The organism is Limnohabitans sp. 2KL-1 (genome assembly GCF_003063435.1).
GTDB lineage: Bacteria > Pseudomonadota > Gammaproteobacteria > Burkholderiales > Burkholderiaceae_C > Limnohabitans_A.
In genome coordinates this window covers 395,829-453,499 of record NZ_NESL01000002.1, presented here as the reverse complement: position 1 = coordinate 453,499, position 57,671 = coordinate 395,829, and the positions used below count along the sequence as shown (strand labels likewise).

The following is a 57,671-nucleotide window of genomic DNA, read 5'->3' as shown; positions in this document are numbered from 1 at the left end:
AGCGGCGGTTGAAGCTGTGCATGCCAGCGGCATGCGACCCACCGGTTTTCAGGTGCTGCGCGATTTTGAAGGCCTGTCAGGCCACCTGCACAGCTACAAGCTCGACATCGCCAAGGCCATGCTGGAGATGTGCGCGGCCACCGGCAGCAAGGTCTTGCTCGCTTGTTCGTCCACCTCGCGCCATGCCACGCAAGACCTGGACCAGATTGCTGCTGATTTGAAAAAGCTGGCCATGCTGGCGGTGCCGCTGGGCATCAAGGTGGCCTACGAGGCGCTGTCGTGGGGCCGCACGGTCAACGAATTTCCCACCAGCTGGGATGTGGTCTGCCGGGCCGATTGCCCCAACCTCGGCATTGGCCTGGATTCGTTCCACATCTTTGCCGCCAAGACACCTCTGGATGCCATCGAAGAGCTGGACCCGTCCAAAATCTTCCTGGTGCAACTGTCGGACTTCATGTGGCAGGAAACCCCGACCTTTGAAGAGCGCATGACGACAGCCCGCACTTTCCGGGTGTTCCCGGGCGAGGGCGTGCACAGCGAGCAACTGGCCGATCTGGTGTTGCGCCTGGACCGCATCGGTTACCGGGGCGACTACAGCTTTGAAGTCTTCAACGACGACTACCAGCAACTGCCGCTGGAAACCGTGGCCGAGCGCGCCCGCAAAAGTGCGACCTGGCTGCACCAGGATGTGCTGCACAAATCGGCACCGTTGCCCGAGTGGGCACGCCAGCGCGCTTGAATCCGGCACAAGCTGGCCTGCAAGCCCCGCCTGACCCAGGTCAGCCGGGGCTTTTTTTCGAGCTATCGGCAAGAATCGCCAGTCATTGCGGCCATTGAAGACGCCGCTCAAGACACCTCTTGATGCATTTAATAAGCATGCATATAATATGTGTGCTTATTCATCCAGCCCTCTGGGCTCGCCAATGGTGGCCTGACTTCGCCCGGCGCGTGCCCTTGGCGCTTTCCACTTTGGATTCACAGACCCCTGAAACACCATGATCAAATCCTTTGCCAGTGCCCTTGTTTTGGTTTCTGCCGCGTGTGCCTCTTACGCACAAGGGGCATTCCCCAGCAAACCCGTGACCTTCGTGACCGCTTTTGCCGCAGGCAGTGGGCCAGACGCCGTGTTGCGTCAGGTGGGTGAGAAACTCTCCAAACTTTGGGGGCAACCCGTCCTGATCAACAACAAACCCGGGGGGGGAGGCTTCATCGCCATTGAAGCCACGCGCCGTTTGCCCGCTGACGGCTACACCTTGCTGCAACTCGACAGTGAACACCTGGCCGCTTTGCCGCATCTGTACAAGTCCAAAAACTTCGTCACCTTGCAGCATTTCGATCCGGTGGCACCGTTGTTCCGCACGCCATTTCTGGTGGCCGTGGCCACCGACTCCAAATGGCAAAACATGAAGGACTTGATCGGCGCGGCCAAGGCGGCACCGGGCAAAGTCAGTTTCGGTTCCTGGGGCATTGGCAGCCCCGGTCATCTGGGGGGAGAGCAAATCGAATGGCTGAACCAGGTGGAGATGACCCATGTCGCCTTCCGCGAGGTGTCACAGTTGTTCACTTCGGTGGGGGCGGGCGACATCCAGTGGAGTTTTGCCAGCATCCCGTCCAGCGCAGGCGTCTACAAAGCGGGCAAGCTGCGTTACATCGCCGTGGCGGCCAGCAAACGCATCCCCCAGATGCCCGAGGTGCCGACCGTGGCCGAAGCCGGTGGCCCGGCCCATTTTGAAGTCAATTCGTTTGTGACCTTGCTCGCACCCAAAGGCATAGCCAAAGATGTGCAGGAAAAGATCCACGCCGATGTGCTGAAGGTCCTGGCCGATCCTGAAGTGAAGGCCCGATACAACACGTTCGCGTTTGAAACGCTCAATTGGTCGGCCAGCGACATCCGCAAAAACGCCGAAGCCAAGAGCAAGATTTACGAGCAGTTGGTGACGCGCAAGAACATTTCTCTGGAATAAGCCAGCGGCCTGCAAGGGCCGGATGCCTCTTGGGCTGTGGCGTGCAAACCACGCCAGGGCTTGGTTCAGTCACACGCCCTTCATGGGCCGATTGGCGTGCGACTTGCCGCTTTGACTTGTCGCCATTTTGCCCCCGCCAGGAACAAGCCATGGTTGGCCCAAGCGGCCGCGGCGCAGACCACCGCCGTCCACGCGGTGTGGCTGGGGTAGTGGGCACCTCGGAGGGTTTGCACCACGCCCAGCACGACACCTGTGGTCAAAATCACCCCCGTCAACACCAGCCCCAGGCGTTGTTCGCCCGGTTGTGCCGATCTCAGCCAAGGCACGGTCATGGCCAGAAAAGCAAAAGCGCTCGACGCATGGCCGCCCGGAAAACAAAAGCCGCTGCCGCCATCGGCCATGCCCCAGGACCAGTGCGACACATAGGCGGCGGCACCGCCAAAGGCTTGCAGATCCCAGGGGCAACTGGTCAGGCTCACGCGTTTGATGGCCGTCACCAGCATCAGGCTGAGCGTGATGCCCAGCGCCATTTCCAGGCGCTGGACGCGGTGCAATGACCTGAAAACGCCCATGGGTCGCAACGCCATGACCCACACGAAGACGTAGACGAGCACGGCCAGTTGCTTGAAGGCGTCGTGCATCACGTTTTTAAGCCACCAGTGGTCGCGCAAAGGGAAGCCGCTAGTGTCGCCCAGCGTGGCCATCACGGCCAGGTCGGCACCACTGGCATCCCAGGCCAGAGTGGCCAGCAGCAGCGCGGCCCAAAGCCACAGGCTCAGGTTCAATGCGCGGCTGCGCTCAGGTACCCGGGCGTGGGCATGCTGCGGCTGAAGGGGCCGGGGGTCTGATTTGTGCATTTGCGAATTAAAAACCATTTGGGTTAAGCCAGGCTTAAAGTGGATGTGTCAATGTGCGTTCATGCCTTTCACGCCTGACACAATCGCATGGGTTCAAGTCGCCACGAACGTGGAGGGGATGTCGACGATGCGGGTGTTGATTGTGGAAGACGATGCAGGCATAGCCTCGGGCCTGGCCGCCAACCTCAAAGGGGGCGGTTACGCCGTGGACGTGACCCCCACGCTGGCCTTGGCCTCGGCGGCTTTGCGTGTGGAGAGCTTCGATCTCGTTTTGCTGGATCTGAACTTGCCAGATGGTGACGGTCTGGACTGGTTGGGCCAGATTCGGCTTGCGGGGGCCACCATGCCGGTGCTCATCATGACCGCCCGGGATGCCTTGCCCGACCGGATTGCGGGTCTGGACCAGGGCGCGGACGATTATTTGGTCAAGCCGTTTGAGCCTCAGGAGCTGCTGGCGCGCATGCGCGTGGCCTTGCGCCGCAGCGAAGGGCGAGCTTCGCCTTTGTTGCGTCATGGTGACTTGGTGGTGGACCCTGCCGCCCACAGCGTCACACGGCAAGGGCAGCCCGTGGTGCTGCGTGCCAAGGAATATGCCTTGCTTTTGACCTTGCTGCGCGCCAGCGGTCAGGTGCTGTCGCGTCAAAGGCTGGAGCAGGCGCTTTACGGATTCGATGAAGTGCTCGACAGCAACGCGCTGGAGGTGCACATGCACCACTTGCGTCGCAAACTGGGCGATGGCTTGGTCAAAACCGTGCGGGGGGTGGGCTATTACGTGCCGGTGGCGCCCGCAGATGCCCCTGCCAGCGTGCAGGAGACGGCGGCAGCCTTGCTGCCACAGGGCTTGCCGGCGCAGGGCGGTGCCACGCCCAAACCAGGGCATGCCTGCTGATGCGGACCCTCGTGCCCGGGGCCTCTTCCCGTTTGTTGTGGCGCAACCTTTGGGGGTGGGCGCTGGCCGCCATGCTGGCGGTCTGGCTGTCGCTGACCGGCGTGGCGTATTACACCGGTTTTCACGAAGCCGGAGAAATCAGCGATGGCTTGTTGACCTCGGCGGCCGACTTGTTGCTGCACCAACCGGTGGGTGCAGACAACACCACCCCTCCTATGGAGGCCAGGCCCATGCCAACGGCCCAGGGCAGTGCCTATGCACCCCAGTTGCATGTGCTGGTGTGGCAAAACGGGCGTTTGGCGTGGGATTCGCATGGGGTGGTCGGCCAATTGCCGGGGCCATTGGCTTTGGGTCACCAGACGCTGAGCCTGTCACAGGATGGGCGGGCGCAGGATTGGCGCGTGTATGTGGCCGAGACGGGCCAGCCCGGGGCCGTGCGGCGTGTGGCCGTGCTGATGGACCTGCAGCGGCGACAAGCCCTGGCCGCGGACATTGCGCAACACCTCGTGGCACCCGCCCTGGTGTTTTTGCCGCTGGTGGCCCTGGTGCTGGCCTGGGCCATCCGGCGGGGGCTGCGGCCTTTGGAACACTTGTCCGCCAAAATTCAGGCGCTGAATGTCGACGCGGGCCAAAGCCTGACCTTGAAGCAGCCTTACCAGGAGTTGGGCGTCATGGTCAACGCCATCAACCAGCTGGTGCAGCGTTTGGCCAGCCAAGTCCAGCGCGAACGCCGCTTTGCCGCCGATGTGGCCCATGAGTTGCGCACACCGCTGACATCGTTGGTGTTGCAGGCGCGGCTGGCCCGCGACAACCCCGGTGCATCCGAACAAACCCAAGCCTTGCAGGCGGTGGAGCAAGGCGCCATGCGGGCGGGGCGCATCTTGTCGCAGTTGCTGGATCTGGCCCGGGCCCAGAGTTTGGCCGATGATGGGTCGGAGTCGGTGGACTTGTGCGCACTGGCCCACCTGGTGGTGTCGGAACATGCCGCACTGGCGCATGCATTGGGTCAGGAGATCGCCCTGGAAGCGCCCGAGCAGCCGCTTCGGGTGCCCGGGCGGACCACCCTGCTGGAGCTGGCCCTGCGCAACTTGGTGGACAACGCCTTGCGACACAACCCGGCCGGCACCTATGTGGAAGTCCGGGTCGCCATCGATGGCACCGGCCGGACCGTGCTGTCGGTCAGCGACGACGGCGCTGACGCCGACGCATTGCATGGTGGGGGGGACGCGTCATCAGAAACCCTGGCGGTGCGCGGCATGGGCATTGGCTTGACGCTGGTCGAGCGCATTGCGCAAAGCCAGGGCGTGCTGCTGGTGCGAGACGGGGCGGCTGCGCCTTTTAGCAAGCGCTATGCCTTGATCTGGGAAAACGCTGCGCGATCCGGATACCCCGGTTAATGTTGTGATAAGTCGCAGTTCCTACAATCTGGACCGTTTAACTGCCGGTTCTTTGCTGATGACCCCTACACCTGTTGCCCGCCGCCCTTGGCACCCTTTGCATTTGTTGCTGATTCTGGCCCTCTGGTTGAGCACCTTGGGCAATTTGCCCCTGTGGGGGGCTTTGTGGGGCTTGACCGAAACCCACGGTCTGCGCACCTGGCTGGGTTTGATCGGGTTTGGCGTGATGGTGCTGGCGGCCACCACCGTGCTGCTGTGCCTGGTGGTTTGGCCCCGTTGGCGCAAAGTGGGCGGACTCGTGCTGCTGACCATCGCGGCGGCCAACAGCTATTTCATGTCCACGTACGGCGTGGTCATCGACCCGACCATGATGGCCAACACGGTGCAGACCGATGTGCGCGAGGTGCGCGATCTGCTGTCTTGGTCCATGCTGGTGGTGCTGGGTTTGGGGGTGGTGTTGCCCGGCTGGTGGTGGTGGCGTCAACCGGTGCAACAGCTGCCCGCCTTGCGCCTGGTGGGCAAACAATTGGGCTTGGCGGCGGTGGCGGTGCTGGTCACACTGCTGGTGGTGTGGGCCTCGTTCCAGGACCTGGCCTCCACCATGCGCAACCACAAATCCTTGCGTTACATGCTCAACCCCTTCAACACCGTGTACGCCAGCACCCGCTTGGTGGTGGGGCAGACCGCGCAGGCCCGCATGCCCCTTCAGTCCATAGGGCAAGACGCTGTCATGGCCCGCACCGCCGGTGCGGCCAGCCCATCTCCGCTGATTGTGCTGGTGGTGGGTGAAACTGTGCGCGCTGCCAATTTTGGGCTGGGTGGTTATGCGCGCGACACCACGCCCCAACTTCGGCAGCTGCAAGCCAGCGGCGAGCTGGGCTATTTTTCGGATGTCACCTCGTGCGGCACCAACACGCAGGTGTCGGTGCCCTGCATGTTTTCGCACTTGGGGCGTGAGGCTTATGCCCAAAACGATGTTCCTTACGAAAACCTGCTCGACGTGCTGCAGCGGGCGGGCATGCATGTGTTGTGGCTGGACAACCAGTCCGGCTGCAAAGGCGTGTGCGACCGTGTGGCCCATGCCGAAACCCGTGAACTGAAAGACCCGGCGCTGTGTGCGGACGATGAATGCCTGGACGAGATCATGCTGCGCGTGTTGCCCGCCAAATTGGCTGAACTGCAAGCGCAAGCCGCTGGTGGTCGGCCTGCCGCTGGCACCGTGGTCGTGATGCACCAGATGGGCAACCACGGCCCGGCCTATTACAAGCGCACACCCAAAGACATGAAGGTATTTCAACCTGAATGCCGCAGCAATGTGCTGCAGGATTGTCCGGCTCAAGACATCGTCAATGCCTATGACAACGCGGTGCGCTACACCGACCACTTTCTGGCTCAGACCGTGACCTGGCTGAAAGCGCAAAAGCGCCCGACGGCCATGCTGTACCTGTCGGATCACGGCGAGTCGCTCGGTGAAAAAGGCCTGTACCTGCACGGCATGCCCTTTGTCATGGCCCCCAAAGAGCAGACCCATGTGCCCATGGCCCTGTGGTTGTCGCAACCCATGCAGTCGCACTTGGGTTGGGACAAGACCTGCTGGCAAAGCCAGACCCGGCAAGCGGTCACGCACGACCACCTGTTTCATTCGGTGCTGACGCTGGCGCAGGTCAAGACCAGCTTGCACCAGCCCCAACTGGATGTGTTTGCGGCCTGCACCAACGCCGCACGCCGATAAACGCATGAGCCGCTTGCTTGGGTGCGTTGAGCTGGCTGGGTGCAGGTGGCATGGTGCTCAAGCGGTCATCGGCCTGTCGATCAGGCCGGTGCTACACCCGCTTTGGGGCCAATCGGTTGGCCCAATCAGGCGGCCCACCAGCGCCAAAGGGCGCTGAGCCACACCCCGCCACACAGCAGCAAGCTCAGCAGCACGGCGGCGCTGCCCATGTCTTTGGCCCGTTTGGACAGATCGTGCCATTCGGGTCCCACCCGGTCGATGGCCGACTCGACGGCGGTGTTGAGCAATTCCACCACCAAAACCGCCACCACCACGCCGATCAGGAGCACCGTTTCGGTCCAGCTTTGCCCCAGCCACCACGCAGCAGGCAACACCAGCACCGCCAGGATGGCCTCTTGGCGAAACGCCGGTTCATGCCAGCCGGCTCGCAAACCCTCGACGGAATAAAAAAATGCGTGCCAGACGCGTGACAGGCCCTGGCGTTTGGGCTCGACAGCAGGTTGATCGTTCATGGTGGATTCAGTAAGTGGACGCGATCAGCGTAACCCGTCGATGTTAACGCGCTCTTAAGTTCCTCCCACCTTGATGAACTGCCGCGCCAGCGTGACGGCCACCGGCCCCAGCAGCACGGTGAGCAGGGAGGGGAAGACGCAAAAGATGAGCGGGATGAGCAGCTTGACGGGCAGTTTGGCGGCGGCTTCTTCGGCGCGCAGGCGGCGCTGGGTGCGCAGGGCGTCGGCGTGCACTTGCAGGGATTCGGAGACGCTGGTGCCAAAGCGGTCGGCCTGGATCAGCATGGACACCAGGGCGTCGATGTCTTTGAGACCGATGCGCACCGACAAATGGCGCAGCGCCTCGGCGCGTGATGCGCCTGCCCGCAGGGCCATGCCGGTCAGCGCGAATTCATCGGACAGTTCGGGCCTAGCCAGGCGCATTTCGCGGCCCACGCGTTCGATGGCCGCGTCCAGCCCGAGTCCGGCCTGCACGCACACGCGCAGCAAATCCAGCGCGTCCGGGAAGGCGTGCATCAAGGCCAGCTGGCGGCGGCGCACGCGCAGGCTCAATACCCAGTCGGGCAGGTAATAACCCATGGCTGCGCCCGCCAGCACCGGGGCAAAGCGCTGCAGGCCCGGCCATCGCCAGCCGCTCATTTCGACCAAGCCCCAAGCCACAGCGGGCAGCAACAGGGTCAGCAGCGTTTTGCTGGTGAAGTAAATCTGCAGTGCCACGGGCGAGCGCCAACCCGCGTTCCAAAAGCGCACGCGCAAGGCCGAGGGGGTTTCGCCATCGCCGCCAGACATGCCCGCCGTCCAGGGGCTGAGCCAGAGCAGCGCGGCCACCAGCCGCTGCTGCAGACTTTGCCAAAAGGAGGGCGTGGGTTGGTCGCTGGCGGGGGCGGGCGTGCTCAGCCGTGACAGGCGCTGCTGGCCGGCATCGGGCAGCCAGCGCACCAGCAGGGCGTAGCTGAGGGTGACGACCAGCGCAAAGACGAGCCCTGCGAATACAAGGGGTGGGAGTGTCATGGTGTGCTTGCCTTGAAGGAGGGTTGCAGGAGGGGGCTTGCAGAGGGCATGGTTTCAGACGCGGATCTGGATTAGCTTCCACATCCACAAGATGCCCAGGGCCATCAGGGTCAAGGACACATAAACAAGCTGCAGGCCCATGGGGTCTGTCCAGAGCTTGGAGACAAAGCCCGGGTTGAGCAGGCTCATGAAGGCGGCCAATGCAAAGGGCAGCACCGACAGCACCAGTGCCGAGATGCGCCCTTCGGCGGACAAAACGCGCACCACGCCCGCGATCTTTTGCCGCTCGCGAATCAGGTGGGCGGTGCTTTTCAGGATGTCGGCCAGGTTGCCGCCGGTTTCGCTTTGGATGACCACGGCCACCACAAAGTAGCGCACATCGTCGCTGGCGACCCGCACCGACAGCGCTTGCAGCGCCTGTGCCGTGCCCACGCCGAAATTGATTTCCTCGAACACGGTGCGCAGCTCGTGTGACAGCGGTGGCGGGCTGTCCTTGGCGGCCAACTGCAAGGCGCTGGTGAAGGCGTGGCCCGCCTGCATGGAGCGTGCAATCAGGTCCAGCGCATCGGGCAAAGCCGCAGCGATCTGCTTCATGCGTTGACTGCGGCGGTGCTGCAGCCAGGCTGCCATGGCCAAGCCGATGAGCATGGCTGCGGCCAGCATCAAGACGGGGGGCCATTGGAGGTGGCTGCCTGCCAGCAGGGCCAGCAGCACCAGGCCCAGGTACAGCGTTGCGGTTTGCGCCACGCTCAGGCGCAGGCCGGTTTGCAGCAAAAAATGGTCCAGCGCCTGCGTGCCCGGCATTTGGCGCAGCCAGCGGTCCAGTTGCGGCAGGGTGCTCAAAATCCGCTTGGCGCGCAGCTGCAAGCTCGGCTCAGCCGTCGCAACGCGTTGCAGTGGTTTCAGTCGCTGGCCCAAAGCGCGCTGCCTCGGGTCCAGGTATTGCCGCCACAAGCCGTGCAAGGCCCAGGCCAGCAAACCGATGCTGACGCTGGCCAGGCCCAGAAAGACCCAGTAACGCGTGTCCAGGTAGGTGTCCATGTGGTCAGTTCCAGCGGTGGGTGGGTTCAAACAGTTCGTCGCTCAAGGCGATGCCCCGGGTGGTCAGGCGCTGGGCAAATTTGGGCCGGATGCCGGTGGCCACAAACTGGCCTTGCACCGCCCCGTTGGCCGACAGGCCGGTTTGCTCGAATTTGAAAATTTCCTGCATGCTGATGACCTCGCCCTCCAGGCCCGTGATCTCCTGCAGGCTGGTGACTTTGCGCTGCCCGTCTGACAGCCGCGAGACCTGGATCACGACCGACAGGGCAGCACCGATTTGCTGGCGCATGGCACGCGACTCGGCTTTCAGCCCCGCCATGCCCAGCATGTGCTCCAGCCGGGTCAGCGCATCGCGCGGCGAGTTGGCGTGGATGGTGGTCATCGAGCCGTCGTGCCCGGTGTTCATGGCCTGCAGCATGTCCAGCACCTCGGCACCGCGCACCTCGCCCATGATGATGCGGTCGGGCCGCATGCGCAGGCTGTTGCGCAGCAGGTCGCGTTGCGAGATTTCGCCTTTGCCCTCGATGTTGGGCGGGCGCGATTCCATGCGCACCACATGCGGCTGCTGCAGTTGCAACTCGGCCGCGTCTTCGATGGTGATGATGCGTTCGTCGGTAGGGATGCTGCCCGACATCACGTTCAGCAAGGTGGTCTTGCCGCTGCCGGTGCCGCCGGAGACCAGCACGTTCAGCCGCGCCTTGACCAGGCCCTGGATCAGCTCGGCCATGCCAGCCGTGAGGGCGCCAAAGCCGATCAGGTCTTGCACCGTGAAGGGCACCACAGAAAAGCGCCGAATGGACAGCAGTGGCCCATCGATCGACAAGGGCGGGATGACCGCATTCACGCGGGAACCATCGGGCAGGCGGGCATCCACCATGGGGCTCATCTCGTCCACCCGCCGACCGATGCGGGAGACGATGCGGTCGATCACCCGCAGCAAATGGGCCTCGTTGTCGAACTGGATGTCGGTGGCCTCGATCTTGCCGCGCCGCTCGGCAAACACCTGATACGGGCCGTTGACCAGAATGTCTGACACCGAGGGGTCGGACAGCAAAGGCTCAATCGGCCCCAGGCCCAGCATCTCGTCCTGAATGGCCTGGATGATCAGCCGCCGCTCGGTTTCGTTCAAGGCCAGGTTGTGGGTGGTGATCAGGTTTTCGGTCAGCACTTTCAGCTCAGCACGCAGGCGCTCGGGGGGCATGCTTTCCATGCGCTGCCAATCCATCAGGGCCAGGATTTCCTGGTGGATCTGTGTCTTGATGTCGTCAAAGCGAAGGCCCGGTGTGCGTGCGCCATGGGCTGGTGTGAAGTGGCCATTGAGCAAGACAGCGGCGGGGGCCGATTTTTCAAACTGGGATCGCAAATTGAGGTTCACAAAACACTCCTGGGGTGGTGGACGGGTGGGGCAGGCCAAGGCGAGCCGAGCGCGTGGCTCAGGCGGCTTTGCCGATCCAGCGCTGCATCCAGCTGCGGGATTTTTGGGGCCGGGTGTCCAGCAGCGCACTGGTGGCCTCGCGCAGCGCCTGCAGCACCGCGTTGTGGTCATGCACCAAAGACAGGGCCTGGCCGGTGTGCATGGCTTCGCCCACCCATTGCGGTTGGTCGGGGATGGTTTGGCAGGCTTTGAGGCCCACGGCCTTTTCCAGCTCACTCAGGCTGACCCATCCGTCGGGGTCATAGCGGTTGACCAGCAAGCGCAGCTTGTCGTCGCTGTAACCCAGCGAGCGCAGCATGCCGATGAGCCGCTGCGCGTCGCGCACATCGGGGGTGTGGTTGTGCATCACGACATAGACCACATCGGCCATGTCCAGCACTTTGAGCGACAAGGCGTTCAGGTTGCGCGGCAGGTCGACCAGCACCTGTTCATGCTGCGTGCGGACCAGCGTCAGGACTTTGTCGATGTCCGCTGCGCTGATGGCCATGGCACTTTCCAGGTCATGGGGGGCGGCCAGCAGGTTGAGCCGGGCCGTGACTGTGTGCATGCAGCTGCTGAGCAATTGCGCATCGAGCCGGTCAATTTGCCGGGTCAGGTCGCTCAGGGTGTTTTTGTGGGCCCCACTGCTCAGGTAAAAGGACGCATCGCCGCATTGCAAATCCAGGTCGATGAAGGCGCATGGCCGTGCGTGTTCACTGGCGATGAGGTGGGCCATGTTGGCGGCCACAAAGCTGGTGCCGTTGCCGCCCTTGCAGCCCAAAAAGGCCACCAGGCGACCCGACGCGCTGGCCTTGTCCGGTGCCGCAGGCAGGGCCGCTGCGCTGCCCGACCAGCGGCGCAGGCTCTGCGTCAGCTCTTGTGGCTGGAGCGGCAGTGGCAAGACTTCGCGCACCCCCGCACGCATGGCGCGCATGAGCATGGCCTGGCTGCTGTCTTCGCTGAGCAACAGCACATTCAGCTGGGGCCGAGAAGGCAGCCATTTTTCCAGGGTCAGCAAGTCTTCGTTCAGGGTTTCGGCGGGGCTGTCGAGCAACAAGGTGCCGTGCTCCATGGCCCCCAGCAAAGGCCACAGGGCTTGTCCGCTTGCGCGCAGCACGGCGCTGTGCAAAGTCTGCTGGCAGCCCTGGGTGTGGCTGCGCAGGGTGTTCAAAAGCGTCTCGCTGGACGCGATGACCGAGATGGACATGGGGTGGACCTTTCAGCGGCTGCGTGTGGTGCCCAGACCGATGTTGAAAATCGGCGCGGGGGTGGGGGGGGTCTGAAAGCTTTCCTGATAGCGCTCGATGGCCGCCTGTGCGGATTGGCCATCGGTGTCCACGCTGGCAGGGTGGTGGCGCTCGTGCATGCCGGGCTGCATCGGCATTGGCATCGGCATCGGCATCGGCATCGGCATCGCGCCACGGCTGCGGTGAGGCATCTGGGCGGAGGTGTCGGGGTGCATCCTTTGATGCATGCCTGCGCGTTGGGTTTGCTGCGCCTGGGCTTGCCGCACGGCCATGCCAAAGTGCTGGTCGACCTGGGTGGGGGCGGTGTCACAGGCCGACAAAGCCAAACCCAGCAGGGCCAGGCTCAGGCCATTCAAAACAGAAATGCGGTGGGGTCTCATCGTGTTCTCCGGGCTCAATGGTGCTGGCTGGGGGCTGCAGGCGGCACGGCCTGTTGCGCGGGGGCGGTGGCTTCGGGGGTGGCGTCAGGGGCGTCGGTTTTGGCCGGTTCAGGGCTGGTGGGGCTGGTGGGGCTGGCGGGGCGGGCTCGGCCTTCGAGTTGACCATTCAGGAAAAACTCGCTGCGTGTGGGCTGGATGTACGCGTCGGTCGGCAAGGCATAGTCAGGCGGCAGCACTTTGGCCAGCCTGGGGGTCACCACAAACAACAACTCGGATTTGTCGGTCTGAAACGCGGTGCTGCGAAACAAGGCCCCCAGCACCGGCAATTCGCCCAACAGCGGAAAGGCCTTGATGGTTTCGGTCACATTGCTTTTGACCAAGCCGCCGATGGCAAAGCTTTCGCCATCGCGCAGCTGCACCGTGGTCGAAGCCCGGCGGGTGGTGATGGAGGGCAGCAAGCTGCTTTGGCCACCCAGGCCTTTGACGGTGGTGCCCAGTTGCGACAGTTCCGAAACCTCCGGCGTCACGCGCAGGTTGATCAGACCGTCTTCCAGCACGGTGGGCAAAAAGCGCAGGCCCACGCCAAATTCCTTTTCTTCCAGCGTGATGGTGGTGCCGCCCGAGGCGCTGGTTTGCGGCACGGGAATGAAGATCTTGCCCCCCGCCAGGAACGACCCCTCCTGGCCACTGATGGCGGTGATGGTCGGCTCGGCCAGCACCTTGACCAGGCCCTTTTTCATTTCGGCCGTGAGGGTGATGGTGCTCAGGCCGTTGGCGCGTGCGGCTGTCACGGCGGTCGATCCGGCGCTGAGCAGTTGCGACAGCAAGTTGACCGAGGTGTTGCCGATGGTGCGGGTGAGGTTCATGTCCACGCCCAATTCGTCCAGCAAAGTCTTGGAGACTTCGGCCACCTTGACTTCCAGCATGACTTGTTGCGTGCCGTGCACGCGCAGCAGGTTGATGACTTTCTTGTCGCCGTTGAAGGCCTGGGTCAGCGCCATCAGGCGTTGCACCTTCATGCCGTCGCTCACGCGCCCGCTCAGCACCAGGCTGTCGGCCACGGTGTCCACCCGCAGGTTTTCGGCACCGGGCACGTACTCGCGCAATTTGGCATGCAGCGCATCGGTGTCGGCACCCACGGTGATGTCGCGCAAGGTGGTGGTGCCTTGTGCGGTCCAGATGAGCAGGTTGGTTTGCCCGGACTTTTTGCCTAGCAGGTAAATCTCGCGTGGGTTGATCAGCACCACATCGGCCACGTCGGGGTTGCCCACCGACAGGCGAGCCGCATTTTCGGACAGTTGCAGCAACATCGACTTGCCCGCCGTCAGCCGCAAGGGGGGGGCCATTTTGACCGGGCCCTGGGTCTGGATGTCGGGCTGGCTGGACGACTTGGCGGCCGTGCGGGGCGCGGCCTTGCTCGCTGGACTGGCGCTGCTGGCAGGCGCGGGTGTGGCCGATGTTGCTGTGGCCGGAGTTGCTGTGGCCGCCCAAGCCATCTGTGGCGTGCACAAGCATGCGGCCAGGGCAAGGGCCAGCTGGGTGCTCAGCGCCGGGCGGCGGGGGGCAGGCCTGGCCTGGCGCTGCGCTGTGACCGCGCCGGTGTGGGATCGGGCATGCGGGTGATTGAGCTGGTGCGCGAGGGGCTGGGCGCGGTTGTGGGTGAAGGGGTGAGCGAGGTTGTGAGCGAGTTTTTGATCAAGGGGGGCCGGGGTGTCGATCAGGTGGAATGGCATGGTGCTCTCTTTGAAGTGGCGGTGGGTCAAACGCTTGGGGGCTGCAGCGTGGCGGCGCTTTATTCCTGTGACAGGGTCATGCCCCGGATGACTTCGAGTCGAGGGGGCTCGGGGTGGGCGCTGGCCTGCAGTGGGGCCGGTGTGGCCTCGGCGGCGGCTTTGCGCGGTGTGGGTCGCACGTAGGCGGTGCGCACGGCGGTGGCGGGAGCCGGGCTGGCCGATGATTTGGGCAACAGGTCCATCTTGCGAGCGCCATCGGTGAGCACGGTGCCCAGGTCGCTTTGGCTGCGCAACACCAGCGACAAGGTGCCGACACTGCGGGCCAGGTCAATCTGTTCGGCCTGCTGCGGTGTGACCTGCAAGGTCACGGCGTTGACCACACGGGGTTTGTTTTCGTTGCTCGACAGGTCCTGCGCCACGGCCAGCACCTGGATGCGTTCGATCACGATTTTGGACACAGGCTGGTTCTGGCTGTCGGGGGTGTTGACCATCACGTCCACGTAGTTGCCCGGCAGTGCAAAACCGGCCACGCCCACAATTTCATTGACCTTGACGGTCACGGCGCGCTGCCCCGGGCTGAGTGCCGACGACAAACCGCCCTTGTCACCGGCGGGGGCCAGCTTGCTCAACAGCAAGGGTTCACCGCGCAGCACGGGCACGCGGATGACCCGGTCCACCGCTTGGTTCAGCACGGTCAAGGGGTCTTTGATGGCAGCGGCTTTGGGCCAGGCGATGGTCTCCAGCATCTCGGGCAGCAAACGCGTGCCCATTTGCAAATCGCGTTTGGCCACCACCACTTGCACCGTGGCCGCAGCGCCTTGCTGCTGTATCCAGTGGGCGGCGTAGGCGGCGGCCGTCAAGCCCAGGACGAGGGCGATCAACAGCACCCCCAAGGGACGAATGGTTTTCATGGATGTCATCCTTGCAAAGTCATCAAGCTCATGAAGCAGGCCATGTGCGCAGCACATGGAAGCCCGTGCCCAGACCGATGGCCACGGCATAAGGCAGGCGTGTGGGGCTGAGTGGAAAGTGGATGGGGGTGTCCAGGTCGCCGTGCAGGCGGTTCAGCCACCGCAAACTCAAGCGAGATTGCAGGTGCTGCATCACCGTGCCCAGTTGCGAGGTGCACAGTGCCCAGGCAAAAGCCATCGCACCGCCCGCCAGCAAGACCAGCAGATTCACCCACAGCATGTCGGGGTGTCCTACAAACAGGCCTGTGGCTCCGGCGAGCTTGACGTCGCCCGCGCCCAGCATGCGCAGCAGATAGAACACCAGGAAACCGAAGAAGCCCACCATGCCCCCGGCGATGGCCGACCCCAAGCCAATGCCGTGCGGTGACAGTGACAGGCCCAGGGCCGTCAAGCCACCCCACAACAAGAGGTTGTTGGGAATTCGGCGCATCGCCACGTCATGCCACATGGCACCCACGAGCATGGTGCTCAGTGCGGCCAGGTGCGTCCAGTCAAACAGGGTGAGGGGCATGGGGTGCTTCGGTGCTGCAAAAAAATCAGGCTTATGCCAAAGCGGCGCTGATGGTTTCAAACACCCCTTCCAGTGCGCCACCCACGGCAGTGACCGGGATGATGATGGCCACGGCAATCAGCGAAGCCAGCAGGCCGTACTCGATGGCGGTGGCACCTTGTTCATCGGCCCAAAATGCCTGCAATGATTTGGAAAATTTGTTCATGATGAAAATACTCCTGAGTTGAAAAGTGAGATGAACTTCAAGCGTGTGGTGTCGCCGGGTTTGTGCAGCGGGTTGCTTCATTTCCCATCGGCACCTCACGCTTTGCATCGGTGGTGTTGTGGCACCACCGAACCTTCACTTTAGGAACATTGCCTGGCCTTGACTGTGGTGCACAGCACACAAGCACCGCAATCACACCAACATCGCATGCAGGTGAGACAGCGCACAAATCAAAGCGCTCGCGGCCTTTAAGGTCGGGGCTTTGCCACAGCGCTTGCCACACAACAAGCACCATTTGAGGAGCTCGTCATGCATGGGATATCGGTCGCAAACACAGGGGCGCTCAATCGGGCGCTTAATCGGGCGCGAGGACAGGCAACAGGGCATCCGGCGAGCCGTCAAAGGGGCTGGGTGCTGGTGCACACGGATGGGGAGGGCCATGGGTCAACGCATGGGCCAACGCATGTGCAAACTCAAGCGCAGATTCCAGCGCAAACTCAAGCGAAAATCCAAGCACAAACTCAAGCGAACAACGACGCTGGTGCAAGACGGCGTGTCCGTCGTCAGCACATGGTGCGGCCTGGTGCCAACCGACAAAACCAAACAGGGGCCGCGGTGATCGAGTTCGCGTTGATCTTGCCGGTGTTGCTGGTCTTGTTGATCGGCAGTGTGGATGTCAGCCTGGCTTTGTACGACAAGGCGGTCATCACCAACGCCAGCCGCGAAGGGGCCAGAGCGGGCATCGTGGCGCGCAATCCCAAACTCACCGAGGCCGAAATTCGGCAGGTGGTGCGGGACCAGACCGACCTGGCACTGATCCATTTCGGCCCCATCAAGCCCGTGCCCAACGTGAGTGTGGTGCAAAGCACCATGGGTGTTGACGCCAACACCCTGGACGTGACGGTGAGCTACACCTTTGAAGGCATTGGTTTGGGCACCTTGTTTCAGGCCTTGGGGCAACCTTGGGTGCTCACATCGAACACCGTGATGGTGCATGAGTGAAGGGCTCGCCATGAAAAAACAGATGCCGATCCGGTGTGCCGCTCAGCAAAAAGGCGCTGTGACTTTGCTGGTGGCCCTGACACTGCCCGTGTTGATGGGGGCCGCTGCGTTGGCGGTGGACCTGGCCTATTTGCATGTGGTGCGCAACGAGCTGCAAAACGATGCCGATGCCGCCGCGCTGGCCGGTGCCCGAACGCTTTACAAAAATGCCACCACCAGCCTGGACTGGGAGGGTGCCACGCAACAAGCCCAGCTGGCCATCGGCTTGAACCGCGCAGAGCGCCAACGCTTGACGGATGGCCAGGTTCAGGCGGGTTACTGGGACACCAGCCAGGCTGTACCAGGCTTGCAGTTGCTGCCCATGCTGCCCACCGGCAAAGATGCGCCTGCCGTGCAGGTGAGTGTGTCCAAAAGCGAGGGCCAAAATTTGGGGCCTGTGCGCACATTTCTGGCGGGCATCTGGGGCATTTTTTCCAGGCCCGTGCGGGCCACTGCGGTGGCGGGCGTGACCAGTCCGGGCAGCGTCAGTCCGGGCGGCGTGTTCCCGTTTGCCATGTCCGAATGCATGTATCAAAAATACTGGAATTCCACCACCTCGCCCGCAGGCCCGCGCATCGACCCGCTGACCGGCAAAGTCCATGTGTTCAAAGTCGGCTCGCTCTACCACTATGAAGGCTGCGATTCCGGGGAGTGGTCGCCGCTGGATTTCAAGGTGTCCGGGGCCGATGCGATTGACGACATGATCCAAACGGGCAACCTGGTCACGCTGGCTGTGGGCGATGACATCTGGGTGCAGTCCGGTGTCAAGAACAGCCTGTTTCAGGACGTTCAAAAATGCAGCGCGGCGGGCAACAAGTCTTGTGAATACGTGCTCGTGCCGGTGCTCAGTCAGGTGGTCAGCGGCAGCTTTTCAAGCATCCGGGGCTTTGCCTGCCTGCACATCCTGCGGGCTGTCGGGGGGAGTCAGAAATACATCGAGATTGAAATGAGCACGCAATGCAAATCGCCTTATTCAGGTGGCGTGGGCCCCAACTATGGCGTGGTGTCGCCACCGAGTTTGTTCCAGTGAGCCTGGCGCTTGCGCTGATGTGTGCGAGGCGATACAGACGCGTGCGCGCAATGTCTGGAGCATCCATGGGGGTTTCCCGTTTTCACCTCTATTTGAAAGAGAGCAATTGATGAGCCATGAGTTTGTTTGGAAAAATGGCCGGCGTGCTCAGCATGCTGCCTCGGCGGTACTTGTTGCGGCGATGCTGGCGGCCTGTGGCGGTGAGGGCGATGGCCTCATATCGGCCAACCGTGGCGCTGAAGTGCTGCTCAAGGGCCGCGAGGCCACGGTGGTTCAGGGCACGCTGGAGAGCGTCAAGTACCGCTTGACCTCGATGTCCTGGTCGGTCAGGCCCCTGGCCGCCACCAACCCGGTGTTGTCCCTGACCAACCAGGACTGTGCCATCGCCGTCAAGAACGACATGCTCACCCCGACGCTCGCCACCATCACCTCGCCAGCCGGCTCCGGGGGCAGCACCTGGCAATGCCATCTGGTGGTGTATGCGCAAGAGAACGTCACGGTCGATGCGGTGTACGAGTTGGTGCTGTCGGGTGTGAATGAAGCCGGGCAGACCGTCAGTTACCAGCGCACTTTGCGTGTCCAGCCCTTGACCGGCTTGACCGGTCTGGACCCGGACGCGGCTTACCTGCAGGATTTGACCATTCAGCCTGCCGCCTCGGTGTGCAGGCCTGGCTCGCCCATCCAGATGGTGGCGCAAGGCATTGACATCACCGACCCTGGTTTTTATTACCGTTGGCGCGTGGTGCAGGGCCCGGGGGTGGTGCTGGCCGGTGCCAACACGCCCACCATGGGTTTCAGCACCCCCATCGTGACCGAGCCCACGATCACGGTGATCCAGCTGGAGGCCAGCCGAAGCCCGCTGACATCGCAGACGCAGGCGCTGTACATGGCCACGGCCGTGGTCAATTCCGACCCGACTTACCCCTATCCTTTCTGCAGCTCGCGCCAGGAAGGCAATTGACATGAAAAACGTCACCGCCTGAAACATGCCAGGCGGTGGCGCTCATGCCTCATGCGGGCGGGCGCTGGGTATGATCGACATTTCACCGCACGCGACGGCCTCATGCGCCGCAGGGGTGGCCCTGTGGCCCACCTGTCATCGCGTCTCATGTCACAAGGCCAACCGCGATGTTCCGCAATTGCACTTACCCGGCGCTGAAAGGGGGACTGCTGGCTTTGCTGGCAGCGATCCTGTTTGGTTTGAGCACGCCCGTGCTGCAAAGACTGGGCCAAGGGGTGGGGCCGTTGTCGACCGCTGCCTTGCTGTATGTCGGTGCCGCTGGCGTGGCTTGGACTTCCCGGCGCTCGGCTGCCCGGGAGGCGGGCATCACGCGACAGGATGTGCCCAGACTTTTGGCCATGGCCGTGACGGGTGCCGTGATCGGGCCTGTGGCCCTGGCTTGGGGCCTGCAACACACCAGCGGCTCCAGCGCTTCCTTGATGCTGACTTTGGAGGCGGTCTTCACCGCCGTGCTGGCTTGGCGCTGGTATGGCGAAAGCATGGACAAAAGGGTGGCCCTGGCGGTGTTGCTTTTGTTGGCCGGCGGGCTGGTTCTGGTGATGGCACAAGGCGTTGGGGGGCAGGTTCGGCTGTGGGGTTTGCTGGCGGTGATGCTGGCCACCCTGGCCTGGGGGGTGGACAACACGCTGTCAAGGGGTGTGGCCGAGCGTGACCCGGCGCAAGTGGTGGGGGTCAAGGCGGTGCTGGGGGCGTTGTGCACGGGAGCCCTGGCCGCACTGCTGAATGAGCCCCTGCCCGAGGCCACGAGGGCGGCCGGCTTGTTGGCCGTGGGGGCCACGGGTTATGGTTTGAGTTTGCGTTTTTATTTGTTGGCGCAGCGCACGTTCGGCGCGGCGCGCACAGGTTCTGTTTTTGCATTTGCCCCGTTCATTGGGGCGCTGGGGGCCTTGGCCTGGGGTGAGCGCTTGGGCGGTTGGCCGATGCTGCTGGCGGGCGTGTTGATGCTGGCAGGTGTCGTGCTGCACTTGACCGAGGTCCATGCCCATGAACACACGCACGACATGATGGATCACGAACACGCACATCGGCACGACGATGGGCACCATGACCATGTGCACCAGCCGATGCCCGTGGGCATGCACAGCCATGGGCATGCCCACCAGCGATTGACCCACACCCACCCCCATGTTCCGGATGGCCTGCATGGGCACGGCCATGGGTGAAGACACCGGGGCGGTGTGATCAATCCCAGCGGCTGACGCTGCAGCACATGTTGTGCAGGTCGATCAACTGGCCATCTTGCAAGCGTTGTACCGAGTCGGTGTCCGGGGGCAAGGCCTGCACATCGGAGGCGCAGCCGATGTGCCCCGAGCCAACACCCCAAAACAGCGGCCTTTGGTGCTGTGCGGCGATGACGCGCAGGGGGTGGTCATGAAACATGACACCCAGCGCAAAGCAGCCTTTGAGCAAGCCCATGGTGCGCCGCACGGCCTGAACCGGATCGCCCGAGCCGGTGGCGTCGATCAGGTGGGCGATCACCTCGGTGTCGCTTTGGCTTTTGAAGGCGTAACCCCGGTCCTGCAAAGTCTCACGCAAGGCTTGCTGGTTGTGCAGGCTGCCATGGTGGACCACGGCCACCCGCGCTGGGCTGTTCAGAGTGGCCTTGGGGCCGTGGCTGAAATGGGGCAGGGTCTGGGGCAAGAGCCGGTTGCCTTGTGGGGGCAGTTGCCCCGTGTGGGCCAAACCGGCACCCGCTTGCAGCTGCGGCAAGGTTGCATCGACTTCTTGCAGACAGCCATCCGACACGCGGTGCGCCCAGCGTTGTCGGTGCAGTCCGGGGGCGACATCGGCGTGGCGGGCGAGTCCGTGCACCGCCAGGCCGCAAGCGTTGTCGCTCGGTCGGTCCAGTTGTTGCAAACCCCGAATCAACCGGGGAACGAGTTGGCTGCTAGAGACCAGTCCGACAATGCCGCTCATGATCGGGCTCCTGTGTTCAGCGTTCACGCAAGGCTTGCGTCATCGATTGCAAGGGCCGCAGCAAATACTCGAGCACGGTTTTCTGCCCGGTCTTGATTTCCACGGTGGCGGTCATGCCTGGGGTGGCGTTCATGTGCATGCCGTGGCGGTCCAGGCGCTGGTCAATGATGCGCACCAGGATTCGGTAATAACCTTCTTCCAGATCGACCGGCGCGTTGCCGGGTTTGCGTGGCTTGTTTTCATCGCGCAGGGTGTCGGGGCTGATGTGGTCGAGCACCGCGTCCAGACCGCCGTATTTGTTGAAATCGTAGGCGGACAGTTTCACGACGGCGGGCTGGTGCACTTTCAGGAAAGCCACCTCGGAGGGTTTGACGTAGGCCTCCACCAGCATGTCGTCTTTCACGGGCACGATTTCCAGAATGGTCTGGCCGCTTTGAATGACGGCCCCCAGCGTGGTCTGTTGCACGTTTTTCACGATGCCATCCATCGGTGCGCGGATCACGGTTTTCTTGAAGGCGTCCTCGCGGGCCAGGGTGTTTTCGCGGGTTTGCGACAGATCGGATTCCACCCGCACCCATTCGTTGCTGGCGTCGGTGAGGTAACGGTTGCGCCGCTCGGCCATGTGCGACTGCATGTCGGCGTATTGGCGCTTGAGGCGCAGCAACTCGACTTCGGACATCACACCTTGCTCCACCAAAGGCGTGGTCAGGCTCAGTTCTTGACTCAGCTGGTTCAGGGATTGCTGCATCGCTGCCATCTGTTCGTCCAGCGCCCGTTTGCGTGCATGGTAGGCCTGGGTTTCACGCTGCATCACACCGGGGGCGTTTTTCACATGCACCGGAAACTGCAGGGCCGTGCCGTAGGCTTCGGCTTGCAGGCGTGCGGCCTGCGCCGACAAGGCGATCCATTTTTCACGCGCTTCGCGGAACACTGGCCCGGAGCGCGCGTCGTCGATGCGCAGCAGGATCTGGTCCTTGACCACCACATCGCCCTCGCGCACCATCAACTCGGCCAGCACGCCGGAGTCCAGGCTTTGGATCACCTGTTCGCGGCTGGAGGGGATGACCTTGCCGGTGCCCCGGGTGATTTCGTCCAGGCTGAAGGTGGCCGCCCACAACAGGGCCGCCACCAGCACCATGGCCATCACCCGAACCAGGTTTCGGCTGGTGCGGCGTTCATCGTCTTCGATGCTGATGCCCTCGGGCAGGTGATGGGATGGGTTTTTTTTCTTGAAGAAGAACATCTGGATTCCTCCGGTCATCCAACAGCGGCGGTCGCTGTGGCAGGGTGGGGCGATGCGGCATGGGTGGTGGCTGCCGTTGCGGGGACGGGTGTGGTGACGGGTGTGGCAGCCTGGGTGGTGCCCGGTTGCGGCGGCACACCCACAGACAGTTTGCGCAGGACTTCTTCTCTGGGGCCTTCCAGCAAGATCTGGCCCTGGTCCAGCAGCGCGATGCGCTCGGCCCACACCAGCAGTTGCAGGCGGTGGGTGGACAGCACCAGGGTGCGGCCCTGCAGCCATTGGCCCAGCACGTCGATCACTTTGGCTTCGGTGGTCTGGTCCATCATCGAGGTGGGTTCGTCCAGAAACACCAGCGCCGGGTCGCGCAGCATCATGCGGGCAATGGCCAGCAACTGGCGCTGACCGCCCGACAGGCCGCCACCGGCTTCGGTCAGCGGCATGTCCAGACCGCGCGGGTGGCTGGCCACCATGTTGTACATGTCGAGCTTTTGCAGCACCTCGATGACCCGTGCATCGCTGATCCAGCTGTCCGACAGCACCAGGTTGTCGCGCAGGCTGCCCAGAAAAAGCTGTGCTTCTTGTCCCACATAGCCCAGGCGGCTGCGCAGTTCGGCCGGTTCGATTTGCTGCAGGTCCACGCCGTCGATCGAGACCCGCCCCCCCAGTGGCGTGTACAAACCTGCCAGCAGGCGCAGCAAGGTGCTTTTGCCGCTGCCAATGCGTCCCAGCAAAGCCAGGTGCTGACCGGCGGCCAGGTTCAGCGACAACTTGCGGATGACCGGGATCTGGTGCTCGCCGGGGTAGGCGAATTCCAGGGCGTCGGCGCGCAGCTTGCCTGCGATTTTTTCGGGCACCACATAGCGGCGTTCGCCATCGCGGTCGCGGGGGCGTTTCATCAGGGCGTCCAGCGTGTCCAGCGCGCTGCGTGCCTGCTGGTAGCGTGCGGCCAGGGCCATCACGCTGCCCAAGGGCGAGATGGCCCGTCCGGCCAGAATGACCGAGGCGATCAGGCCACCCAGCGTGAGGGTGTTGTCACCGATCAGGTACACGCCATACACCACCATGCCCACCGTCACCAGCTGCTGGATGGTGGCGGTCAGGCCCAGCATCAGGTTGGTCAGCGACCGGATTTTTTTGTACGAATCGGTGGTGGCCAGGTTGGCGTTTTCCCAGCGCCGTTGCAGGTAGCTTTCGGCGTTGTGGGCCTTGAGCATTTCCAGGTTGAGCAGCGACTCGACCAATACGCTTTGCTTGTCGCCGCTTTCCTTCATGTTCTCGCGCATGGCGCGCATCAGCGGCTTTTGCGCCCACAGGCCCACGATGACCAGCAGCGGCACGGCCGCTGCTGGTATCCAGGCGATGGGGCCGCCGATGATGCCAATCAGCACCAAGAACATCAGGATGAAGGGCATGTCCACCACCAGCACCATCGAGGCAGAGGACATGAAGTCGCGCAGCGATTCGAAGTCTCGCATCGAGCTGGCAAAGATGCCAATCGACTGTGGCCGGTGCTCCAGCCGGATGGCCATGATCTCGCGCAGCAGCATGGCGTTCAGGCTCAGGTCGGCCTTGCGACCGGCCAGATCGACCAGCCTTGCCTTGAGCCAGCGCGTGCCGAACTCCAGCAAGATGGCCACTGTGGTGCCAATCGCCAGGGTCCACAGCGAGGTGTAGGCCTGGGTGGGCACCACGCGGTCGTACACGTTCATGGCGAAGAACACCGCCGCCAGGGTGAGCACATTGGCCACCACGGCGGCCATCATCGACTCGATGTAAAACCCCTTGTAGCGCCACACCGTGTTCCAGAACCAGGCCAGCGCCTCGCCTTGGAAGGGCACCAGTTGCTGGGCCGAGTTTTGTGTGGCGGCCTTGACCACCAAAATTTCGCCGTAGCTCAGGCGTTGCAGCTCGTCCATGGAGATGGCGATCTCGTTCATGCCGGTCTCGGCCACCAGCACCTGCGCGGTTTGTCCGGCCACCGACAAGAGCACGGCAGCGCGGCCATCGACCAACGGCACGATGACGGGCAACACATAAGAGGGCAGCTGCTTCAGGTCGGTGCGTGACCAGACCGCGATCATGCCGTGCAACCGGGCCAGGTCGGGGTAGGCATTCATGGGGATGCGGCCTTCTTCGTCCACCGCAAAACCGGCGCGCAGGGCCGACAGGTGCACCTCGCGGTCAATCCGCTTGGCGGTCAGGGCCAGGCAGACCAGCAAGGGGTCACGTTCGGGCGGGCTGGCAGGCGATGAGGCCATGGTAGGTGGGCTGCGCAGTGGGGTTGCATCCAAGGGGGAAAAAGCAAGTTGGTCCATGGGGTCACTCGGGTTGTGGGGTGGTGTCTGCTGGCTGTGCTGCGCTGGCCGTTGTGGTCAGCGCGTAGGCGTTGGCCAGCTGGCCCAGACTGGCCAGAATGCGGGCCTGCGACAGGCGGGATTCGTGCAAGGCCGTGGCCGCGTTGCTCTGGTAGGTGAACAGATCGCTTTGGATGTTCAGCAGGTCCAGCAAGGCGCGGCGTCCCACACGAAACTGTTGACCGTAGCCACGGGCGATGTCTTGTGCGGTTTGGGCTTGTTGTTGTCCCATGTCGGCACGGTGGGTGGATGACAGCCAACTGGCCCAGGCGGTTGTGAGCTGTTCGTTCAGGATCAGGCGGGTTTCTTTCAGGTCGGATTCCAGCGCTTGCAGATTGGCGGTGGCCGTGCCTACGGCACCCCGTGTGGTGCCGCCATCGACCAGTGGCAGGTTCACTTGCAGCTGCGTGACGTATTTGCCTTCGGCCAAACCCACAGTGGTTGATTTGGCGTGGGTCAGGTTGACAGTGGGCGCGTGTTGGGCTTGGGCGTAGCGCACACCGGCCAGTGCGGCTTCGCGCTGCGCCAGCATCCGCGCGATCACGGGGTGTTGGTCGTCCAGTGCAGCCTGTGCCTGTGTCAGCGTGGCATAGGGCACGGGTGGAAAAAACGACAGACCACTGGGTTCGGCGGGGGCGGGGGCCATCAGCATGCGTGACACGCGCTCGGCGGCCACGGCCATCTCGGTTTCACTTTTGAGCAAGACGAGTCGGGCGTTGTCGTGACGCACTTGGGCCTGGTTCAGGTCAATGCGCCGGCCTGGGTCCACCTGAGTGATGGTCTGAAAATCGCGCAGAATTTTGTCGTGGGTGTTCAGGTTTTCCTGCGCCAGGCTCACCATGTTCTTGTGGTGTGCCCACTGCAGGTAGGCTTCGCTGCTGAGCAGCGCCACGTCGTCGCGTGTGATGTGTTCCTGTTTCTGGCTGGCTTGTGCCAGGGCTTCGGCGCGTTCGACATCGGATTGGATGCGTCTGCCCGACCAGAGGTTCAGGCTCAGCACCGGTGTCTGCACCCAGCGGTTGGGCAGGTCATGGCTGCGGTAATCGCTGTAGGTGCCTGACCATGACAGCTGTGGCCAGTGCGCGCCTTTGGCGCGTGTGATGTCCGATTGGGCCGCTTCGGTCCGGGATGTGGCCGATGCGATGCTGGGGTAGTCGGCCAGCGCCTTCAAAACGGTTTCTTGCAGACTTTGTGCACAGCACCAAGTCGGCAGCAGGGCCGCAGCCAGGCACCATGTGCGTGTTGTTGAAAGGGGCATAAACCTCCTGAGATTTTGTAAATCAAATGACGCGACACCGATGGCCCTGTACCCACTGCGGTCTGTGACACAGCTTAGGAAGAGATGGCCGTGTCTGCCATCCTTTGAAACCGATAGGCGGGGCTACTGACAAATCGGTAGCACATGAAAAAATGGGTAAGCCGCAAGGCTTACCCGTTTCGTTTCAGGCCCTCAACAAGGTGTCAAGGGGCATCGTGCTTCAGTCACTCAGTCAGTCAGTCACATCAGACACCCAGGTAGTAGGCGTTGTCGATGTCCAGCACCGTGGGCATCGATGCCACCGACACCGCCGCATCGCCAGACTGTTGACCTTCAGCCCATGCAGCACCCGTGAAGATGAACTCTGCAGAGGCACCCACAGCCAGACTGCCGAACGAGTAAGCGGTGCCAGCCGCAGCGCCGTTCAGGTCATACACGGCATCGGTGAGTGAGACGTCGGCCAGTGTGATGTTGCCGCTGTTGGTCACGGTGTAACGGAACTGCGGATCAATCCCCGAGGCCGACGACAGCAACGGGCCTGTGGGGCCGTTCGCATCGTCCCAGGTCACGCCGTTGTCCACCGACACGTACTTGGTCAAGTCAATGATGGGCTGGTAGACCACCGTGACGCCTTCCGAGTCCGTGAACACCGGTGTTTCGCTGGTGTCGGCGGTGGCGGTGTTGATCAGCACACCGTCGCCTCCGGCGTTGCTGTCCAGGTCAGCCTGGGTCAGCACGTAGCTGGAGGTGTAAGTGACTGTCGCGCCGGGGGCCAGCGAAGCCAGCGACTCGCTCATGCCGGTGAGATCGTCCACCACCGTCAGATTGGTCAGTGTCACGGTGCCCGGGTTGTTCACCGTGAAGACATAGTTCACCACGTCACCTGCCGCATCGGCCAAGGCGTTGCCATTGCCACCGTCGATGCTCAGGATGCCTTTGTTGAAGTCCATGCCAATGGTGCGCAGCACAGGGACCGATTCGATGTCACTCACAGACGTGGTTTCAGCCGAGTCCGCCACCGCCACGTTGTCAATGTAGCCATCGCCACCGCCGTTGTTGTCCAGATCGGACTGGGTCAGCGTGTAGCTGGTCAGGTAGGTCTGGGTTTGTCCGGGTGCCAGGGTCAGGTTGTTGACGGCCAGGCCGGTCAAGGGTTCCGCAATCGACACCTCGGTCAAGGTCACGTTGCTGGGGTTGGCCACCACGATCCGGTAGTTCAGCACATCGCCCACGGCATCGATCAGGTTGTTGCCGTTGCCGCCTGTGACGTTCAAGAACGTCTTGTCAAGGTAAAGCACCGGAGACCGGATCAGTTGCACGGTTTCGTTGTCGAAGCCCGGGAGCGTCTGGTCCGAGTCCACCACCGTCGCGTTCTCAATGTAGCCGTTGCCGCCGCCATTGGTGTCCAGATCGGCCTGGGTCAGTGTGTAGCTGGTCTGGTACAACTGGTTGGCGCCAGGTGCCAAAGAAGCAATGGTTTGACTCAGACCGGTCAGGTCATCCAGCACGGTAACGTTGGTCAAGGTGACGGTGCCTGCGTTGTAGACGTTGATGGTGTAGTTCAGCAACTCACCGGCTTGGTCGGCAAAGCCGTTGTTGTTGCCCCCGGTGATGCCCGAGACGTTCTTTTCCACGCCCAGGCCAATGGTGCGCAGCAAAGGGGTGGACTCGGTATCCGACAGCTCAGCCGTCTGGTCGGAATCCGCCGTGGCCGTGTTGTCGTGGTAGCCGTCGCCATCGCCATTGCTGTCCACATCGGCCTGGGTCAGGGTGTAAGACGAGCTGTACACCGCGCTTTGACCGGGGGCCAGTGTCACGCCATTCACATTCAGACCGGTGGAGAGGTCCACCACCGACACGCCTGTCAAGGTGATGCTGCCTTCGTTGGTCACAGTGGCCGTGTACTGCAGTACATCGCCTGCAGCGTCCGCAACGGCGTTGCCGTTGCCGCCTGTGATGCTCACCAAAGACTTGTTCAGCGACAGCGAAGGGCGTGGCAGCACCTGGATGGGCTCCATATCGCTCACGGCAGCGGTTTGCGCGCTGTCGGCAGTGACGGTGTTCTCCACATAGCCATCGCCTCCACCGTTGCTGTCCAGGTCTTGTTGCGTGAGGATGTAGCTGGTGTTAAAGGTCTGGCTTTGTCCGGGTGACAGGGTGACGCCCACCACATTCAGGCCGGTCAGAACGTCTGAGACGGTCACATCGGTCAAGGTCATGTTGCCCGGGTTGGACACCGTGATGGTGTAGTTGACCGCATCACCCGCTGCATCGGCGGCGGTGTTGCCATTGCCGCCGGTGATGCTGGCAATGGCTTTGTCCAATGCGATGGCAGGGGCCTGTTCCACGGCCACCGATGCGTCATCGGTGTCAGGGCCGGTCTGATTGGAATCAGCGGTCGCGACGTTGACGATGGGTGTGCCCGCGTCGATCTCGTCTTGCGTGACGACATGGCTGGCTGTGTAGGACCAGGTCTCGCCTACATCCAGCTCGCCATCGGCCGAAGCCGCGTCGGCCACCAAGGTCAGGTTGCTGATGAATGGGTCGGCTACGGTGACGCCTGTCAAGGTTTGATTGCCCGTGTTGCTCACAGCGATGGTGTAGTCGATGACTTCGCCTGCGGCATTGGCAGTGCCACCAGCAACAGCAGCGTCCTTGACGATGTTCAGACCCGGAGTCTGTTCCACGGTCACGGATGCATCGTCGGTGTCGGGGCCGGTCTGATTGGAATAAGCGGTCGCGACGTTGACGATGGGTGTGCCCGCGTCGATCTCGGCTTGTGTGACGACATGGCTGGCGGTGTAGGACCAGGTTTCGCCCACATCCAGTTCGCCATCGGCAGAAGCCGCATCGGTCACCAGCACGAGGTTGCTGATGAAGGGGTCGGCGACGGTTACACCGGTGAGCGTCTGGTTGCCCGTGTTGCTCACAGCGATGGTGTAGTCAATCACTTCACCAGCGGCGTTGGCGGTGCCACCAGCAATAGCAGCGTCCTTGACGATGTTCAGACCGGGAGCCTGTTCCACGGTCACGGAAGCGTCGTCGGTGTCAGGGCCGGTCTGATTGGAATCAGCGGTTGCCACGTTGACGATGGGTGTGCCCGCGTCGATCTCGGCTTGCGTGACGACGTGGCTGGCGGTGTAGGACCAGGTCTCGCCTACATCCAGTTCGCCATCGGCAGAAGCCGCATCGGCCACCAGTACGAGGTTGCTGATGAACGGATCGGCCACCGTGACACCAGTCAGGGTCTGGTTGCCCGTGTTGCTCACAGCGATGGTGTAGTCGATGACTTCACCAGCGGCGTTGGCGGTGCCACCAGCGACAGCAGCGTCCTTGACGATGTTCAGACCGGGAGCCTGTTCCACGGTCACGGAAGCGTCGTCGGTGTCAGGACCGGTCTGATTGGAGTCGGCTGTGGCGACGTTGACAATGGCAGTGCCCGCGTCGATCTCGGCTTGTGTGACGACATGGCTGGCTGTGTAGGACCAGGTCTCGCCTACATCCAGCTCGCCATCGGCCGAAGCCGCGTCGGCCACCAAGGTCAGGTTGCTGATGAATGGGTCGGCTACGGTGACGCCAGTCAAGGTTTGGTTGCCCGTGTTGCTCACAGCGATGGTGTAGTCGATGACTTCGCCAGCGGCATTGGCAGTGCCTCCGGCCACGGATGCGTCCTTGACGATGTTCAGACCTGGAGTCTGTTCCACGGTCACGGATGCGTCATCGGTGTCAGGGCCGGTCTGGTTGGAATCAGCGGTCGCGACGTTGACGATGGGTGTGCCTGCGTCGATCTCGTCTTGCGTGACGACGTGGCTGGCGGTGTAGGACCAGGTCTCGCCCACGTCCAGTTCGCCATCGGCCGAAGCAGCATCGGCCACCAAGGTCAGGTTGCTGATGAACGGGTCAGCGACGGTTACACCGGTGAGCGTCTGGTTGCCCGTGTTGCTCACAGCGATGGTGTAGTCGATGACTTCACCAGCGGCGTTGGCGGTGCCACCTGCAACAGCAGCGTCCTTGACGATGTTCAGCGCAGCGGCTTGCTCCACGGCCACAGAAGCGTCATCGGTGTCAGGACCGGTCTGGTTGGAGTCGGCGGTGGCGACGTTGACGATGGGTGTGCCTGCGTCAATCTCGGCTTGCGTGACGACGTGGCTGGCGGTGTAGGACCAGGTCTCGCCCACGTCCAGTTCGCCATCGGCCGAGGCAGCATCGGTCACCAGCACGAGGTTGCTGATGAACGGGTCGGCTACGGTGACGCCTGTTAAGGTTTGGTTGCCCGTGTTGCTCACAGCGATGGTGTAGTCGATGACTTCGCCAGCGGCGTTGGCAGTGCCTCCGGCCACAGATGCGTCCTTGACGATGTTCAGCGCAGCGGCTTGCTCCACCATCACAGAGGCATCGTCGGTGTCAGGGCCAGTCTGGTCCGAGTCGGCTGTGGCAACGTTAACAATGTAGCCGCCAGCGTCGATGTCGGCCTGGGTCACCACATGGGTGCCAGTCCAGGTCCAGGTTTCGCCCACGTCCAGTTCGCCATCGGCCGAAGCCGCATCGGCCACCAGCATCAAATCGCTGATCATCGGATCGCTGACCGTGACGCCGGTGAGCATCTGGTTGCCGGTGTTTTGCACCGTGATGGTGTAGGTGATAACTTCACCCACCACGTTGGCCGTGTCACCGGGGACTGCTGCATCTTTGACGATGTTGAGCGAGGGCATCAGTTGCTGGTTGCCGAAATTCACATCCATGACCTTGGGGTGCATGGCCGTGATCACAATGCCTTCAGGATTCACGCTGGTTTGAATCCAGCCGGTTTGCTGGACTTCACGCACCACATAGGCGTCGTTGTCGGGGTCCATGGGGTCAGCATCGGGCGTGACCGAGAAGCTGTAGCGACCCTCGGCATCGGTGACGGCAGAGCGCTCTCCTGCATCCAGCACGCCATCGGCATCCTGGTCCAGGAAGATGGTCCAGCCCGCCATGCCGACCTCGTCGTCCGCAGTGCCCAGGGTGTTGTCGGCACCGTCGGCATCGCGCAGGCCGTTGCCGTCCATGTCGTTGAACTTCATGCCGCTGATTTCGCCATCAATGATGGCCGAGGGCATGAGTTGAATCGAGGTGGCACCTTTGCCACCGATGTCCACCGTGGTCTGCAGCGAGCCGCCGGTCCAGGCTGTGGCACCCAGTGTTGCGCCAAGACCCTGGTCGGGTACATCCCCTGGGGCGGCGATCATCATGCCGTACTGGATTTCGGCACCGCCACTGGATGTGGTGGCTCCGGTGTAGGTGAAGGTGATGGTGACGTGGCCATCCATGGTGCCGCCGCCACGGGTGGTGTAGCTGACATCGCTCACGCCGGTGATGTTGGCGTTGACAGTCTGGAAGCTGCCCAGCATGCCGCCACCGTTGGTGAAACTGCCGTCATCTGTGGGGGCCGTGCCTGCAAAGTTCGTCGGGTCTCGGTCCACGTCGGGCGTGGTCATGAACAGGAAACCACCGGCGTTGGTGCCCGCCTGGTAGTAGTTGTAGGTCACATTGAACGAGTAGCTCTGGCCATTGACCAGGGGCTGGCTGTTGCTGGCCTTGTAGTAGAAGACGTGGGGCACGACTTCGCCTTCGAAGTAGTCTGATTTGCTGTCCGACAGGATGTTGTTGTTCCAGTCGGCCGATGTCCCTTGCGCGGCATCGCCATCGGCCCAGTGTTGGTAGACCTTGTTCACGCTGGACGATGCCGCTGCCTGGACGGTAGGCGCATCCGCCAGCACAGCAGCGCTGGTGCCTGCCGAGGTGCTCGGGCTCTGCAGAGCTGAGGCAACTGGTTTGCTGGTCGCCATGGGTGACAAGCTGACGGCATGGTCCTGAACGGCCAAAGCATTGACTTGACCGACAAGCGATTCGGAACCTTCATCATCATTGAGGGTGTCGCGGGAGAACGGGTTTTTCCCGGAGGTGGATTTTTTAGCCATGGTGAACTCCAAAATGCCAACCATTGCGATGGCTGACGTGTGTTGATGGACGACCCCTTTGGAGGGGGCTGTAGACATTTTTTCTGCAGCCTGCTCATGGTGTGTTCATCCATGTTCTGAAGCCATCCCACAGAAGGTTTGTTTTAGGCAGATCACAGGGGCTATCCCGGCGATAGGTATCGAATTCGGTGTGGCTGTGTGCTGCTGTGATGATTTCAAAAAAAAGGGGCCTGTCTTTTCAGACAGACCCGCTTTGTACACCGCGCAAACCGGTTGCTCATGCGCTGGCTATTGCGGCATGGCGCAGGGGCTCAGACCCCCAGGTAGTAGGCGTTGTCGATGTCCACCACCACCGACAGCGCGGTGGCGGTCACGGTGGCGTCGCCGGAGTTTTGTCCCGGCGTGAACGGCGCCTCAAAAACGAACTCGGCCAGAGCCCCGGGCGCGAGGGTGCCCCAGTCCCAAGTTGTGCCCGCATCGCCGCCGTTCAGGTCGTAGGCTGCATCGGTCAGCGTGACACCATGGAGCGTCACCGTGCCGTTGTTCAGGGCGGTGTACTTGAACATCGGGTTGATGCTCGCAGAAGAAGACAGCGTCGGCCCCGTCAGGGTGTTGGCATCGTCCCAAGTGCCACCACCATCGACCGAGACGTATTTGGTCAGATCGATCTGCGCGTCGTAGATGATGGCCACACTTTCAAAGTCCACCAAGGTACCGGTCTGGTCGGTGTCGGCGCTGGCGTAGTTCTCCACCTGGCGGTTGCCGCCGCCGTCGCTGTCCAGATCGGTCTGCTGCAGGGTATAGGTGGAGGTGTAGGTTTGTGTGGCCCCCGGTGCCAGCGAGGCCAGGGTTTCGCTCAAACCGGTCAGGTCATCCACCACCGTGACGTTGGTCAAGGTCACGCTGCCCAAGTTGGTCACGTCGAAGCTGTAGTTCAGAACATCGCCCGCGAAGTCGGCCAGGTTGTTGCCGTTGCCGCCGGTGACCCCTTGAAACTCCTTGTCAAAGGCCATGCCAATTCGCTGCAGCAGCGGCACTGATTCGGTGTCGCTGATGGCGATGGTCTGTGCGCTGTCAGCGGTGGCGATGTTGTCGATGTAGCCGTCACCGCCGCCGTTGTTGTCCAGATCGGCTTGGGTCAGCGTGTAGCTCACGTTGTAGACCGCGACATCCTTTGGGGCCAGTGTCATGCCGGTGTATGACAGTGAGGTCAGGCTTTCAACCAGTGAGACATCCGTCAGCGTCACGTTGCCGGCGTTGGCCAGCACAATTTGGTAGTTCAGTTGATCGCCCACAGCATCGACGATGCCGTTGCCATTGCCACCGGTCACATTCACGAACGACTTGTCCACAAACAGGATAGGCACCGCCAGCAATTGAACCGACTCGGTGTCGCTGACCGTTGTGGTCTGGTCCGAGTCGCCCACCGAGGTGTTGTCCAAGCGGCCATCGCCCCCGCCGTTGTTGTCCAGATCGGCCTGCAACAAGGTGTAGCTGGTGGTGTAGGTGGTGCTGGCACCGGGTGCCAGATCGGGCACGTTCTCTGCCAGACCCGTCAATTCGTCGGTGACCGTGACACCCGTCAGGGTCACCGTGCCGGCGTTGTAGACGCGGATCGCGTACTGGATGACATCGCCTGGCGCATCGACAAACAGGTTGTTGTTGCCCCCTCCGACGCTGGTGACCGACTTCTCAATGCCCAGGCCCACAGTGCGCAGCAAGGCGGTGGACTCGTTGTCACTGACCGGCACCGTTTGGTCTGCGTCTGCCGTGGCGATGTTGTCGATGTAGCCGTCGCCTTGGCCATTGTTGTCCAAGTCGGCTTGCGTCAGCACATAGTCGGTGATGTACACCTGACTTTCGCCAGGGGCCAGGGTCACGCCTGTGATGTTCAGACCGCTGTTGGGGTCCACCACGCTGACGTTGGTCAGGGTCAGCACGCCCAAATTGGTGACGGTCACGGTGTAGTTGAGGGTGTCGCCCACAGCGTCGGCCACCGTGTTGCCGTTGCCGCCCGTGATGTTGACCAGGCGCTTGTCGATGGACAGGGCCGAGCGCACGAAGATCTCGATTTCCTCGGTGTCGCTGACAGGCCCTGTCTCCAGGCTGTCGGCGGTGGCGGTGTTTTCAATGAACCCGTCGCCGCCACCGTAGGTGTCCAGGTCGTTCTGGGTGAGGGTGTAACTGGTCTGGTAGGTTTGGCTGGCACCCGGGGCCAAGGTCACACCGGAGATGGTCAGTCCGGTCATCGGGTCGTCCACGGTGACCTGGTTGAGCGTCTGGTTGCCGGTGTTGATCACCGTGACCGTGTAGCCGATGACGTCGTTCACGGCATCGAGACTGCCATTGCCATTGCCACCCGAAATCCCTGTGATGGCCTTGTCGATGGCCAGGGCGGGGGTTTGCACGACGGGCACAGCGGCATCGTCGGTGTCCTCGCCGGTCTGGTCGGAGTCGGCGGTCGCCGTGTTGACGATATGGGTGCCGGTGTCGATCTCGAACTGGGTTACAGCGTGGCTGGCGGTGTAGTGCCAGGTCTCGCCCACATCGAGTTCGTTGTCGGCAGAGGCGGCGTCGTTGATGAGGGCAAGGTCACTGATGAAGGGGTCCGTCACCGTCACGTTCGTCAAGGTCTGGTTGCCCAGGTTTTGCACGGCGATGCTGTAGCTGATGATCTCACCCGCCTGGTCGGCAGTGCCCCCGTCAATGCTGGCATCTTTGGTGATGTTCAGCGCGGGGCGCTGCTCCACCGGTACGAAGGCATCGGCGCTGTCGGGTCCCGTTTGCAGTGAGTCGGCGGTCGCGGTGTTGTTGATGTTGCCGCCCGCATCGATTTCACTTTGCAGCACCACGTGACTGGCGGTGTAATGCCAGGTTTCGCCCACATCGAGCGCGTTGTTTGCCGTGGTCGCGTCCTCAATGCGTGTCAGGTCGCTGATGAAGGGGTCTGTCACCGTCACGTTGGTCAGGGTCAGGTTGCCCAAGTTTTGCACGGCGATGGTGTAGCTGATCACCTCGCCAGCGGCGTCGGCCGTGCCGCCAGGCACCAGGGCCTCTTTGGTGATGTTCAGCAGCGGGTTGGCGTACACGGGGATGGCGGCGTCGTCGGTGTCCGGACCAGTCTGATCCGAGTCAGCCGTGGCCGTGTTGACGATGTCGCTGCCGGCATCGAGCTCGGCCTGCGTGACGCTGTGGGTGGCGGTGTAATGCCAGGTTTCGCCCACGTCCAGCTCGTTGTCTGCTGTGGCCGCATCTTCGAGGCGTGTCAGGTCGCTGATGAAGGGGTCGCTCACCGTCACGCCGGTCAAGGTCTGGTTGCCCGTGTTTTGCACTGAAATGCTGTAGCTGATGACATCGCCTGCGGCATCGGCAAAGTTGCCCTCCACGGTGGCCTCCTTGATGATGTTCAGGCTGGGCATTTGCAGCATGTTGCCAAAGTTCACATTCAGCTCGGTGGGGTCCAGTGCGGTGATCAGGATGGGGGCCGGGTTGGCGGTGGTCTGAACCCAGCCGCTGACCTGCACTTCGCGCACGATGTAGGCATCGTTGTCCGCATCGGTGCGGTCCGAATCGGGGACCACCGAGAGCGCGTATTTGCCGTCAGCACCGGTCAAGGCGAATTGTTCGCCTTCATCCCACGCACCATCGTTGTCCTTGTCGACAAAAATTTTCCAGTTGGCCAGGCCCACTTCGTCGTCGGCGGTACCCAGCAGGTTGTCTACGCCATCGGCATCGCGTGTGCCGTTGCCATCCAGGTCGCTGAACTTCATGCCGCTGATTTCACCCACGATGATGGCCGAGGGGGCCAGCTGGATGGAGGTGGCACCGCTGCCGTTGATGTCCACGGTGGTTTGCAGCGAGCCGCCAGTCCAGGCGTTGGCACCGTCGGTCATGCCCTTGCCTTGGTCAGCCACATTGCCCGGTGCGGCAATCAGCAAACCATACTGGATTTCAGCACCACCCGACGTGGTGGTGGGGCCGGTGTAAACAAAGGTGACGGTGACTTTGCCGTCCAGCGAACTGCCTGCGCTGCCAAGGTAGCTCACGCCGCTGACGGCGGTGATGTCGGCGTTGACGGTGTGAAAGCTGCCATGCATGCCGCCGCCATTGGAGAAACCGCTGTCCGCTTGTGCATCACCACCGGCAAAGCTGCTGGTGTTGCGGCTGGCGTCGGGCGATGTCATGTACACAAAGCCACCGGCATTGGTGTTGGCCTGGTAGTGGTTGTAGGTGATGTTGAAGGAATAGGTCTGACCTGTGACCAGCGGAGCGTTGTTACTGGCCTTGTAGAAGTAGACGTGCGGCACCACCTCGCCTTCAAAGTAATCGGACTTGCCGTCCGACAGGATGTTGTTGTTCCATTCCGGCGCAGTGGCTCTGGCCGCATCGCCGTCGGCCCAATGCTGGTAGACCTTGCTGATGCTGGTGCTGGGGTAGGTGATGGCCGCAGGCGCGATGCCTGCGCTCAAGATGGGCTGCTGTGCCGTTGCCGTGCCTGAATCACGGGTGGGTGTGGCTGGTGTGCTGGATGTCAGAGCACTTGATGTGCTCAGACCCATGCCCTCGGTCGCATTCAGTGCGGTGACCTGGCCGTAAAGCAAGTCCGTTGGGGCAGAGGTGTCTTCGGTGGACGCATTTGAAAATGCTTTGTTCCATGTGCTGGTTTTTTTGCTCATCGTATTCTCCAAAGGGGCGTCGATGTGAGTCTCGACTGATTGATCCGAGTCCCGATCACGGAGCGGCCAACATGAAGTTCACCGCGCTGACATCTTGTAAATTGGCAGCGCACATGGCTATTGAGCATTGGGTGTGTTTTCAGGCAGTCCAAGTTGTACGCAGGCGGTATGGCCCCCGAGGTGGATGGCCATAGGCCGAGCGGTGTAAACCCTCCACCATGTTCTGTGTTTGCTGGAAATAGCCCTGGCCGGGTATAGACCCAATGGTTGATGCAAACAAACCATCGGATCAATCGACGTGCTTTCTGGATTGCCTGAGCATGTGTCCATGGCCTTGCTGCAGCGGTTGCGGCGGCATTTTCAAATGGAGATCAACATGTGGACCCAGTTGCAAACCAGCTCTCACGTGCCAGCCCGACTGCACGGCGGTCAGGCGTTCAAAGCGCTGTTGGACGATCCGGCCGATGATGTGACGCATGCTTATGCGCAATCCTTGCCGGTGCGCAAAGTGTGGTCTGGCGATCCGCGCCGCAATCAGATACTGGCCGCGTTGTCCGAGCCGCACTATGCCGCCATGGCCGAAGGCCTGGAGTTGGTGAACCTGAAGGCCGGTCAGCTCATCTATGAACGAGGCCATGCGTTGCAACATGTTTACTTTCCAACTTCCTGCACGGCGTCGCTGTTTTCCAGCACGGCAGAGGGCGAAACGGCTGAATTGGCCTTGACAGGGCGCAATGGTTTGATCGGCGTGCCCTTGGCATTGGGTGCCACATCCATGGAACACAGCGTGCAGATCCAGAGCGCGGGCCAAGCGTACCGCATGCCCGCTGAACGTTTCATGCGTTGTCTGCGAGACTGTGAACAGCTGCAGCAGTTGAGCTTGAGTTATGTGCAGTCGCTGATGGCGCAGATGGCGCAAAGCATCGTGTGCAGCCGGCACCACTCGGTCAGCGAACGGCTGAGCCAGTGGATGCTTTGGAATGCGGATGGCTTGGGCGGCGATGAGCTGAGCGTGACGCACGAGACCATTGCACACATGTTGGGCGTTCGGCGCGAGTCGGTGACACAGGCGGCAGGTCGACTGCAAAACGCCGGCGTGATTCGCAACAGCCGCGGGAAAATCACCATCTGCGACCGCGAAAGACTGATGCATTCAGTCTGCGAATGTTACGAACGCATCCAGTCCGAGTCGGTGCAGCATGTGCAGCGCATGTCCCGGTTGTCACAACGTCCCGTGTCGCAGGGTACGCCGTACGGGATGGCTGCTGACCATGAGCTGCCGCAGTCAACGCATCTGGATTTGCAGAAATACGTGGATGTCTACGACTTTGCGCCTGTGGGTTTTGTGACCCTGAACACACAAGCGCGTGTGACCCAAACCAATCTGGCGGCTGCCATCTTGCTCGACATCCAGCGTTCACAGTGTCACAACACCTCCTTCGTCGATCTGCTGGATGAGCCCTCTCGCGCGCTGTTCATGGTTTTCCACCACGAAGTGCTGAGCGGTCAATGTCGCCGGTTTTGCGTGGTCACCTTGCCCGCCACAGCCCACCGCGCCGCCATGACGTTGCGAATCGATGCCACTTCGGACGAGTCCGGCGAGGAAAACCGCATGGTGCTGATTGATCTCGGGGCTGAGCAGCGGGGCAGCATGCCATCGGACCTGACCACAGCCTCGGCGTGGCAGTTCCAGACACACAGCATGGCTGCTGTGGCAGGTTTGCGCCCAGCTTGATCGTGCTGCCGGCGGTCTCGTCCGCTGGCTGGTCTGCAAGCCCACGGGGCAGTGGTGCCCCGTTGCGGGTGGTCTTGTAACGTGCTCAGGCGGTGAAGTGCGCGCTGTCCATCACCTTCAGGTCTTGAGCCACCCGCGGCGCAAAGTCCATCTGGTCGAGCACATCGCGTTGCAGGTCGATGCCCGGGGCGATCTCGAACAGCTCGATGCCCCGGGGCGTGAGGCGAAAGCTGGCGCGCTCGGTCAGATACAGAACTTCTTGTTTTCTCACCAGACCTTGCGGGCCTGAAAAGGTGATCTGGTCGACTTTTTTGACCAGCTTTTTGACAGTGCCCTGGGCGGTCACGCGCATCTGGCCATCGCCGGTGTGCAGCTTCACGCCTTTGGCGGCCAGCGTGCCGCAGAACACCACTTTTTTGGCGTTTTGCGCGATGTCGATGAAGCCGCCAGGGCCGACTGTGACGCCGCCCAGGCGCGAGACGTTGACCGAGCCTTCTTCGTCGAACTCGCCAAAGCCCAAAAAGGCAATGTCCAGACCACCGCCGCCGTAGAAGTCGAACTGCGTGGCGGCGTCCAGCATGGCAGTCGCGTTGCGCGCATAGCCAAACAGCACGCCGTCCATCAGCGTGCCGCCGTAGGTGCCGTGCTCGATGGTCTGGTAAATGCGGTGCTGCTCGTTGCGCGCCGCGATCAGTTTGGCCACGGCATCGGGCACGCCCACGCCGTAGTTGATGACCGGACGGGCCTTGTCGGTGTTGAACAGTTCCTGATACGCCCGGCGCGCCACGGCCTGCCGCTCGCTGAAGGCCTCCTTTGAGGCTGCGAGTTCGCGGGCGTGGTCTTCGGTTTCGCTGGCGGCGCGCTCGGCACCGGTCAGCTCGCCGCTGAAGGCTGGGTCGAACGGGATGGCGTAGCTGGTGGACTGCTCGGGATCGATCACGATGGCGTCCACCCAAGCTGAGGGAATGCGCACCTCACGGGCCTTGAGCGCGCCTTTGGGCAGGCGCTCTTTGACCTGCACGATCACCACGCCGCCGCTGTTGCGCGCCGCCAGCGCCAGTGATTGGGCGTCGAGGTTGGCCGCTTCGTGCTCAAAGCTGATGTTGCCGTCTTCATCGGCCGCGCTGGCCCGCACGATGGCCACATGGATGGGGAAGGGTTTGTAGCGCAGGTATTCGCGCCCGTCGATGTGGATGACTTCCGCCAGGTCGTCTCGGGCCGCATCGTTCATCCTGCCACCGCCGTGGCGCGGGTCGCACACGGTGCCCAGGCCCACGTGGCTGATGAGTCCGGGGCGACCTGCGCCGATTTCGCGCATGAGCTGGCTGCTCACACCGCCGGGCAGGATGTAGGCCTCGATCTTGTTGGCCAGGGCCAGTTGTTGCATGGCCGGTGACCAGACCCAGTGACCGCCAATCACGCGTTGGACCAGGCCTTCGTGCGCGAAGCAATTCATGCCTTTGGTTTTTTTGTCGCCAATGCCCAGGGCGTGCATGACGGTGAGGTTTTTCGGGTGCTGGCTGGTGAGGAAGCGTTCTTGCACCGCTTCAAACAGGTGGGTGGCTTCCATCAGGCCACCACCGCCGCCCATCAGGCCCACGGTGTCGCCGTCTTGGATCAGTTGTGCCGCCTCTTTGGCGGTCATGAATTTGGTTTGCATATTGTTGTCCCGTTTTGCTTTGTCGGTTGGTGTGTTTGTGGTGTGCTGCATCGGGGCTGGCGTGGGGGCCGTGACCTCATACCGGGGTACCGAAAATCGGCCACGGCCCCCACGCCAGCCCCGATGGGGTGGTGGTTTTCGCAGAGATTTTGTATTTGCAGGTCGGCGCTTCAGCTCCGACGTTTTGGTTCGTCCCATGTTCCATGTCGGAGCTGAAGCTCCGACCAACGGATGTATCCACAGCCGGATAAAGGGGATGGGCGGCCGACGATTTTCGGTACCCCGGTATGAGGAGGCCGCCCATCCCCTTTATCCGGCCCCTGTTGTGGCACCAAAGTCGATCCACTGGAAAGATCAGCGGTTCACATCAAACAGCACAGCACCCTTTTTCATCGCACTCTTGGCAATCACGCCACGGTGGATCTCGCTCGTGCCGTCATAGATGCGGTAAATGCGGGCATCGCGGTAATAACGCTCGATCGGCAATTCCTTGCAAAAGCCCATGCCACCAAACACCTGCACAGCGCGGTCCACCACCCGGCCCAGCGTTTCGGCCGCGTGCACCTTGACCATCGCGATCTGCTCGCGGGCATCCATGCCTTGGTCCAGCATCCAGGCGGCGTAGTAGACCATCCAGCGGGACGCGTTGATCTCGATCACGCTGTCCGCGATCATCTGTTGCACCATCTGGAAGTCACCGATTTTGGTGTTGAATTGCTTGCGCTCATTGGCCCAGTTCACCAGCAGCTCGCACACATGGGTGGATTTGCCCACAGCACGGGCACCCACTTGCGCCAGACGCACCACATTGAGCGCGCCCATGGCCAGCTTGAAGCCCTGACCGGCTTCGCCCAGCAGGGCCGCGTCTTCGAGCTGCACATTGTCAAAAAACAATTCCAAGTGTGGCGTGCCGCGCAGGCCCATCATCTTCTGGTCCTTGCCCACGGTGAAACCGGCCAGTCCCTTGTCGACCATGAACATGCTGATTTCTTTTTCACCGGTCTTGGCCGAGACCAGAAAGAAATCGCTCCACTCGCCGTCGCTGATGAAGTGTTTGCTGCCGCTCAGCACCCAGCCCTTGTCGTTCTTTTTGGCGTGGGTCTTGATGCCTGCTGCGTCCGAGCCCGCGCCAGGTTCGGTGATGGTGATGGCGCAGGTGCGTGTGCCCGCCACGGCAGGCTTGAGCCAGCGTTCGATCTGCTCGCCTTTGCAATGCAGCAGGGGTTCGTACACGTTGCCAAAGGCGCGGCGGATCAGGATGTCGGTGGTGTGGCCGAACTGCTCTTCGCACAGGATGCGGTCGAGGTTGGACAGGCCGCCGCCGCCCAAGGCTTCGGGCATGTTCATGCCGTACAGGCCGAGAGCCTTGGCTTTGTCATGGATCGCTTGCGCTTTGGCGTTGTCGAGGAAGCCCTGGTTCTCGATGTCGTCTTCGAGGGGGTGCAGTTCTTCGGCGATGAAACGGCGCACCGTTTCGATCATCATTTTTTGTTCGTCGTTGAGGGAAAAGTCCATGGTGTTCTCGATTCGTTGATGTTGTCGGAGATGGATTGCCGCGCTGCGCTCGCCATGACAAAACACCGTCACTGCGAGGCGCTGGCGATGCGGCAGTCCAGCTGAGTTTTGTAGGTCGGAGCTTCAGCTCCGACACTGTGCGCCGTCGAGGTTTGTCGGGGCTGAAGCCGCCGACCTACAAGAACTGTGCGCCAGTCATGCATGTCGTGCCTGAAGCCACCGACCTGCGGTGATCACACTTCAAGCGCTGCTGAACCAGCGTGCTCCAAAGAAAAAGGGCAAGCGGGAGAGTTGTTCAAAACGATGAAACATGGCCTCAGGCTTCCACAAACGGGCGGCTTCTGGCCAGACATTCGGCGGCCCAGTCTTGGACGGAAGTGTTCGCTTCGCGGCCAAAGTTCACCACCTCCACGCTCACGGGCAGGTCAGCAGGCAAGGCGTCAAACAGGCCTTGCACATCGATGGTGCCGTCGCCGGGCAAAAGGCGTTCGCAACGGGCGGTGTGGACCATTTGCTCGGTGCTGAAGTTGAGACCGGCCTGGGCATCGCAAATCTGCGCGTAGTGCAGCAGCTCACGCGGTATGGCGCGGATGTCATCGAGCGAGGTGGTCGAGCGGCCAAAGTGCAGCGCGTCCACCAGGATGCCTGCGTTGGCGGGGCTGCCAGCGCCCTGCACGATGCGCAGTGCGGCATTGGCGTCTTTCACCGCTGTCCAGGGCATGAACTCCAGATCGGCCGTCATGCCAAAGGGCTTCATCACCTCGCACAGGCGGGCGTAGTGCTCGGTCAACCGGGCTTCGTTGGCGTCGTCACCCGCGACCAGAATGGCTTTCGCTTTGAGCGCTGCGCCTGCGTCATACAGCGCGTCCCAGGTGTGCGGGTTGAATTGTTCATCGATGCGGATGATTTCCAGATCCAGCACGCCCACGCCCGTGTCGCGCTGTGCAGCCACGGTTTCGCGCAGCACCTCGGGCAGGCCCAGCAGGTGTTGCTGGGGCGCGCCCGCGGCGTTGGGCCACAGCCGCAGGCCAACGAAGCTGTAGCCTGTTTGTGCGGCGACCCGGATGGCCTCGACGGGGGTGCAACGGTGTGAACTCAAGTAGGCGAGGGAGTAGGTGCGTTGGCTCATGGCGTCTGTTTTTAGTAGGTCGGAGCTTCAGTTCCGACATGTTTTGCCGACCTGAAGTCCTGTCGGGGCTGAAGCCGCCGACCTACAAGAGATGTACGAGGTCATCGGTTTATTTGAGGGGCGACACCGCGGTGGGCATGGCGATGGTCGAGACCATGTGGGTGGTCAGGTGGGCCGGGCCGCCTTTGGGGGGCCAGATGCCTTGGGCCACGGCTTCGCCACGGATTTGGCTGCGGGCGTTCAGGCTGTCGTAGGCCCAGATGTTGGTGAAACGCAGCGGGCCGTCGAGTGCGACCATGGCCACCACACAAGGCGAGAGCTTGTCGCGGGCGGGCACGTACTGTTCCCACAGGTCGATGGTGGGCTGCACGCCACCCGTTTTGATGCCGTAGGTGCGGATTTCGTACACCGGGCCGGTGATGCCGCTTTCAGCGCTGGGGCGCACCGGCTTCATCCAGGGGAAGCCTTTGTAGCTGTGTTGCTCCAGGCTCTGGAAGATGTCGCCGCAGCCAAACGGACCCCAAGGGCCGTCGCCTGTTTCTGGTCTGGTGCTTTGCTGGGTGCGCTCGCGTTCGGCCTGCAAAGCCTCGAGTGTGGCAAAGCCGCGCAGCACAACCAACTGGTTGAGCTGGCCGATGTCGGTGAACCAGCAGCCCAGCAATTCGCCCTGCGCTTCAGGGGCGGTGGCAAAAGCCTGCACGTGGGTGGCGGCCTGGCCTGCGGTGCCAAAGGGCAGGGTCATGGTGGCGAGTTCGTAGTACATGGTGTTTTCTTTCGGTGTGTCAGTTGGGTTTTTTGAAATCGGGTATTCGCAAGTGGCCGCCGGATCGCGCCCTGCGGCGTGGTGCGCGGCGATGAAGCCAAAGGTCATGGCCGGGCCCAGCGTGATGCCGCCGGCCGGGTAGTGGCCGCCCATCATGCTGCTCAGGTCATTGCCACCGGCATACAGGCCGGGGATGGCCTGGCCCTGGGCGTCAATCACTTGCGCGTGGTCGTTCACACGCAAACCGGCAAAGGTGCCCAGGCTGCCCATGACGACTTTGACGGCATAAAACGGGCCGCTTTCGATGGGGCCCATGCAGGGGTTGCGCAAGCCGCGCCGCGTGGCGTTGATGGCGTCCCCCTGGATGCGGTTGTAGGGCGTTTCGCCTTTGCCAAAGTCGCGGTCTTTGCCGTCTTGCGCCAAGGCGTTGTACCGCTGCACTGTGGCTTGCAGGGCTTGGGCGTTGATGCCGCAGGCATCGCCCAATTCGGCCAGTGTTTCTCCGCGCTGGAGGTAACCGTTTTTCAGCCACGGCCCCAGCGGCATGGGCGCGGGTTTGACGGCACCCAGGCCGTAGTAGCGGATGAAGGCGTGGTCACAGACCAGCCAGGCTTCGGGCGCTTGGCCAGCAGGCGTGGCGGCCAGCAGGCCTTGCATGAAGTCGTGGTACGAGTTGGCCTCGTTTGTGAAGCGCTCGCCTTTTGCGGTGACGGCGATCAGGCCGGGCTTGGCGCGTTCGATCAGGTGCGGAAAGTGCGCCACGCTGCCGTCCTTGCGCAGCACCAAAGACACGGGGGCCAGTGCTGCCGCTTGCACCAAGTCATTGGCCACGACGCCACCTGCGGATTCACCTAGGCGCAGTCCATCGCCCGTGTTGCCCCGGTTGCCTGCCGACCAGTGCTCGTGCCCCGTGGGCGCGTGAGGCAGCAGTTGCTGTTTGCGGGCTGGGTCGTGCGGAAAGCCGCCGGTGGCCAGCACCACGCCGCAGCGGGCTTGGATGCTTTGTTCACCTTGGGCTGTTTTGACCACGGCACCGGTCACGCGACCACCGCTTTGCAGCAAGCGCACGGCGGGGCTGTTCATGCGGATATCCACACCCAGATCGAATGCGGATTTCGCCAGACCGCCGATCAAGGCATTGCCATTGACCAGGCGCGTGCCACGGCGGTGCACCAGCAGGTCACGCCAGTGTCGCAGCACCCGCTTGGTGACATACCAGAATGAGGCGGGTTGGTGCAGTGCGTTCAAAAAGTGCCGCAGCTCCGCACCCGAGGCGATGCCCATGCCCCAGAGCGTGGTCTCCTTCAGCGGTGGCTTGAGGTCGTGCAGGCGAGCGCCCAACTGGCGGGCATCAAACGGGGCGGCGCAAATCGAGCGACCACCCAGCGCTGCATCGGGCGTGTGGCCGTGAAAGTCCGGAATGGCGTTGCCGTCGATGAATTGCAGCGCGGTGTGGCGGCGGAAGAACTCGACCATGCGCGGGCCGTTGTTCAGGAAGGCCAGGGCGCGGGACTCGTCGAACTTCTCGCCCAGTTCGCGGCGCAGGTAAGACAGGGGCTTTTCAACGCGTTCCAGCAGGCCCGCTTCTACAGCCAAGGGATTGCGCGGCACCCACATCCAGCCGCCCGACCAGGCGGTGGTGCCGCCGTATTGCGGGTCTTTCTCGACCACGATGACTTTGAGGCCCAGGTGCGCAGCGGTCACCGCCGCAGACAGCGCGCCCGCGCCGGAGCCGATGACCAGCAGGTCGCAGTGTTCGGGCGTGGGGCTTGCGGCGTTCATCGGCTGGCTCACTTCACACCGCGTAAATTGGCTTGCGTCCGTCAGTGGGCGCTGCGTTGCCGGTCTCGGCCGTGAGGCTGAAGAAGGGCGATGCGCCACTTGATGCGGCCAACTGTTGCGCGATGCTGAGCAGCTCGGGCGCCAGAGCTTGCATTTTTTCGGGGGTGAAGCGCACCGTGGGGCCTGCAATCGTCAGCACCCCAAAAGCGGGCTGACCGGCAAAGCGCACCGGGGCCGACATGGCCGACAAGCCGATGCTGTAGGTGTCGGTGGTCATGCTGTAACCGCGCTCGCGGGTTTGGGTCACGGCATCCATCACCGCTTGCAAGGTGGTGGGCGCGGCGGGACCGAATTGTTCCGGCAGGCCCAGGCCTTGTTTAGCGACCAGTGCCAGTGCCGCATCATCGCTCAGCGTGGACAGCAGGGCCCAGCCCGAGGACGAGCATGACAGGCGCGCATCGCTGCCCATGTCGGGGTCGTAGCGCAGGCCCTGGCGGGCGCCTTGGGCGCGGGCCACCCAGGTCAGGCGCTCGCCGTCGACCACCGACAGCCGCACTAGTTCGCCCGAGACTTCGGCCAGGCGGTTGAGCAGCGGTTGTGCAATGTCCACGATGCCGCTGTTGCTCAGGTAGCTCAGGCCCATGGACACCAGTTTGGTGGTCAGCAGGTAGTCGCCGTGGCCGCGTGTCTGGCGCACATAGCCCAGGCGCACCAGGTCGGTCAGCAGGCGGTGTGTGCCGCTGCGTGGGATGTCAAGCCGGTCGGCAATGGCGGCCAGCTCCAGGCCCTCGCCGTGCTGCGACAACAATTCCAGAATGCCCAGGGTTCGTTCGAGGACGCCGCTCATGTGGGATTCCTTGATGCCGTGAAGGCCGCACAGCTTTGACGCTGCCCGGTGCGTGCCGCTTGCAGCAGGGCCTGCGTGGCCTGCAGGGTGCGCCAGCCGTCCAGTGCCGAGCAGATCGGGGTTTCGCGCCGCTCTGCCACCGCTCGGAAGTGCCGCAGTTGCTGAACGTACACATCGATCTCGTGCAGGCTGCTTTGTTCGCGGGTCATTTCGTGGTGCCAGTGGCGCTCGCCGGGGTAATGCCACAGCGCCAGATCCGGCAGCGAAAGGGAGCCTTGCGTGCCCGACAAAAAGTGCGATTGCACGTTCTGGCGGGGGTACTGGCTTTGCTCGCCAGCGCACAAATCCCAGCACCAGGGCGACACGGCGGTGTCGGACACCGTCATCACCGCTTGCGTGCCGCAGGTAAATTCAAACAAGGCGCTGGCCGTGTCTTCAACCTCAAAACCCCGCACCGCACTCGACAGGCTGCCTTGCACCGCACGCACTTCGCCCAGCAGGAACACCAGCATGTCGATGTCGTGGATCAGGTTGATCAGCACCGGCCCGCCACCGGGCTGACGGCGCCAAGCCACATCAAAGTAGGCCTCGGGCTTGTAAAAGTTGGCCATCACGTTGGCGCTGAGCACCTGGCCCAGGCGTCCGTCCGCAATGATCTGACGGGCCTTTTGCAAGATCGGGTTCTGGCGGCGGTGGTGGCCCACCAGCACCGGCACACCGGTGTCTTGCTCGATCTGGATCAGACGTTCAGCGGCAACCAAGGTGTCGGCCACCGGCTTTTCGATCAGCACTGCGATGCCACGCGCCATGCAGTCGGCGGCCACCTCCACATGCGTTGCGTTGGGCGTGGCGATCACCACGCCCTGGGGCTGAGTGGCGTCCAGCAAAGCGAGGTGGTTTTCAAACGTGGGGATGTTGCGCTCGGCACACCACTGGCGACCGGCCTCACTCGGCTCGGCCACGCCCACCAGAGTGAACTCGGGTGTTTTCAGGATGCGCTCGATGTGCGTCCGGCCAATCACGCCAGCGCCAATCACGGCCAGAGGGAACTTGTGCATGGGTGTTTTTGCGTGTGTTGTGTTGTCCGTCAATGGCGCAAGTATATTGATTTTTGGAAATAAATTCAAAACTGGAATCTAATTCCGTTTTTATGTATCATCGCAATCATGAACCCGACCAAGCCTTTGAACCTCGACGGTGCCTCGCGCATCCATTTCATCGTGGGCGACCCGATTGCCCAGGTCAAATCACCCGCAGGTGTGAGTCAGGCTTTTCAGGACGCAGGGCTGAACGCCTTGTGCATCCCGGCCCATGTGGCCCCAGCCGATCTGGCGACCTGGACTGCGGGCGTGTCGCTCTCCAAAAACGTGGACGGCATCATCGTCACGGTGCCGCACAAGTTCGCTTACTTTGACCTGTGCGCCACCACGTCGGAGCGGGGTGCGTTTTTGAAATCCATCAACACTTTGCGCCGCAATGCCGATGGCACTTGGCATGGCGACATGTTTGATGGCATGGGTTATGTGAAGGCTTTGGCGCTCAAGGGCTGCAGCCTGCAAGGCAAAAGGGCCTTGCTGGTGGGCGCAGGCGGTGCCGGTTCGGCCATTGCGTATTCGCTGGCCACAGGCGGCGTGCGCGAGCTGGCCATCCACGACGAAGACACGGTGCGCCGTGATGCGCTGGTGCAGCGCCTGGTTGCGCTGGGCCAGTGCACGGTGGTGGCCGGCAACAGCGACCCGACGGGCTTTGACATCGCGATCAATGCCACACCGATCGGTATGAAAGCGGACGATCCGCACCCGATCGATTCCAGCAAATTCACGCCCGCCATGTTCGTGGGCTGCGTGATCACGGCACCCGCCGTGCCGCCCATGATCGAGGCGGCGCGGGCGCTGGGTTGCAACACCCTCACGGGCGCAGACATGTTCGCGCAGGTGAAAGACCTGATGGTCGAATTCTTGATGGGGACCTGAGATGCAAGTGCTGAAGAACGGTCTGAATGTGCTGCAAGGCGGTTTGCAAGACGGCAGCGAGTTTGACCTGGTGGTCATTGGCGCGGGCGGTGCGGGTTTGTCGGCAGCGGTGTTTGCCGCCATCGATGGCGCCAAAGTGCTGGTGGTCGAGCGCACCGAATTCGTGGGCGGCACCACCGCCTGGTCGGCGGGCACCACCTGGGTGCCGGGCACGCACCACAGCGCCACGGTCAATCCGGCCGACACGCTGGCCGAAGCCGAGAAATACCTGAACCACGCTGTGGGCGTGCAAGCGCCCGCCGCCTTGCGTGAAGCCTTCCTGAAAAACGGCGCCGAGGCCGTGGCCAAAATCGAAGCCCAGTCCTCAATGAAGTACCGGCCTTATCCCAAACACCCCGACTACATCAGCGATTTGCCAGGTTCCACCTTGGGCGGCCGGGCATTGGAGCCTGTGCCTTTTGATGGCCGTTTGCTGGGCGATCTGTTCCCGCTGCTGCGCCCGCCAATCCCCGAGTTCACGGTTTTGGGCGGCATGATGGTCGACCGCACTGACATCAACCATTTGCTGGCCATGACGAAGTCATGGGCTGCGCTCAAGCACTCGGTGCGCATTGTCTTGCGCCACCTGGGCGACCGGCTCAGCCATGCTCGCGGCACCCGCCTGGTGATGGGCAATGCGCTGGTGGCCCGCTTGCTGCATTCCTTGTCGCAGCAGGCCGATGCCACGCTGGCGCTTAAGACTTCCGTCGATGCGCTGGAGCGCGACGAAGCGGGCCGCGTGGTGGCCGTGCGTTTGAGCAGCGCCACTGGCAACGCCCGTGTGCTGGCCAAAAAAGGCGTGGTGCTGGCCAGTGGCGGCTTCAACCGCGACCCAGCTTTGCGTGCTCAAAAGTTGCCCGGCATTCCCGCCGAATGGTGCCCCGCCGCGCCAGGTCACACCGGCGAGGCGCTGGTGCTGGCACGCGGTCTGGGTGCGGTGGAAGGGCAGGGCGCGCAAAGCCCGGCGTTTTGGGCACCGGTGTCCTTGCGCAAGCGCGCCGATGGCAGCACCGCAGCCTTCCCGCACTTCGTGATGGACCGCGCCAAGCCCCGCATGATCACCGTCAACCAGGCCGGTGAGCGCTTTGTCAATGAAAGCACCTCGTACCACCTGTTCGCTTTGGGCATGCAGGCGGCCCAGCAAGCGGTGCCCGCCTATTTGGTGGCTGATGCCAAAGCCCTGCGCCAGTACGGCATGGGCATGGTGCGCCCTGGTGGCAAAGGCCTGACGCCGTTTTTGGCCGATGGCTATTTGACCGAAGGCGCGAGCCTGGAGGCGCTGGCGAACAAGTTGGGCATCTCGGCCGAGGGTCTGGCGCAGTCGGTGGCGCAAAACAACGCCTTTGCCCAGTCGGGTGTGGACACCCAGTTCCAGCGCGGCGTGACGGCTTACCAGCAAAACATTGGCGATGCCGCTGCCGGAGGTCGCAACCCCAATCTGGGCGAGATGAGCGAAGGGCCGTACTACGCCGTCAAGCTCTACCCCGGTGACATCGGCGCGGCGCAAGGCTTGCAGACCAATGAACACGCGCAAGTGCTCAATGCACAAGGTCAGGCCATTGAAGGTCTGTACGCCGTGGGCAACGACATGAACTCCATCATGGGCGGTGTTTACCCCGCGCCGGGCATCACGATCGGTCCCGGTTTGGTGTTTGCCTACTTGGCTGTACAAAAAGCGTTGGCTAACCCGCGATGAAGATGGGCACGAAATGTCCTGTTCATGGCATGAATCGTCGTGCCTTTAATGCGGGGCTATCTTCAAAATTTGAAGGGTCCGCAGTGCTGTGTTGGCGAGGACTGCACACATCAGCGTTTACCCTTGATGCGTTCGTTGATCGAACGAATGAGTTTGATTATCAGACTTTTGAAGGGCTGTGTTCATTGAACTGAGCATGTATCCCTCTAAAGTGCAGTGACCCACAGTCCTGCGAAAGTAAAAAACCCATGAGTCCGGGTGGTTGGACTTGAAACCTTTTGAAACTTGATGGAGACAAAATGACTTTGAAGAAACGACAATTCCTGAGTGCGGCTTTGCTGGCCGTGACCGCTGCCAGTTTGGGCAGCCAAGCGATGGCGCAGACCTACCCCGCACGAGATGTGACTGCGGTGATTCAGTGGGGCGCAGGTGGCGGTACTGACGTGGCCATGCGCGGTTATGCGCCTTATGCCGAAGAGGCATTGGGCAAAAAAATTGTGCTGCAAAACAAACCCGGCGCTGCCGGTGTGATCGGCGCTAACTTCGTGTTGCAGCAGCCCGCAGACGGTTACACCATTTTGATGGGCGCAGAGCCACAGTCGCTTTACCGCGTGATGGGTGTGGCCGATTTTGATTACGATAAATTCACCCCGATCAACATCGCTGCGGTCGCTAACAGCATTTTGTTGGTGGCGCGTCCTACTGCACCCTGGAACACCATGCAGGATTTGCTCAGCCATGTGCAGGCCAATCCCAACAAGGTCAAGCAATATCTGGCAGGACAGGGGACGGTGCCTTTCACCATGAACGCGATGATCAGCACGCTGACCAAATTTGACACCATTAAAGTCCCGTTCGACGGTGATGGGCCAGCGATTGCAGCCCTTCAAGGTGGCCACGTAGACATCGGCTTCATTGCTTCCGGTGCAGCCATTGAGCACATCAAGGCGGGTCGTCTGAAAGCTTTGGGTGTGGTCGACAACAAGCCGTTTCAGGGCATTTCACCTGTGACCGATGCGCCTTCCCTCAAGGGCATCAGCAAGTACTTGCCTTGGGGTTCGTGGTATGGCGTGTTTGTGCGCAAAGAGACACCCGAAGATGTCAAAGCCAAGTTGGTTGCTGCATTCAAGAAGGCCGGTGAGAACCCCAAGTACCGCGACATGATGACCAGCCGTGGCACAACGATGCTGAACATCAGCGGTGCTGAGGCAGAGCAGTTCATCAAGCGGTTCCAGTCCACCACAGCCTGGTTGTACCAAGGTGCAGGTGCGGCCAAAGTGGATCCAGGCACCCTGGGTATCCCAAAGCCTTGATGCATCAAAGCACATCGGGCACCTCTCATGCGAGGGCCTGATGTGCCTGATACGGCAGACCCCGCAAATGGGGCATTTTGTTAAGGGAAAAATTTCATGCACACCAACCGTCGGCGACTGCCGGGTGAATTGAGTTTCATGGCACTGATGGTGGGATTCAGCGCCTTCATGCTCTGGACATCCTTTCACATCTCCAAGTTTGACTCGATCTCTTCACCTGGCGTCTTTCCCATGCTGTGCGCGGCTTTGATGCTGGTGACTGGCCTGATGAGTTTGCGACAGGCTTGGGCGTCCTCATCCAATGCGGATGACACGCACACCGCGTTCCAGCAATTCGTGATTCAGTTAGCGCCTTTGAAACTGGTGTTGTTCACTGCGCTGATCGTGGTCTATATGTTGGCGCTGGAAGTGACAGGGTTTTTGCTCTCGTCCTACGTCTTTCTTTTGTTGTCAATGCAGGTTTTGGGCAGCAAGAAGATTGTTGTCAATTTAGGGGTCAGCGCCTTGGTCCTGATTTGTATTTTTATTGTTTTTCAAACGGCGTTTTCTGTGGTTTTGCCTGCAGGCTCTTTGTTAGGCCCCTACACACCGGAGTGGTTGAAATGATGGAAGCGCTGGGTTATTTCTTCACCTCCTGGCTGGACGTGAAAATGCTGCTGCTCACTGCAGCAGGTACTTTTGCGGGCATTTACATCGGAGCGATCCCTGGATTGTCGGTCACGATGGCCGTGTCCATTCTGATTTCATTCACCTTCAAATGGGACGTTAACGAAGCCTTGGCCTTGATTTCAGGCATCTATTTGGGGGGTGTTTATGGCGGCTCGCGCAGTGCGATTTTGTTGAACATTCCAGGCGCACCTGCTGCCATTGCCACAGGGTTGGATGGCTATCCTTTGGCCAAACGCGGAGAGGCCGGGCAAGCGATTGGTTTGACCACGGTGGTGTCTGTTTATGGTGGCTTTATCGGCATTTTGGCTTTGGCCATTGCGGCACCTGCTGTCGCCGACCTGGCGTTGATGTTTGGTCCGCGTGAGTACCTGTTGTTGGCCTTGTGGGGCATTTTGCTGGTGGGCAGTTTGTCCGGGCAGTCGCTGTCCAAGGGTATTTTTTCCGGTGCATTGGGCGCGCTGATTGCTTGCGTTGGTTTAGACCCGATGACCGGTGAGAACCGCTTGACTTTTGGCAGCCTTCAAATGTCGGCAGGCATTTCTTATGTGGCTGCGATGATCGGCTTCTTTGGTGTGGCCGAAGTGATTGCGCAAATCCATGAGCTGAACCTCAAGGCGGTCAAACAAAATGTCAGCAAAATCATCCCTTCTTGGGGACTGGTCAAAAAATACCTGCCGCTGGCCACACGCACGTCAGCCATTGGCGTGGTGGTAGGGGCGCTGCCCGGTGCAGGCGGGGACATTGCGGCATTGATGGCCTATGACCATGCCAAGCGGACTGTGAAGAATCCTTCACGACCCTTTGGTGAGGGGGCCTATGAAGGTCTTGTAGCCCCAGAGTCCGCCAACAATGCGGCAGTCGGTGGCGCGTATGTGCCCATGCTCACCTTGGGTATACCGGGCGATGCGGTGACCGCCGTGATCATTGGCGCGCTGTACATCCATGGTCTCAAGCCAGGTCCGATGCTCATGATCGAGACCCCGCATTTGTTCTGGTTTGTGGTGGGCTCGTTGACCCTGGCCAATATTTTCTTGCTGATCTTCGGTCTCACGGGCATCAAGATTTTTGCCAAGATTGTGGAGACGCCCAAGCCTGTTTTGTTGCCGCTGATTTTGGTTTTGTCGGCTGTGGGGGCTTACGCCATCAACAACAACCCGGTTGATGTTTACTGGATGTTGGGTTTTGGCGTGCTGGGGTACTTCTTGAAGATGTACGGTTTCCAAGTCGGTCCCGTCATTTTGGGCATGATTTTGGGACCCATGATGGACCGCAGTTACCGCCAGGCCATGATGGCCACCAACAACGATGGGTGGTTGTTTGTCACTGAATTTTTCACCACGCCACTTTCTGCGCTCATTCTGGCGGCTGTTGTGTTCACTTTGGTCAGTCAGACGCAATGGTGGAAGCGCCTTCGTGGACTGAGTTGATCGGTCTGCACATTTGACCCACAGGTTTTTGCTCAGAATGCGCTCAAGTCCTGCAGCGCTTTTGTCCGGAAATCTGTGGGCGTGATGCCGGTGTGTTTCCGGAAAAAACGGCTGAAATAAGCGTCATCATCAAACCCCAGGTCGGCAGCCAGTTGCTTGATGGGCAAGTGGGTGTAAACCAAGTCTCGCTGGGCCTCATGGATGACCCGGGCATTGATCAAATCAAGCCCCGACATGCCCAATGTTTGCCTGCAAAGCCGAGACAGTTGGCCGGGGGTCATGCCCAATTGGTCTGCAAAATGTTGCAAAGATTTTTGCTGTCTGAATTGGTGATCAATCAGTGCGCGGAATCTTTCAATTTGCCGTGCTTTGCGAGAGACGGGTTGACGGGTCTTCACGCCATCTCCCTCCATCTGTTGAACGATGCGGTGAACTTGCACCATCACGGCGAGCAAAAGAGCACTGCTGACGGCCATGTGCCCCATGGCATGGTTGCGGCATTCGTTTTCCAGACTCAAAAACAAGGGCATGAGTTGGTCTACGTACCGAATGTCGCTTTGCAAGGGGATCAATCTGGGTTTTCGAATGGTGTCCAGCAATTGCGGCATGGCCACTGTGGCCAAAGACTCTAGTGTTTTTTGACTGGCGGTGACCACCGGGCCTTGTATGTTGGCGCTGAATCTGAAGCCATGCACGCGGCCTGCGGGCACCACCAACAAGCAAGGGGCTTGCCCTCGGAGTTCAGCATCATCGATCCAAAAATCAACACACCCTTCGGTCAGATACAACAACTGAAAAAACGCGTCATGCCGATGAGGCTGAATGACCCAGTTGTACAGCGCTGAACGTTGCGGAATCCACTCGAAATTGAACGAACTGGACCAACCGGGTGAGGCCTGGTCACCATAAAGATCGTAATTGGGAATGCCTTTGTTGCGAACCATATTGCAGTTGGATTGGGCGCTTGGTGAATTGAATTGAGCTCGAATTGTCCAGTGACCGGCAGGAATCGTCGTACTGAAAAACCCTTGTTTCACCCACAATTCAAACCAGTGAAAAGGAGTCGCATGTGAACAAACATGAATTGGACTGGTTGGGTTTGAAAGGCCGAGTGTGCGCTGTGTCTGGCGCTGCCAGTGGCATTGGTGCCCAGCTTGCCACGCAGTTGGCAGGCGTCGGTGCCAGTGTGGCCTTGCTGGATTCAAATGCGGTGGGCTGCGAAGCGGTTGCGCAAAGTTTGCGCGCCCAGGGCGCTCGGGCTTTGGCCGTGGCGTGCGATATTTCCAGTGAATCGGACACATTGGATGCAGCCCAAAAAGTACAAGCTCAATTGGGTGAGTGTTTTGCCTTGATCAACAACGCGGGCATGCTGCGTCCTGGCAGTCTGGACAGCGTGAGTTTGTTGGATTGGAACAGGGTCTTGTCAGTGAATCTGACGGGATATTTGTTAACGGCACGAGCCTTCAAGCCGCAGTTGCAAGCAACACGGGGCGCAGTGGTGCATGTGGCTTCGATATCCGGGAATTACCCCCAGTCCAACAGCGGGGCCTACAGTGCAGCCAAGGCCGGTGTTTTGCTTTTGTCGCGCCAAATGGCCACGGAATGGGGCCCTTTGGGTGTTCGCAGCAATGCGATTTGCCCAGGCATGATCCGCACCGCTTTGTCGGCCAAGTTCTACGAGGAACCTGGCTTTGAAGCGCGACGTGCAGAAGTGACTGCCAGTCGCCGCATAGGCGAGCCCGCTGACATTGCTGACGTTGCGCTTTTCCTGGCCAGCCCACGCTCCGCCTATGTCAACGGTGCAGAAATCGCAGTGGATGGCGGCATGTCATCCATGCTGATGGACATGGTGCCACGCCCAGGCTACAACCAGACAAGCTGAAACAGGAGATACCCAGCATGACGACACAAAACTTTGATCTGATTGTGGTCGGTTCCGGCGCTGCCGGGCTGACGTGCGCCATCACCGCTAAAAAGCGTGGACTGGATGTGGTTGTACTTGAGAAGGAGTCCGTGTTCGGTGGCACCACCGCCTTGTCTGGCGGTGTGCTGTGGGTTCCTCTCAACGGGCATGGGCAAAAGCAAAATGCCCAGGATAACGCTGATGCGGTGCGCACTTACATGATGCATGAGACGGGACGCTTCTTTGACAAAGAAGCCGTAGATGCTTTCATCGCTAATGGCCCCAAGATGGTAGATTTTTTAGAGCGCGAAACGGCGATGCAGTTTGTTCCCACGCTCTATCCCGACTATCACCCTGATGTGGAGGGTGGGGCGGACATCGGTCGATCCATTTTGGCCAAACCCTATGACATTCGGCAGCTGGGCCCGCACATGGCCCGCCTGAAACCCCCGCTTAAAACCATCACCTTCATTGGCATGATGTTCAATTCATCCAATGCCGATCTGAAGCATTTTTTTCGCGCTACCAAGTCGCTGGCATCGGCCTTTTATGTGGCCAAGCGCTTGGTCAGTCACCTCAAGGAGTTGGCACTTTACAGACGCGCTGTTCATGTCACCAGTGGCAACGCTTTGGCCGCTCGGTTGGCGCAGTCTGCATTCGATTTGGGGATACCTATTTTGACCAGCACAGCCGCGCGTGAGCTGGTCCTTGAAGGTGATCAAGTGGTGGGGATGTTGACCGATGCTGAGGCAGGGCCGCAGCGTTTCAATGCGCGTTATGGCGTGATCTTGGCTTGTGGGGGGTTCCCGCATGATGTCAAGCGCATTGCGCAGGCCTATCCGCATGTCAAGCGTGGACATGAACATCTGTCTCCGACGCCGCTCAGTAACACGGGCGATGGCCTCAACATGGCTGAGGCCTTGGGTGGTGTGGTCGATATTCGTTTTCAGGACAGTGCAGCCTGGATGCCAGTCACCAAGGTGGACTACGGGAACGGTGAAGTCGGCGTGTTTCCTCACCTGCTTGATCGTTACAAGCCAGGCATCATTGGTGTGCTCAAAAACGGCAAGCGATTTACCAACGAATCGAATTCATACCACGACGTTGGTTTGGCCATGGTGCAGGCCTGCAAGGACATGGACGAAACCGCCATGTGGCTCATCTGTGACAAAAAAGCACTGGCTCAGTATGGCTTGGGGTTTGTCAAGCCAGCACCCATGCCGATTGGCCGATTCTTGCGCAACGGTTATTTGATCGAAGGTCAATCTCTGTCTGACCTGGCACAAAAAGCCGGTATCGATTCTGTGCAGTTGGAGCAAACGGTGCGCGACTACAACGTGGGGGCCGTGCGGGGTGAAGACCAGGAATTCGGACGCGGTCGAACCAGTTTTAACCGCTATTTGGCCGATCCGGATCATCACCCGAATCCTTGTGTGGCCCCCCTACAAAAAGGTCCTTTTTACGCCATCAAGGTCATCATGGGTGACTTGGGCACGTTTGATGGGATCAAGACGAGCGTGGTTGGCGAGGTGCTTCGACACGATGGACGTCCCATCGAGGGTCTGTATGCCGTGGGCAACGACCGCGCCAGCATCATGGGGGGCAACTATCCAGCCGCAGGCATAACCCACGGTCCCAACATGGTGTTTGCTTTCGTGACGGCCAACCACATCTCTGACAAAACAAGCCAAGTGCGGGCATAAAACCAGTGCGTCTTAAAGCAGCGGCCGCAGACTGCGTGCCGCTTCTTGCATCACCGGTAACACCCGCTTCACGGCGTGTTCCGCGTCCTCGTTGTTGATGGGCATGGTCACGCTGATGGCACCGTGCACCTGGTTTTGTCGGTCCAGCAAGGGCACGGCAATGCCCCGGTAGTTGAGCTCCAGCTGTTGCTCGGACAGCACCCAGCCTTGGCGTTTGAACAGCTGCAGGTGCTCGCGCAATTCAAGCTTGCTGGACATGGTGAACGAGGTGAAGGTGCGCAGCGCATGCGTGTCGAGCCACGCATCGGTTTGCGCATCGCTCAGGCTCGACAAGATGGCCATGCCTGCAGCGGTCACTTGCGCAGGCACGCGAGACCCCAGCATGTAGCCTGAAAGCATGTGCCGGTGCATGCCGCTGCGAGCGACATAGACCGTGTCATCACCGTCCAACACCCCCAGATAGGCGATTTCTTCGGTGCCTGAGGTGATGCGCTGCAGATAGGCCTGCACCAATCGGGGCAAGCGGGCAGATTCCAGATAAGCGTGTCCCAAGCGCAAGATGCGCGGGCTGAGCCAGAACAGCTTGCCATCCGTTCCCACATAGCCCAGATGGGCCAGGGTTTTGAGGTAGCGGCGAGCGGCGGTGCGCGTCATGCCGCAACGCACGCCAGCCTCGGTCGATGTCAGGCGGGGGTGCTCGGCGTCGAAGGCTTCAATGATGGCCAAACCTTTTTCAAGCCCGGCAATCCAGTCGCGTGCGTCCAGCAGATCGGCTGGCGGGTAGAGGGCAGAACTTTCGGTCATGGTGAGTGCGATTATCGTACGCGGATGTGCGCACGCAAGACACTCTGGCGACGCCAGCGGATGGTGCAGCGTCTAAGATATGCGCCATGAAAACCCGACAACTTGCTTCCTTCAACGTCAGCGCCATTGGTTTGGGCTGCATGAACCTCAGCCATGCTTATGGCGCGCCCGTCTCTGCCGAACAGGGCGAGCGGGTCTTGCTCACGGCCTTGGACCAGGGCGTGGACTTTTTTGACACGGCTGCCCTTTATGGCTTTGGTGCCAACGAGACGTTGGTGGGCAAAGTCCTGAAACCGCACCGCCAGAAATTCACCCTGGCCAGCAAATGCGGTATGCAAGGGGTTGAGCA

Annotated in this window: 44 protein-coding genes (2 of these 44 cut by a window edge); 19 read left to right on the top strand and 25 right to left on the bottom strand. The window is 61.5% G+C overall.

The annotated features are described in order from the left end of the window. Both B9Z47_RS06485 and B9Z47_RS06480 read left to right on the top strand, forming a co-directional pair. A protein-coding gene (locus B9Z47_RS06485) for a sugar phosphate isomerase/epimerase (protein ID WP_108330427.1) crosses the window boundary here: on the top strand, positions 1-739 show its 3' portion. The gene continues 143 nt to the left of window position 1, outside the view; the window shows 739 of its 882 coding nt (coding positions 144-882); its start codon lies beyond the left edge, outside the window; its stop codon occupies positions 737-739. A 256-nt stretch (positions 740-995) separates the two neighbouring features. Further along, positions 996-1,964: a tripartite tricarboxylate transporter substrate binding protein gene (locus tag B9Z47_RS06480; RefSeq protein ID WP_108330426.1), complete on the top strand. Its 969-nt coding sequence runs from the start codon at positions 996-998 to the stop codon at positions 1,962-1,964. Positions 1,965-2,044: 80 nt separating this feature from the next. On the opposite strand, the gene B9Z47_RS06475 is transcribed toward B9Z47_RS06480, so the two are convergent. Further along, positions 2,045-2,821 (bottom strand): phosphatase PAP2 family protein, encoded by a 777-nt coding sequence (locus B9Z47_RS06475; protein WP_233253684.1) that lies wholly within the window; start codon positions 2,819-2,821, stop codon positions 2,045-2,047. A 127-nt stretch (positions 2,822-2,948) separates the two neighbouring features. On the opposite strand from B9Z47_RS06475, the gene B9Z47_RS06470 reads away from it, so the two are divergent. Genes B9Z47_RS06470 through B9Z47_RS06460 form a run of 3 tightly spaced genes read left to right on the top strand, consistent with a single transcriptional unit; the run spans position 2,949 to position 6,839 of the window. After that, positions 2,949-3,710: a response regulator gene (locus tag B9Z47_RS06470; protein WP_108330425.1), complete on the top strand. Its 762-nt coding sequence runs from the start codon at positions 2,949-2,951 to the stop codon at positions 3,708-3,710. Next, on the top strand, positions 3,710-5,107 hold the full coding sequence (locus tag B9Z47_RS06465; RefSeq protein WP_108330424.1) for a histidine kinase dimerization/phospho-acceptor domain-containing protein: 1,398 nt from the start codon (positions 3,710-3,712) through the stop codon (positions 5,105-5,107). Before B9Z47_RS06470 ends, B9Z47_RS06465 begins: the two co-directional genes overlap by 1 nt. A gap of 58 nt (positions 5,108-5,165) precedes the next feature. Further along, on the top strand, positions 5,166-6,839 hold the full coding sequence (locus B9Z47_RS06460; RefSeq protein WP_108330423.1) for a phosphoethanolamine transferase: 1,674 nt from the start codon (positions 5,166-5,168) through the stop codon (positions 6,837-6,839). Between the two features lie 125 nt (positions 6,840-6,964). Here B9Z47_RS06460 and B9Z47_RS06455 read toward each other — a convergent pair whose 3' ends face one another. From B9Z47_RS06455 to B9Z47_RS06410, 10 genes are all read right to left on the bottom strand, one after another. After that, positions 6,965-7,351, bottom strand: a complete 387-nt coding sequence (locus tag B9Z47_RS06455) for a diacylglycerol kinase (protein WP_108330422.1) — start codon at positions 7,349-7,351, stop codon at positions 6,965-6,967. 54 nt (positions 7,352-7,405) lie between these two features. Beyond that, positions 7,406-8,362 (bottom strand): type II secretion system F family protein, encoded by a 957-nt coding sequence (locus tag B9Z47_RS06450; RefSeq protein WP_108330421.1) that lies wholly within the window; start codon positions 8,360-8,362, stop codon positions 7,406-7,408. A 54-nt stretch (positions 8,363-8,416) separates the two neighbouring features. Further along, positions 8,417-9,403, bottom strand: a complete 987-nt coding sequence (locus B9Z47_RS06445) for a type II secretion system F family protein (RefSeq protein WP_108330420.1) — start codon at positions 9,401-9,403, stop codon at positions 8,417-8,419. A gap of 4 nt (positions 9,404-9,407) precedes the next feature. After that, a complete protein-coding gene (locus tag B9Z47_RS06440) occupies positions 9,408-10,727 on the bottom strand; it encodes a CpaF family protein (protein WP_369911905.1) in 1,320 nt (439 codons plus the stop codon). Between the two features lie 109 nt (positions 10,728-10,836). Further along, a complete protein-coding gene (locus B9Z47_RS06435; RefSeq protein WP_108330419.1) occupies positions 10,837-12,024 on the bottom strand; it encodes an AAA family ATPase in 1,188 nt (395 codons plus the stop codon). Between the two features lie 12 nt (positions 12,025-12,036). Beyond that, positions 12,037-12,444, bottom strand: coding sequence for a hypothetical protein (locus B9Z47_RS06430; RefSeq protein ID WP_108330418.1), 408 nt, complete (start codon positions 12,442-12,444; stop codon positions 12,037-12,039). Positions 12,445-12,458: 14 nt separating this feature from the next. Then, a complete protein-coding gene (locus tag B9Z47_RS06425; RefSeq protein WP_233253682.1) occupies positions 12,459-14,177 on the bottom strand; it encodes a type II and III secretion system protein family protein in 1,719 nt (572 codons plus the stop codon). Positions 14,178-14,236: 59 nt separating this feature from the next. Beyond that, positions 14,237-15,088 (bottom strand): Flp pilus assembly protein CpaB, encoded by an 852-nt coding sequence (cpaB, locus tag B9Z47_RS06420; protein ID WP_199226283.1) that lies wholly within the window; start codon positions 15,086-15,088, stop codon positions 14,237-14,239. Positions 15,089-15,116: 28 nt separating this feature from the next. Continuing rightward, positions 15,117-15,659 (bottom strand): prepilin peptidase, encoded by a 543-nt coding sequence (locus tag B9Z47_RS06415; protein ID WP_108330417.1) that lies wholly within the window; start codon positions 15,657-15,659, stop codon positions 15,117-15,119. Between the two features lie 31 nt (positions 15,660-15,690). Continuing rightward, complete coding sequence (locus B9Z47_RS06410; RefSeq protein WP_108330416.1) at positions 15,691-15,864, bottom strand: Flp family type IVb pilin; 174 nt, start codon at positions 15,862-15,864, stop codon at positions 15,691-15,693. Positions 15,865-16,303: 439 nt separating this feature from the next. On the opposite strand from B9Z47_RS06410, the gene B9Z47_RS18550 reads away from it, so the two are divergent. The 5 genes from B9Z47_RS18550 (at position 16,304) to B9Z47_RS06390 (ending at position 20,119) form a co-directional block, all read left to right on the top strand. Next, positions 16,304-16,483: a hypothetical protein gene (locus B9Z47_RS18550; protein ID WP_158271642.1), complete on the top strand. Its 180-nt coding sequence runs from the start codon at positions 16,304-16,306 to the stop codon at positions 16,481-16,483. Beyond that, entirely contained in the window at positions 16,480-16,866 is a 387-nt protein-coding gene (locus tag B9Z47_RS18545) for a TadE/TadG family type IV pilus assembly protein (RefSeq protein WP_158271641.1), read from the top strand. Before B9Z47_RS18550 ends, B9Z47_RS18545 begins: the two co-directional genes overlap by 4 nt. A gap of 10 nt (positions 16,867-16,876) precedes the next feature. Beyond that, positions 16,877-17,935, top strand: coding sequence for a TadG family pilus assembly protein (locus tag B9Z47_RS06400; protein WP_158271640.1), 1,059 nt, complete (start codon positions 16,877-16,879; stop codon positions 17,933-17,935). 109 nt (positions 17,936-18,044) lie between these two features. After that, positions 18,045-18,896, top strand: a complete 852-nt coding sequence (locus B9Z47_RS06395) for a hypothetical protein (protein ID WP_108330413.1) — start codon at positions 18,045-18,047, stop codon at positions 18,894-18,896. A 167-nt stretch (positions 18,897-19,063) separates the two neighbouring features. Then, on the top strand, positions 19,064-20,119 hold the full coding sequence (locus B9Z47_RS06390) for a DMT family transporter (protein WP_108330412.1): 1,056 nt from the start codon (positions 19,064-19,066) through the stop codon (positions 20,117-20,119). 19 nt (positions 20,120-20,138) lie between these two features. On the opposite strand, the gene B9Z47_RS06385 is transcribed toward B9Z47_RS06390, so the two are convergent. From B9Z47_RS06385 to B9Z47_RS06360, 6 genes are all read right to left on the bottom strand, one after another. After that, the gene (locus B9Z47_RS06385) at positions 20,139-20,873 is read right to left on the bottom strand and encodes a hypothetical protein (protein ID WP_108330411.1); all 735 of its coding nucleotides are present in this window, start codon (positions 20,871-20,873) and stop codon (positions 20,139-20,141) included. A gap of 16 nt (positions 20,874-20,889) precedes the next feature. Beyond that, on the bottom strand, positions 20,890-22,134 hold the full coding sequence (locus tag B9Z47_RS06380) for an HlyD family efflux transporter periplasmic adaptor subunit (protein ID WP_108330410.1): 1,245 nt from the start codon (positions 22,132-22,134) through the stop codon (positions 20,890-20,892). Then, positions 22,131-24,374, bottom strand: coding sequence for a type I secretion system permease/ATPase (locus B9Z47_RS06375; RefSeq protein ID WP_158271639.1), 2,244 nt, complete (start codon positions 24,372-24,374; stop codon positions 22,131-22,133). The genes B9Z47_RS06380 and B9Z47_RS06375 overlap by 4 nt, the downstream gene beginning before the upstream one ends. A 61-nt stretch (positions 24,375-24,435) precedes the next feature. Beyond that, complete coding sequence (locus B9Z47_RS06370) at positions 24,436-25,728, bottom strand: TolC family protein (protein WP_108330408.1); 1,293 nt, start codon at positions 25,726-25,728, stop codon at positions 24,436-24,438. A 245-nt stretch (positions 25,729-25,973) separates the two neighbouring features. Next, positions 25,974-31,688, bottom strand: coding sequence for a DUF11 domain-containing protein (locus B9Z47_RS06365; RefSeq protein ID WP_146185769.1), 5,715 nt, complete (start codon positions 31,686-31,688; stop codon positions 25,974-25,976). A 311-nt stretch (positions 31,689-31,999) separates the two neighbouring features. Further along, positions 32,000-36,364 carry a DUF11 domain-containing protein gene (locus B9Z47_RS06360; RefSeq protein ID WP_108330406.1) on the bottom strand — a complete coding sequence of 1,455 codons (4,365 nt, stop codon included), beginning with the start codon at positions 36,362-36,364 and terminating at the stop codon, positions 32,000-32,002. A 376-nt stretch (positions 36,365-36,740) separates the two neighbouring features. Here B9Z47_RS06360 and B9Z47_RS06355 point away from each other — a divergent pair, with 376 nt between their 5' ends. Further along, complete coding sequence (locus B9Z47_RS06355) at positions 36,741-38,099, top strand: helix-turn-helix domain-containing protein (protein WP_158271638.1); 1,359 nt, start codon at positions 36,741-36,743, stop codon at positions 38,097-38,099. A gap of 85 nt (positions 38,100-38,184) precedes the next feature. Here the strand turns inward: B9Z47_RS06355 and B9Z47_RS06350 are convergent, their stop codons facing one another. From B9Z47_RS06350 to B9Z47_RS06325, 6 genes are all read right to left on the bottom strand, one after another. Beyond that, positions 38,185-39,759: an acyl CoA:acetate/3-ketoacid CoA transferase gene (locus B9Z47_RS06350; RefSeq protein ID WP_108330738.1), complete on the bottom strand. Its 1,575-nt coding sequence runs from the start codon at positions 39,757-39,759 to the stop codon at positions 38,185-38,187. A gap of 354 nt (positions 39,760-40,113) precedes the next feature. Then, the gene (locus tag B9Z47_RS06345; RefSeq protein ID WP_108330404.1) at positions 40,114-41,274 is read right to left on the bottom strand and encodes an acyl-CoA dehydrogenase family protein; all 1,161 of its coding nucleotides are present in this window, start codon (positions 41,272-41,274) and stop codon (positions 40,114-40,116) included. 316 nt (positions 41,275-41,590) lie between these two features. After that, positions 41,591-42,403, bottom strand: coding sequence for a sugar phosphate isomerase/epimerase (locus B9Z47_RS06340; RefSeq protein WP_108330403.1), 813 nt, complete (start codon positions 42,401-42,403; stop codon positions 41,591-41,593). Between the two features lie 109 nt (positions 42,404-42,512). Then, positions 42,513-44,948 (bottom strand): FAD-dependent oxidoreductase, encoded by a 2,436-nt coding sequence (locus tag B9Z47_RS06335; RefSeq protein WP_108330402.1) that lies wholly within the window; start codon positions 44,946-44,948, stop codon positions 42,513-42,515. A 13-nt stretch (positions 44,949-44,961) separates the two neighbouring features. Continuing rightward, positions 44,962-45,795, bottom strand: a complete 834-nt coding sequence (locus B9Z47_RS06330) for an IclR family transcriptional regulator (protein ID WP_108330401.1) — start codon at positions 45,793-45,795, stop codon at positions 44,962-44,964. Further along, entirely contained in the window at positions 45,792-46,853 is a 1,062-nt protein-coding gene (locus tag B9Z47_RS06325; RefSeq protein ID WP_108330400.1) for a Gfo/Idh/MocA family protein, read from the bottom strand. Before B9Z47_RS06325 ends, B9Z47_RS06330 begins: the two co-directional genes overlap by 4 nt. A gap of 108 nt (positions 46,854-46,961) precedes the next feature. Between B9Z47_RS06325 and B9Z47_RS06320 the strand changes: the two genes are divergently transcribed. The 5 genes from B9Z47_RS06320 (at position 46,962) to B9Z47_RS06300 (ending at position 52,912) form a co-directional block, all read left to right on the top strand. Continuing rightward, entirely contained in the window at positions 46,962-47,768 is an 807-nt protein-coding gene (locus B9Z47_RS06320; protein ID WP_108330399.1) for a shikimate dehydrogenase, read from the top strand. Position 47,769: 1 nt separating this feature from the next. Beyond that, on the top strand, positions 47,770-49,503 hold the full coding sequence (locus tag B9Z47_RS06315; protein WP_108330398.1) for an FAD-dependent oxidoreductase: 1,734 nt from the start codon (positions 47,770-47,772) through the stop codon (positions 49,501-49,503). A 299-nt stretch (positions 49,504-49,802) separates the two neighbouring features. Beyond that, positions 49,803-50,816: a tripartite tricarboxylate transporter substrate binding protein gene (locus B9Z47_RS06310; RefSeq protein WP_108330397.1), complete on the top strand. Its 1,014-nt coding sequence runs from the start codon at positions 49,803-49,805 to the stop codon at positions 50,814-50,816. Positions 50,817-50,954: 138 nt separating this feature from the next. Next, the gene (locus tag B9Z47_RS06305) at positions 50,955-51,422 is read left to right on the top strand and encodes a tripartite tricarboxylate transporter TctB family protein (RefSeq protein WP_158271637.1); all 468 of its coding nucleotides are present in this window, start codon (positions 50,955-50,957) and stop codon (positions 51,420-51,422) included. Then, a complete protein-coding gene (locus tag B9Z47_RS06300) occupies positions 51,419-52,912 on the top strand; it encodes a tripartite tricarboxylate transporter permease (RefSeq protein WP_108330395.1) in 1,494 nt (497 codons plus the stop codon). Before B9Z47_RS06305 ends, B9Z47_RS06300 begins: the two co-directional genes overlap by 4 nt. Before the next feature lie 32 nt (positions 52,913-52,944). Here the strand turns inward: B9Z47_RS06300 and B9Z47_RS06295 are convergent, their stop codons facing one another. Then, complete coding sequence (locus tag B9Z47_RS06295) at positions 52,945-53,856, bottom strand: helix-turn-helix domain-containing protein (protein ID WP_108330394.1); 912 nt, start codon at positions 53,854-53,856, stop codon at positions 52,945-52,947. 125 nt (positions 53,857-53,981) lie between these two features. Between B9Z47_RS06295 and B9Z47_RS06290 the strand changes: the two genes are divergently transcribed. Together B9Z47_RS06290 and B9Z47_RS06285 are read left to right on the top strand one after the other, a co-directional pair. After that, complete coding sequence (locus B9Z47_RS06290) at positions 53,982-54,794, top strand: SDR family NAD(P)-dependent oxidoreductase (protein WP_108330393.1); 813 nt, start codon at positions 53,982-53,984, stop codon at positions 54,792-54,794. A 17-nt stretch (positions 54,795-54,811) separates the two neighbouring features. Continuing rightward, positions 54,812-56,518: an FAD-dependent oxidoreductase gene (locus B9Z47_RS06285; protein ID WP_108330392.1), complete on the top strand. Its 1,707-nt coding sequence runs from the start codon at positions 54,812-54,814 to the stop codon at positions 56,516-56,518. Positions 56,519-56,530: 12 nt separating this feature from the next. On the opposite strand, the gene B9Z47_RS06280 is transcribed toward B9Z47_RS06285, so the two are convergent. Beyond that, a complete protein-coding gene (locus B9Z47_RS06280) occupies positions 56,531-57,322 on the bottom strand; it encodes an IclR family transcriptional regulator C-terminal domain-containing protein (protein WP_108330391.1) in 792 nt (263 codons plus the stop codon). A gap of 86 nt (positions 57,323-57,408) precedes the next feature. Between B9Z47_RS06280 and B9Z47_RS06275 the strand changes: the two genes are divergently transcribed. Next, positions 57,409-57,671: the 5' end (the start) of an aldo/keto reductase gene (locus B9Z47_RS06275; RefSeq protein WP_108330390.1), read on the top strand. 739 nt of this gene lie beyond the right edge of the window; 263 of the gene's 1,002 nt are visible here — the first part of the coding sequence; the start codon lies at positions 57,409-57,411; its stop codon lies beyond the right edge, outside the window.

Bases quoted from the DNA above. Each gene is read 5' to 3' on its own strand.
- B9Z47_RS06480 (WP_108330426.1), top strand. From the start codon at position 996: ATGATCAAATCCTTTGCCAGTGCCCTTGTTTTGGTTTCTGCCGCGTGT.
- B9Z47_RS06475 (WP_233253684.1), bottom strand. From the start codon at position 2,821: ATGCACAAATCAGACCCCCGGCCCCTTCAGCCGCAGCATGCCCACGCC.
- B9Z47_RS06470 (WP_108330425.1), top strand. From the start codon at position 2,949: ATGCGGGTGTTGATTGTGGAAGACGATGCAGGCATAGCCTCGGGCCTG.
- B9Z47_RS06465 (WP_108330424.1), top strand. From the start codon at position 3,710: ATGCGGACCCTCGTGCCCGGGGCCTCTTCCCGTTTGTTGTGGCGCAAC.
- B9Z47_RS06460 (WP_108330423.1), top strand. From the start codon at position 5,166: ATGACCCCTACACCTGTTGCCCGCCGCCCTTGGCACCCTTTGCATTTG.
- B9Z47_RS06455 (WP_108330422.1), bottom strand. From the start codon at position 7,351: ATGAACGATCAACCTGCTGTCGAGCCCAAACGCCAGGGCCTGTCACGC.
- B9Z47_RS06450 (WP_108330421.1), bottom strand. From the start codon at position 8,362: ATGACACTCCCACCCCTTGTATTCGCAGGGCTCGTCTTTGCGCTGGTC.
- B9Z47_RS06445 (WP_108330420.1), bottom strand. From the start codon at position 9,403: ATGGACACCTACCTGGACACGCGTTACTGGGTCTTTCTGGGCCTGGCC.
- B9Z47_RS06435 (WP_108330419.1), bottom strand. From the start codon at position 12,024: ATGTCCATCTCGGTCATCGCGTCCAGCGAGACGCTTTTGAACACCCTG.
- B9Z47_RS06430 (WP_108330418.1), bottom strand. From the start codon at position 12,444: ATGAGACCCCACCGCATTTCTGTTTTGAATGGCCTGAGCCTGGCCCTG.
- B9Z47_RS06425 (WP_233253682.1), bottom strand. From the start codon at position 14,177: ATGCCATTCCACCTGATCGACACCCCGGCCCCCCTTGATCAAAAACTC.
- cpaB (WP_199226283.1), bottom strand. From the start codon at position 15,088: ATGAAAACCATTCGTCCCTTGGGGGTGCTGTTGATCGCCCTCGTCCTG.
- B9Z47_RS06415 (WP_108330417.1), bottom strand. From the start codon at position 15,659: ATGCCCCTCACCCTGTTTGACTGGACGCACCTGGCCGCACTGAGCACC.
- B9Z47_RS06410 (WP_108330416.1), bottom strand. From the start codon at position 15,864: ATGAACAAATTTTCCAAATCATTGCAGGCATTTTGGGCCGATGAACAA.
- B9Z47_RS18550 (WP_158271642.1), top strand. From the start codon at position 16,304: ATGGGTCAACGCATGGGCCAACGCATGTGCAAACTCAAGCGCAGATTC.
- B9Z47_RS06400 (WP_158271640.1), top strand. From the start codon at position 16,877: ATGAAAAAACAGATGCCGATCCGGTGTGCCGCTCAGCAAAAAGGCGCT.
- B9Z47_RS06395 (WP_108330413.1), top strand. From the start codon at position 18,045: ATGAGCCATGAGTTTGTTTGGAAAAATGGCCGGCGTGCTCAGCATGCT.
- B9Z47_RS06390 (WP_108330412.1), top strand. From the start codon at position 19,064: ATGTTCCGCAATTGCACTTACCCGGCGCTGAAAGGGGGACTGCTGGCT.
- B9Z47_RS06385 (WP_108330411.1), bottom strand. From the start codon at position 20,873: ATGAGCGGCATTGTCGGACTGGTCTCTAGCAGCCAACTCGTTCCCCGG.
- B9Z47_RS06380 (WP_108330410.1), bottom strand. From the start codon at position 22,134: ATGACCGGAGGAATCCAGATGTTCTTCTTCAAGAAAAAAAACCCATCC.
- B9Z47_RS06375 (WP_158271639.1), bottom strand. From the start codon at position 24,374: ATGGCCTCATCGCCTGCCAGCCCGCCCGAACGTGACCCCTTGCTGGTC.
- B9Z47_RS06370 (WP_108330408.1), bottom strand. From the start codon at position 25,728: ATGCCCCTTTCAACAACACGCACATGGTGCCTGGCTGCGGCCCTGCTG.
- B9Z47_RS06365 (WP_146185769.1), bottom strand. From the start codon at position 31,688: ATGGCTAAAAAATCCACCTCCGGGAAAAACCCGTTCTCCCGCGACACC.
- B9Z47_RS06360 (WP_108330406.1), bottom strand. From the start codon at position 36,364: ATGAGCAAAAAAACCAGCACATGGAACAAAGCATTTTCAAATGCGTCC.
- B9Z47_RS06355 (WP_158271638.1), top strand. From the start codon at position 36,741: ATGTGGACCCAGTTGCAAACCAGCTCTCACGTGCCAGCCCGACTGCAC.
- B9Z47_RS06350 (WP_108330738.1), bottom strand. From the start codon at position 39,759: ATGCAAACCAAATTCATGACCGCCAAAGAGGCGGCACAACTGATCCAA.
- B9Z47_RS06345 (WP_108330404.1), bottom strand. From the start codon at position 41,274: ATGGACTTTTCCCTCAACGACGAACAAAAAATGATGATCGAAACGGTG.
- B9Z47_RS06340 (WP_108330403.1), bottom strand. From the start codon at position 42,403: ATGAGCCAACGCACCTACTCCCTCGCCTACTTGAGTTCACACCGTTGC.
- B9Z47_RS06335 (WP_108330402.1), bottom strand. From the start codon at position 44,948: ATGAACGCCGCAAGCCCCACGCCCGAACACTGCGACCTGCTGGTCATC.
- B9Z47_RS06330 (WP_108330401.1), bottom strand. From the start codon at position 45,795: ATGAGCGGCGTCCTCGAACGAACCCTGGGCATTCTGGAATTGTTGTCG.
- B9Z47_RS06325 (WP_108330400.1), bottom strand. From the start codon at position 46,853: ATGCACAAGTTCCCTCTGGCCGTGATTGGCGCTGGCGTGATTGGCCGG.
- B9Z47_RS06320 (WP_108330399.1), top strand. From the start codon at position 46,962: ATGAACCCGACCAAGCCTTTGAACCTCGACGGTGCCTCGCGCATCCAT.
- B9Z47_RS06315 (WP_108330398.1), top strand. From the start codon at position 47,770: ATGCAAGTGCTGAAGAACGGTCTGAATGTGCTGCAAGGCGGTTTGCAA.
- B9Z47_RS06310 (WP_108330397.1), top strand. From the start codon at position 49,803: ATGACTTTGAAGAAACGACAATTCCTGAGTGCGGCTTTGCTGGCCGTG.
- B9Z47_RS06305 (WP_158271637.1), top strand. From the start codon at position 50,955: ATGGCACTGATGGTGGGATTCAGCGCCTTCATGCTCTGGACATCCTTT.
- B9Z47_RS06300 (WP_108330395.1), top strand. From the start codon at position 51,419: ATGATGGAAGCGCTGGGTTATTTCTTCACCTCCTGGCTGGACGTGAAA.
- B9Z47_RS06295 (WP_108330394.1), bottom strand. From the start codon at position 53,856: ATGGTTCGCAACAAAGGCATTCCCAATTACGATCTTTATGGTGACCAG.
- B9Z47_RS06285 (WP_108330392.1), top strand. From the start codon at position 54,812: ATGACGACACAAAACTTTGATCTGATTGTGGTCGGTTCCGGCGCTGCC.
- B9Z47_RS06280 (WP_108330391.1), bottom strand. From the start codon at position 57,322: ATGACCGAAAGTTCTGCCCTCTACCCGCCAGCCGATCTGCTGGACGCA.